53 protein-coding genes (2 of these 53 cut by a window edge) are annotated in these 56,463 nt (G+C 64.0%); 44 read left to right on the top strand and 9 right to left on the bottom strand.

From position 1 onward, the window contains the following. Together HMPREF3176_RS06245 and HMPREF3176_RS06240 are read left to right on the top strand one after the other, a co-directional pair. Positions 1 to 1,025: the 3' portion of a YifB family Mg chelatase-like AAA ATPase gene (locus tag HMPREF3176_RS06245; protein ID WP_070458964.1), read on the top strand. 517 nt of this gene lie to the left of the window's left edge; 1,025 of the gene's 1,542 nt are visible here — the last part of the coding sequence; its start codon lies off the left edge, out of view; the stop codon is at positions 1,023 to 1,025. Next, entirely contained in the window at positions 1,022 to 2,356 is a 1,335-nt protein-coding gene (locus HMPREF3176_RS06240; protein ID WP_083286286.1) for a DNA-processing protein DprA, read from the top strand. The genes HMPREF3176_RS06245 and HMPREF3176_RS06240 overlap by 4 nt, the downstream gene beginning before the upstream one ends. Before the next feature lie 22 nt (positions 2,357 to 2,378). On the opposite strand, the gene HMPREF3176_RS06235 is transcribed toward HMPREF3176_RS06240, so the two are convergent. Next, positions 2,379 to 3,545 (bottom strand): FAD-dependent monooxygenase, encoded by a 1,167-nt coding sequence (locus HMPREF3176_RS06235; RefSeq protein WP_070458962.1) that lies wholly within the window; start codon positions 3,543 to 3,545, stop codon positions 2,379 to 2,381. 136 nt (positions 3,546 to 3,681) lie between these two features. Here HMPREF3176_RS06235 and HMPREF3176_RS06230 point away from each other — a divergent pair, with 136 nt between their 5' ends. After that, complete coding sequence (locus HMPREF3176_RS06230; protein ID WP_034370257.1) at positions 3,682 to 4,680, top strand: tyrosine recombinase XerC; 999 nt, start codon at positions 3,682 to 3,684, stop codon at positions 4,678 to 4,680. A 60-nt stretch (positions 4,681 to 4,740) separates the two neighbouring features. On the opposite strand, the gene HMPREF3176_RS06225 is transcribed toward HMPREF3176_RS06230, so the two are convergent. Further along, complete coding sequence (locus HMPREF3176_RS06225) at positions 4,741 to 5,376, bottom strand: M23 family metallopeptidase (protein ID WP_070458960.1); 636 nt, start codon at positions 5,374 to 5,376, stop codon at positions 4,741 to 4,743. Positions 5,377 to 5,754: 378 nt separating this feature from the next. On the opposite strand from HMPREF3176_RS06225, the gene rpsB reads away from it, so the two are divergent. The 9 genes from rpsB (at position 5,755) to HMPREF3176_RS06180 (ending at position 14,192) form a co-directional block, all read left to right on the top strand. Further along, a complete protein-coding gene (gene rpsB, locus HMPREF3176_RS06220; RefSeq protein ID WP_034370254.1) occupies positions 5,755 to 6,627 on the top strand; it encodes a 30S ribosomal protein S2 in 873 nt (290 codons plus the stop codon). A gap of 51 nt (positions 6,628 to 6,678) precedes the next feature. Next, complete coding sequence (gene tsf, locus HMPREF3176_RS06215) at positions 6,679 to 7,503, top strand: translation elongation factor Ts (protein WP_016663048.1); 825 nt, start codon at positions 6,679 to 6,681, stop codon at positions 7,501 to 7,503. A gap of 160 nt (positions 7,504 to 7,663) precedes the next feature. Next, positions 7,664 to 8,428, top strand: coding sequence for a UMP kinase (pyrH, locus tag HMPREF3176_RS06210; RefSeq protein WP_016663047.1), 765 nt, complete (start codon positions 7,664 to 7,666; stop codon positions 8,426 to 8,428). Positions 8,429 to 8,478: 50 nt separating this feature from the next. Then, positions 8,479 to 9,045 (top strand): ribosome recycling factor, encoded by a 567-nt coding sequence (gene frr / locus HMPREF3176_RS06205; RefSeq protein WP_016663046.1) that lies wholly within the window; start codon positions 8,479 to 8,481, stop codon positions 9,043 to 9,045. Between the two features lie 21 nt (positions 9,046 to 9,066). Then, entirely contained in the window at positions 9,067 to 10,062 is a 996-nt protein-coding gene (locus tag HMPREF3176_RS06200) for a phosphatidate cytidylyltransferase (RefSeq protein WP_246826685.1), read from the top strand. Next, on the top strand, positions 10,055 to 11,320 hold the full coding sequence (gene rlmN, locus HMPREF3176_RS06195) for a dual-specificity RNA methyltransferase RlmN (RefSeq protein ID WP_070458957.1): 1,266 nt from the start codon (positions 10,055 to 10,057) through the stop codon (positions 11,318 to 11,320). Before HMPREF3176_RS06200 ends, rlmN begins: the two co-directional genes overlap by 8 nt. A gap of 120 nt (positions 11,321 to 11,440) precedes the next feature. Continuing rightward, a complete protein-coding gene (locus HMPREF3176_RS06190; protein WP_070458955.1) occupies positions 11,441 to 11,989 on the top strand; it encodes a DivIVA domain-containing protein in 549 nt (182 codons plus the stop codon). Beyond that, positions 11,989 to 13,326 (top strand): M50 family metallopeptidase, encoded by a 1,338-nt coding sequence (locus HMPREF3176_RS06185; RefSeq protein WP_070458953.1) that lies wholly within the window; start codon positions 11,989 to 11,991, stop codon positions 13,324 to 13,326. The genes HMPREF3176_RS06190 and HMPREF3176_RS06185 overlap by 1 nt, the downstream gene beginning before the upstream one ends. Beyond that, entirely contained in the window at positions 13,323 to 14,192 is an 870-nt protein-coding gene (locus tag HMPREF3176_RS06180) for a GNAT family N-acetyltransferase (RefSeq protein ID WP_016663041.1), read from the top strand. Before HMPREF3176_RS06185 ends, HMPREF3176_RS06180 begins: the two co-directional genes overlap by 4 nt. Here the strand turns inward: HMPREF3176_RS06180 and HMPREF3176_RS06175 are convergent. Further along, a complete protein-coding gene (locus tag HMPREF3176_RS06175; RefSeq protein ID WP_070458951.1) occupies positions 14,189 to 14,941 on the bottom strand; it encodes a GTP pyrophosphokinase in 753 nt (250 codons plus the stop codon). The two genes, HMPREF3176_RS06180 and HMPREF3176_RS06175, sit on opposite strands and share 4 nt — an antisense overlap. A gap of 144 nt (positions 14,942 to 15,085) precedes the next feature. On the opposite strand from HMPREF3176_RS06175, the gene HMPREF3176_RS06170 reads away from it, so the two are divergent. After that, positions 15,086 to 16,852 (top strand): proline--tRNA ligase, encoded by a 1,767-nt coding sequence (locus HMPREF3176_RS06170; RefSeq protein WP_070458950.1) that lies wholly within the window; start codon positions 15,086 to 15,088, stop codon positions 16,850 to 16,852. A gap of 12 nt (positions 16,853 to 16,864) precedes the next feature. Here the strand turns inward: HMPREF3176_RS06170 and HMPREF3176_RS06165 are convergent, their stop codons facing one another. Then, entirely contained in the window at positions 16,865 to 17,911 is a 1,047-nt protein-coding gene (locus tag HMPREF3176_RS06165) for a DUF4439 domain-containing protein (RefSeq protein ID WP_070458948.1), read from the bottom strand. Positions 17,912 to 18,007: 96 nt separating this feature from the next. On the opposite strand from HMPREF3176_RS06165, the gene rimP reads away from it, so the two are divergent. The 7 genes from rimP (at position 18,008) to truB (ending at position 25,693) form a co-directional block, all read left to right on the top strand. Further along, the gene (gene rimP / locus HMPREF3176_RS06160; RefSeq protein ID WP_070458946.1) at positions 18,008 to 18,553 is read left to right on the top strand and encodes a ribosome maturation factor RimP; all 546 of its coding nucleotides are present in this window, start codon (positions 18,008 to 18,010) and stop codon (positions 18,551 to 18,553) included. A 51-nt stretch (positions 18,554 to 18,604) separates the two neighbouring features. After that, a complete protein-coding gene (gene nusA, locus HMPREF3176_RS06155) occupies positions 18,605 to 19,573 on the top strand; it encodes a transcription termination factor NusA (protein WP_016663036.1) in 969 nt (322 codons plus the stop codon). Between the two features lie 208 nt (positions 19,574 to 19,781). Next, positions 19,782 to 20,075: a YlxR family protein gene (locus HMPREF3176_RS10065; RefSeq protein WP_255348412.1), complete on the top strand. Its 294-nt coding sequence runs from the start codon at positions 19,782 to 19,784 to the stop codon at positions 20,073 to 20,075. 90 nt (positions 20,076 to 20,165) lie between these two features. Continuing rightward, complete coding sequence (gene infB, locus HMPREF3176_RS06150) at positions 20,166 to 23,045, top strand: translation initiation factor IF-2 (protein WP_016663035.1); 2,880 nt, start codon at positions 20,166 to 20,168, stop codon at positions 23,043 to 23,045. Between the two features lie 89 nt (positions 23,046 to 23,134). Further along, a complete protein-coding gene (locus tag HMPREF3176_RS06145) occupies positions 23,135 to 24,253 on the top strand; it encodes a TRM11 family SAM-dependent methyltransferase (RefSeq protein WP_083286281.1) in 1,119 nt (372 codons plus the stop codon). A gap of 35 nt (positions 24,254 to 24,288) precedes the next feature. Beyond that, a complete protein-coding gene (gene rbfA / locus HMPREF3176_RS06140) occupies positions 24,289 to 24,741 on the top strand; it encodes a 30S ribosome-binding factor RbfA (protein ID WP_016663033.1) in 453 nt (150 codons plus the stop codon). Continuing rightward, complete coding sequence (gene truB, locus HMPREF3176_RS06135; protein WP_070458944.1) at positions 24,734 to 25,693, top strand: tRNA pseudouridine(55) synthase TruB; 960 nt, start codon at positions 24,734 to 24,736, stop codon at positions 25,691 to 25,693. The genes rbfA and truB overlap by 8 nt, the downstream gene beginning before the upstream one ends. Positions 25,694 to 25,713: 20 nt before the next feature. Here truB and HMPREF3176_RS06130 read toward each other — a convergent pair whose 3' ends face one another. Then, entirely contained in the window at positions 25,714 to 27,210 is a 1,497-nt protein-coding gene (locus HMPREF3176_RS06130; RefSeq protein WP_070458942.1) for a L,D-transpeptidase family protein, read from the bottom strand. Between the two features lie 186 nt (positions 27,211 to 27,396). Between HMPREF3176_RS06130 and HMPREF3176_RS06125 the strand changes: the two genes are divergently transcribed. From HMPREF3176_RS06125 to HMPREF3176_RS06115, 3 genes are all read left to right on the top strand, one after another. Next, positions 27,397 to 28,404: a bifunctional riboflavin kinase/FAD synthetase gene (locus tag HMPREF3176_RS06125; RefSeq protein ID WP_246826684.1), complete on the top strand. Its 1,008-nt coding sequence runs from the start codon at positions 27,397 to 27,399 to the stop codon at positions 28,402 to 28,404. A gap of 103 nt (positions 28,405 to 28,507) precedes the next feature. Next, a complete protein-coding gene (gene rpsO, locus HMPREF3176_RS06120; RefSeq protein ID WP_016663029.1) occupies positions 28,508 to 28,777 on the top strand; it encodes a 30S ribosomal protein S15 in 270 nt (89 codons plus the stop codon). 191 nt (positions 28,778 to 28,968) lie between these two features. Beyond that, the gene (locus tag HMPREF3176_RS06115) at positions 28,969 to 31,206 is read left to right on the top strand and encodes a polyribonucleotide nucleotidyltransferase (protein WP_070458940.1); all 2,238 of its coding nucleotides are present in this window, start codon (positions 28,969 to 28,971) and stop codon (positions 31,204 to 31,206) included. A gap of 83 nt (positions 31,207 to 31,289) precedes the next feature. On the opposite strand, the gene HMPREF3176_RS06110 is transcribed toward HMPREF3176_RS06115, so the two are convergent. Further along, positions 31,290 to 31,895, bottom strand: a complete 606-nt coding sequence (locus tag HMPREF3176_RS06110) for an RDD family protein (protein WP_070458938.1) — start codon at positions 31,893 to 31,895, stop codon at positions 31,290 to 31,292. A 94-nt stretch (positions 31,896 to 31,989) separates the two neighbouring features. On the opposite strand from HMPREF3176_RS06110, the gene HMPREF3176_RS06105 reads away from it, so the two are divergent. From HMPREF3176_RS06105 to miaB, 16 genes are all read left to right on the top strand, one after another. Continuing rightward, positions 31,990 to 33,348, top strand: a complete 1,359-nt coding sequence (locus HMPREF3176_RS06105; protein WP_070458937.1) for a M16 family metallopeptidase — start codon at positions 31,990 to 31,992, stop codon at positions 33,346 to 33,348. A gap of 31 nt (positions 33,349 to 33,379) precedes the next feature. Next, positions 33,380 to 34,144, top strand: a complete 765-nt coding sequence (gene dapB / locus HMPREF3176_RS06100; protein ID WP_034370222.1) for a 4-hydroxy-tetrahydrodipicolinate reductase — start codon at positions 33,380 to 33,382, stop codon at positions 34,142 to 34,144. A gap of 55 nt (positions 34,145 to 34,199) precedes the next feature. Then, the gene (locus HMPREF3176_RS06095; protein WP_052126680.1) at positions 34,200 to 35,099 is read left to right on the top strand and encodes an SGNH/GDSL hydrolase family protein; all 900 of its coding nucleotides are present in this window, start codon (positions 34,200 to 34,202) and stop codon (positions 35,097 to 35,099) included. Next, the gene (locus HMPREF3176_RS06090) at positions 35,096 to 35,857 is read left to right on the top strand and encodes an S-layer homology domain-containing protein (RefSeq protein ID WP_232049713.1); all 762 of its coding nucleotides are present in this window, start codon (positions 35,096 to 35,098) and stop codon (positions 35,855 to 35,857) included. The genes HMPREF3176_RS06095 and HMPREF3176_RS06090 overlap by 4 nt, the downstream gene beginning before the upstream one ends. Positions 35,858 to 35,899: 42 nt before the next feature. Next, positions 35,900 to 36,607 (top strand): HAD family hydrolase, encoded by a 708-nt coding sequence (locus tag HMPREF3176_RS06085; RefSeq protein WP_070459204.1) that lies wholly within the window; start codon positions 35,900 to 35,902, stop codon positions 36,605 to 36,607. Between the two features lie 55 nt (positions 36,608 to 36,662). Continuing rightward, positions 36,663 to 37,382, top strand: coding sequence for an FAD-dependent thymidylate synthase (thyX, locus tag HMPREF3176_RS06080; RefSeq protein ID WP_070458935.1), 720 nt, complete (start codon positions 36,663 to 36,665; stop codon positions 37,380 to 37,382). Continuing rightward, positions 37,379 to 38,296 carry a 4-hydroxy-tetrahydrodipicolinate synthase gene (dapA, locus tag HMPREF3176_RS06075; RefSeq protein ID WP_070458933.1) on the top strand — a complete coding sequence of 306 codons (918 nt, stop codon included), beginning with the start codon at positions 37,379 to 37,381 and terminating at the stop codon, positions 38,294 to 38,296. Before thyX ends, dapA begins: the two co-directional genes overlap by 4 nt. Before the next feature lie 15 nt (positions 38,297 to 38,311). Further along, the gene (locus HMPREF3176_RS06070) at positions 38,312 to 40,003 is read left to right on the top strand and encodes a ribonuclease J (RefSeq protein WP_034370211.1); all 1,692 of its coding nucleotides are present in this window, start codon (positions 38,312 to 38,314) and stop codon (positions 40,001 to 40,003) included. A 107-nt stretch (positions 40,004 to 40,110) separates the two neighbouring features. Then, on the top strand, positions 40,111 to 43,002 hold the full coding sequence (locus tag HMPREF3176_RS06065; protein WP_016663018.1) for an FtsK/SpoIIIE family DNA translocase: 2,892 nt from the start codon (positions 40,111 to 40,113) through the stop codon (positions 43,000 to 43,002). Positions 43,003 to 43,039: 37 nt separating this feature from the next. Then, positions 43,040 to 43,633 carry a CDP-diacylglycerol--glycerol-3-phosphate 3-phosphatidyltransferase gene (gene pgsA, locus HMPREF3176_RS06060; RefSeq protein ID WP_016663017.1) on the top strand — a complete coding sequence of 198 codons (594 nt, stop codon included), beginning with the start codon at positions 43,040 to 43,042 and terminating at the stop codon, positions 43,631 to 43,633. A gap of 5 nt (positions 43,634 to 43,638) precedes the next feature. Next, positions 43,639 to 44,139 carry a CinA family protein gene (locus HMPREF3176_RS06055; RefSeq protein WP_016663016.1) on the top strand — a complete coding sequence of 167 codons (501 nt, stop codon included), beginning with the start codon at positions 43,639 to 43,641 and terminating at the stop codon, positions 44,137 to 44,139. A 240-nt stretch (positions 44,140 to 44,379) separates the two neighbouring features. Next, positions 44,380 to 44,691: a helix-turn-helix domain-containing protein gene (locus HMPREF3176_RS06050; RefSeq protein WP_016663015.1), complete on the top strand. Its 312-nt coding sequence runs from the start codon at positions 44,380 to 44,382 to the stop codon at positions 44,689 to 44,691. A gap of 5 nt (positions 44,692 to 44,696) precedes the next feature. Continuing rightward, the gene (locus HMPREF3176_RS06045; RefSeq protein ID WP_016663014.1) at positions 44,697 to 44,924 is read left to right on the top strand and encodes a DUF3046 domain-containing protein; all 228 of its coding nucleotides are present in this window, start codon (positions 44,697 to 44,699) and stop codon (positions 44,922 to 44,924) included. Positions 44,925 to 45,143: 219 nt separating this feature from the next. Further along, the gene (gene recA / locus HMPREF3176_RS06040; protein WP_070435795.1) at positions 45,144 to 46,232 is read left to right on the top strand and encodes a recombinase RecA; all 1,089 of its coding nucleotides are present in this window, start codon (positions 45,144 to 45,146) and stop codon (positions 46,230 to 46,232) included. Further along, positions 46,210 to 46,890, top strand: coding sequence for a regulatory protein RecX (locus HMPREF3176_RS06035; protein ID WP_070458931.1), 681 nt, complete (start codon positions 46,210 to 46,212; stop codon positions 46,888 to 46,890). Before recA ends, HMPREF3176_RS06035 begins: the two co-directional genes overlap by 23 nt. A gap of 40 nt (positions 46,891 to 46,930) precedes the next feature. Continuing rightward, the gene (gene miaB, locus HMPREF3176_RS06030; protein ID WP_070458929.1) at positions 46,931 to 48,484 is read left to right on the top strand and encodes a tRNA (N6-isopentenyl adenosine(37)-C2)-methylthiotransferase MiaB; all 1,554 of its coding nucleotides are present in this window, start codon (positions 46,931 to 46,933) and stop codon (positions 48,482 to 48,484) included. 27 nt (positions 48,485 to 48,511) lie between these two features. Here miaB and HMPREF3176_RS06025 read toward each other — a convergent pair whose 3' ends face one another. After that, on the bottom strand, positions 48,512 to 48,982 hold the full coding sequence (locus tag HMPREF3176_RS06025; RefSeq protein ID WP_016663010.1) for a type III secretion system chaperone family protein: 471 nt from the start codon (positions 48,980 to 48,982) through the stop codon (positions 48,512 to 48,514). Between the two features lie 105 nt (positions 48,983 to 49,087). Here HMPREF3176_RS06025 and miaA point away from each other — a divergent pair, with 105 nt between their 5' ends. Together miaA and dapF are read left to right on the top strand one after the other, a co-directional pair. Then, on the top strand, positions 49,088 to 50,074 hold the full coding sequence (gene miaA, locus HMPREF3176_RS06020; RefSeq protein ID WP_083286278.1) for a tRNA (adenosine(37)-N6)-dimethylallyltransferase MiaA: 987 nt from the start codon (positions 49,088 to 49,090) through the stop codon (positions 50,072 to 50,074). A gap of 31 nt (positions 50,075 to 50,105) precedes the next feature. Next, positions 50,106 to 50,981, top strand: a complete 876-nt coding sequence (dapF, locus tag HMPREF3176_RS06015) for a diaminopimelate epimerase (protein ID WP_070458927.1) — start codon at positions 50,106 to 50,108, stop codon at positions 50,979 to 50,981. A gap of 51 nt (positions 50,982 to 51,032) precedes the next feature. On the opposite strand, the gene HMPREF3176_RS06010 is transcribed toward dapF, so the two are convergent. Then, on the bottom strand, positions 51,033 to 51,662 hold the full coding sequence (locus HMPREF3176_RS06010; protein WP_070458925.1) for a class I SAM-dependent methyltransferase: 630 nt from the start codon (positions 51,660 to 51,662) through the stop codon (positions 51,033 to 51,035). Positions 51,663 to 51,883: 221 nt separating this feature from the next. Between HMPREF3176_RS06010 and hflX the strand changes: the two genes are divergently transcribed. Together hflX and HMPREF3176_RS06000 are read left to right on the top strand one after the other, a co-directional pair. Beyond that, complete coding sequence (gene hflX / locus HMPREF3176_RS06005; RefSeq protein WP_070459200.1) at positions 51,884 to 53,308, top strand: GTPase HflX; 1,425 nt, start codon at positions 51,884 to 51,886, stop codon at positions 53,306 to 53,308. After that, a complete protein-coding gene (locus HMPREF3176_RS06000; RefSeq protein WP_070458924.1) occupies positions 53,305 to 55,350 on the top strand; it encodes an ATP-dependent DNA helicase in 2,046 nt (681 codons plus the stop codon). Before hflX ends, HMPREF3176_RS06000 begins: the two co-directional genes overlap by 4 nt. Here the strand turns inward: HMPREF3176_RS06000 and lexA are convergent. Then, positions 55,347 to 56,015: a transcriptional repressor LexA gene (lexA, locus tag HMPREF3176_RS05995; protein ID WP_070435801.1), complete on the bottom strand. Its 669-nt coding sequence runs from the start codon at positions 56,013 to 56,015 to the stop codon at positions 55,347 to 55,349. The genes HMPREF3176_RS06000 and lexA overlap by 4 nt on opposite strands. Positions 56,016 to 56,193: 178 nt before the next feature. Between lexA and HMPREF3176_RS05990 the strand changes: the two genes are divergently transcribed. Then, a protein-coding gene (locus tag HMPREF3176_RS05990) for a LysM peptidoglycan-binding domain-containing protein (protein WP_070458921.1) crosses the window boundary here: on the top strand, positions 56,194 to 56,463 show its 5' portion. It continues 78 nt past the right edge of the window; only the first 270 of its 348 coding nucleotides appear in the window; it begins with the start codon at positions 56,194 to 56,196; the stop codon falls past the right edge of the window.

Here is a 56,463-nt window from a genome sequence, read left to right as displayed (position 1 = left end):
TGTGGACTCGACGTGGGCTTTTTGACCTCGAGGAGGAAGAGGGCCCAGGCGAACCGCCGACCACCGTGCGCGAACAGCCTGATTTTCTTGACGTCAAGGGGCAAAAACTCGGGCGCGAGGCGGCGGAGATCGCCGCCGCGGGAGGTCATCACATGCTCCTTCTCGGGCCGCCCGGCGCGGGCAAAAGCATGATTGCCTCGCGCCTTCCAAGCATCCTTCCTCCGCTCGAGCCGGAGCGTGCTCTCGAGCTCAGCGCGATCGCTTCGATTGCCGGGGAGTTCGATGCGTCGAAGGGACTTGTGAGCGAGGCACCCTTTATCGCTCCGCACCACACCTCGAGCGTCGCGTCGATCATCGGCGGCGGCAGTAACCTTGCGAGTCCCGGCGCTGTCTCTCGCGCTCACGGGGGAGTGCTTTTCTTTGACGAAGCGCCTGAGTTCGCGCCCAAGGTTCTTGAGTCGCTTCGGGAGGTGCTCGAGACGGGGGAGGTGTCTCTCCACCGCACTCGCGGCGTGGCGACCTACCCCGCGGCGTTTCAACTGATCCTCGCCGCCAATCCGTGTCCGTGCGGCCATGCCGATGCGCGAGGCGACCGGTGCCGGTGCACGTCGCTTCAGCGCCGCCGCTACATGGCGCGTCTATCGGGGCCGATCGTCGACCGCATCGACCTTCGGATCACGCTTGCGCCCGTGCGTTCCCTCAGCGGGTCGACGAGAGAAGAATCGAGCGCGCACATTCGAGAGCGCGTGTGTGCGGCGCGCGAGACTCAGCATCGACGCCTCGACGGCAGCGGTTATCTCGTCAATGCCCAGGTGAGCGGCTGGTTTCTCGATCAAGAGATGCCATTGGAGCGCACCGACGACGCGATCTTGGTGCGTGCAGTGGAGCGCGGTCGCCTCACGATGCGGGGCCGCGACCGCGTGCGGCGTGTCGCGTGGACCCTCGCCGACCTTGAGGGGAAGGCTCGGCCGACGAGCGCCCACGTCGCGACGGCTCTCGAGCTTCGAGGGGAGGATGCGTCGTGATCGAGCCGAGAAGCGGGAGCGAGGTGGCGCGTTTTTGGGATGCCGACTCCGTTCCTCTCGAGCCATGTGCTTCGCGTGCTGACCTCGAGGCGCGAGCGGTGTGGAGCGCCCTCGCTGAAGCGACGGATGCCGCCGCACGGTACCTGTGGCTTTCGCGCGGGCCCGTCGATGCACTTGCCCTGGCGCTCGACGGTTCCATCCGCGAGATTGTGGTGGCCCTCGAGGAAGCGGCGTGCAATCCGGAAGCCGAGTTGCTCCATGTCACGGCTGCGCACGAGTCAATGCGAATTCGAAACGCGCGTCATGCCGCCGAGCGTGCCAAGGCGGCATGGACCGAACGGGTCGAAGGGGCACGCGATGTTCTTGAACGATCGATGTCGAGCGGCATCGAACTCGTGCGCCCGGGGGAGCCGGGATGGCCAGCGGGATTCTCAGCGCTAGGGATCAATGCGCCCTTTGCCCTGTGGCACGCAGGTAGTCGACGCACCCCGAGCGAGGGGAAGGCTGTTGCGCTCGTGGGCGCGCGCGGCGCGACCCGCTACGGCACGAGCGTTGCCCGAGATTTCGCAGCGGCGCTCGCGGAGCGTGGTGTGCGAGTGGTTTCCGGCGGTGCACTGGGGATCGATGCCGCCGCTCATTCGGGGGCACTCGCCGCTCGAAGCGTGCGCGAGGGCGGCGGTGGGACCGCCGCGTTCCTTGCGGGTGGGTTGGATGACTACTACCCCCGCGCAAATGCGGGGCTTCTCGCGCGCGTGCGCGGCGAAGGAGGGCTCTATTCCGAGGCGCCCATCGGGGCACGGCCAACCAGGTGGCGTTTTCTCTCGCGCAATCGACTCATTGCCGCGGCAAGCGACGCGACGATTGTCGTCGAGGCCGCGTGGCGCTCTGGCGCGCTTTCCACCGCTGCGCACGCCGATGCCCTCTCGCTTCCCGTCGGTGCCGTTCCGGGGCCCGTAACCTCGCCGGAAAGCAGCGGCTGCCACCGGCTCATTGCCGAGCGAGGAGCGCAGCTTATATCGAGGGTCGAGGACATCGAGATGATGATTGCGGGAGTGGCGGGAGGCGTGGAAACCGTCGGCCTCGAAAGCCCTGCCGAGAGCACGGGAGCCCTCCCTCTTGATGTTGAGCTCCTCGGCCCTCTCGACCGCCTCGTCTTTGACGGGATCCCGCGTTTTTCTGCAATCGGGGTGCGGGAGCTTGCCACACAGTGTGCTCTCGATCGTGAACAGGTGCGCTCGAGTCTCGCGCGCATCGAGCTTCTCGGGCTCGCACACGTCTCACGAGGGAGGGCGCGCCGAAACCAAAGGGAAGCGTCGGCAGGCTCGCCTTGAGGCGAAAGAGCCGGCAAGAGATCTACGCGTGTGTTGTAGGTGGGGTCCATCTGGTCGTTGCCATGACCTGACCGGCGAGCAGCCGATCCGGCATGATGCGCAAGAGCTCATTGCGGAGGGAGGCTAGTGCGGGTCCGCCCATATGAGCGATGCGGCCGATCCGGCGAGAGGAGCGCGCAATGGCGCTTGCGCGAGCGCGGCGAAGTCTGTCGTACTTCACGAGTACTGTTTCGAGAGACTGTGCCGCACGCGGCGTGCTCACGACGCTCCGCAAGAGCACGGCCAATGTCGCGGCATCTTCGAGACCCTGGCACGCTCCCTGCCCAAGGTTCGGTGTCATCGCGTGCGCGGCATCGCCAATGAGTACAGTGCGCCCACGCGCGAACGAACAAAGCTCCCCGGCGAGTTCGACGATCGGGAGGTACTGAATCGTGTTTTCGCCGCTCGCGTGGATGACCTCGGGAATGGGGGAGTGCCAGCGATCGAAAAGGCGATGCAACTCCTCGAGGTTGTTGTGCCCGCGTCGCGGTTCATGCGTCGTGTGGACGCCGAACCAATAGACGCGCCCGTCGTAGAGAGGCGCCACACCGAAGCGTGCTCTCGTTCCCCACGTTTCCGCGCCTACAGCGTCAAGTTCAAAGGGAGCTTCGGTGAGGCCCCTCCACGCGGCATATCCCGCATACCGCGTGCCCGGGTCCTCGGGCCATGCTCGACGTACGGCGCTTGTGAGACCGTCGGCTCCCACGACGAGGTCGAAAGTTTCACTTTGCACGCGGCCCTCACGATCGTGGAGCGTGAGGGTGCCGGTCAGGGGAACGACCCGCTCGACGCGTGTTCTCGCGCGAATGAGGTCGCGAGGTAACGCAGAGGCAAGGAGCATGTGGAGTTCGTCGCGAGCGATCACAAGAGACTGAGCGGTGACCTCAGTAGGAAAACGCATGAGCCACGTGCCCCGAGGGCTGCGCTGTCCGCCTTGAAGCGGTCCCTGCTGGCGCTGACGTTCACGAAAAGGCTCACCAATTCCGAGGGAATCGAGCGCAGCGAGGGCATTGGGTGCGAGCGTAATCCCTGACCCGCCGATGCGCACCATAGGAGATTTTTCATATACCGTGACATCGAGGCCTTCGCGATGCAGAGCTGCGGCGAGAGCGAGCCCGCTAATCCCGGCACCCACGATCGCCACTTTCATGCGGACTCCTTTCAAAGCCCCTTGAGAACTCAAGGCGAGCATAGCGGGAGCCCGGGTGTGGCGCGATCTCGTGGTCTGTGCATGACCCCTCGAGGCAAGTCCCGTGCGCTATGGCGCCGCATGCCACACTGGAGGCATGACCTCGCGAACGGACAAGCGCTCACCCCGCAGTACTCGCACGCTTGTCGTTGCCGAGGGGGACGAGGAACTTCTTGAACGCTACGAGCGGCACCTCCGCTATGAGCGTGCGCGCAGCGAGCACACCATCCGCGCCTACCTTTCCGATGCGATTTCGCTTCTCGAGTTCACCTTCCAAGAGCGCTCGGGGGAGTGGAACGGCGCGCGCGACCTCTCGATCCAGGACCTTCGTGCGTGGCTTGCCGCAAGAGCTGACGCCGGCCACAGCCCCACGACCCTCGCACGCGCTGCAGCAGCCGCTCGCACATTTACGGCATGGATGCTCGAGGCGGGACTTGTGGAACTCGATCCTGGCAGACGCCTACGCGCTCCGAAGCGGGCTCGCGCCCTACCCCACGTGGTCAGTGCGGATCAGGCGCGCGGGATCCTCGACGAGGCAGAACGCGCTTCGCGCGAGGAAAGCGTCGGACCGAACGGAGACCATCAAACCGACCCACTTCGCGTGCGTGACGCGGCCATTTTGGAGGTGCTGTATTCCTCTGGCCTGCGGGTATCCGAACTGTGTGCGCTCGATCTCGCGAGCGTGGATCGTGTGAACCGCACGCTGCGCGTGATCGGCAAGGGAAACAAAGAACGAGTTGTGCCGCTCGGGGTGCCTGCCCTCGAAGCGATAGACCGGTGGGTGCGCCTCGCGAGACCGAACCTCGTGCGAGAGGAACATGAAGCGCTCTTTCTTGGCGCTCGCGGGGGCCGCGTCAACGATCGTGCGGTGCGCACGGTGGTCGACCGTGCCGCGCGCGAGGGCGGACTCGAAGGTCACATTTCCCCGCACACGTGGCGGCACAGTGCTGCGACGCATCTCATGGAAGGCGGTGCTGACCTGCGCAGTGTCCAGGACCTGCTTGGGCACTCTTCGCTCCAAACGACGCAGATCTACACGCACGTTTCTGCTGAACGTCTCAAGGAAGCCGTGAAGCAGGCTCACCCCCGGGCCTGACGAGAGCATAAGCGCCGTTGAGCTACGTCAATCCGACTTGAGGGGGAAGAGGGGGCGCGCTCATTGGCGGGGGAGAAGCACGCTCGGTCCCCGGCCTTCGAGAAGCGGCAGTGGATCGAGGTAGTCCTTGCCGCGCTTGGCCCCAAGGTGCACGCAGCCGGCATCACAGTGCGCGTGTTCCGACGGTTGCTCAATCACGCCGATGGCCTGTCCTTTGTGCACCGAGTCCCCCTTTGCGATGGAGGCGATGACCGGCTCGTAGGTCGAGGTGAGTCCGTTGCCGTGAAGGATCGCCACCACGGGCTTGCCCGCAACCTTCCCGGCGAAGGTCACGGTGCCACTGTCCACCGCGCTCACCTCGAGAGTGCTTCCCGCGATATCGATGCCGCGGTGGCCCGGCCCATACCTGTGCGCGGGTGCTTCGAAAAAGCGAACAACGTCGTGTTCCGGGCCTAAGGGCCAGGCCCATATGCCCTCGCGACCGCTCGGGTCTTGAGCCGGCGGAGGTTTCGGTGAGGTGGGTGTGACGAGAGTGCGCACCGCGCGGCGTGCGTGGTCCATGATCGCGATGAGACGCTCGTGCGAGAGATTCTCATCGCCTTCGCCGTGGGCGGGGGTGAGGGTGAAAAATCCTGTGCCTATGAGAAGCGCGAAGATGACGATAATGCGGGTTCCGAGCCGGGTGGAGAGATGCATGGCTTAAGCTCACCGCGACCGCGCGCAACGGGGAAGGGACCCCCGCGTTTTGTGGAAGAGGAAGAGGGGTGCGGCACGAGGCGCGGGCTCGCTCACACGTCCCCTCAGTTTCGTGCGCAAATCAGGTTCGCTGTATTAGAGTTGCCGTAGCACTCGCATGCGCGGGTGACTTCGCGCGCCCACCCACGCGCGTGTGCCATCGTTCCACGCCGCTCCCATGAGCGAAGTGGCGGCTCATACGCAGGGCGCTAGGGCGAGCCGGCAACCGTCGGCCCGTAAAAAACGAGAACAGGCTTTGCGCAAGAACCCCACCGAGCCCACGCCCCGCGGGTGTGAGTGAGGCGGGCGAGCCCAGGGCCCAGAAAGGTAGTTACGACCATGGCAGTTGTGACACTCCGCCAGCTCCTCGAGAGCGGCGTCCACTTTGGACACCAGACCCGCCGTTGGAACCCGAAGATGAAGCGTTTCATCCTCACCGAGCGCAACGGCATCTACATCATTGACCTTCAGCAGTCGCTCACCTACATCGATCAGGCCTTCGACTTCGTCAAGGAGACCGTTGCCCACGGCGGCACGATTCTCTTCGTCGGCACGAAGAAGCAGGCTCAGGAGTCGATCCAGGAGCAGGCCACGCGCGTGGGCATGCCCTACGTGAACCAGCGCTGGCTCGGCGGCATGCTGACCAACCTTCAGACTGTCTCCGGTCGCGTCGACCGCCTCAAGGAACTCGAGCAGATCGACTTCGAGGACGTCGCCGGTTCGCAGTGGACCAAGAAGGAACTTCTCATGATGCGCCGTGAGAAGGAAAAGCTCGAAAAAACCCTCGGCGGCATCCGCGACATGAGCAAGGCTCCCTCGGCCGTGTGGATCGTGGACACCAAGAAGGAACACCTCGCCGTTGACGAAGCCACCAAGCTCGGCATTCCGGTCGTGGCAATCCTCGACACCAACGCCGATCCGGACGAAGTGCAGTACCCGATCCCGGGCAACGACGACGCGATCCGCGCCGTGACCCTCCTGACCCGCGTCATCGCAGATGCCGCTGCCGCCGGCCTCCAGGAGCGCCACGCCAAGCAGACCCAGGGCGAGAAGAACGTGTCGGCCGTTGACGCCGAGCCGCTCGCCGAGTGGGAACAGGAGCTGCTCAAGCAGTCCGAGGTTCAGCAGGAAGAGGCCGGCAAGGCCGAGGAGGCCACCGAGGCTCCCGCTGCTGAGGACAAGGCTGCCGAAGCAACCTCCGAAGAAGCCTGATTTTTCGACTATCACCTGTTCGCTCCCACAACCATTTAGAGGAGACAGATAATGGCTAACTACACGGCAGCAGACATCAAGGACATTCGCGAGAAGACCGGCGCGGGCATGCTCGACGTCAAGAAGGCTCTCGACGAGGCGAACGGCGACCACGAGAAGGCCGTCGAAATCATCCGCGTCAAGGGCCTCAAGGGCATCGCGAAGCGCGAGGGTCGCGCCGCATCGGAGGGCCTCATCGCCGCCGATGTCCGCGACGTCGAGGGCGGCCAGCTCGGCACGCTCGTGGAGATCAACTCGGAGACCGACTTCGTTGCGAAGAACGCCAAGTTCATCGCTCTCGGTGACGAGGCCGTTGCGGCCGCCGTCGAGTCGGGCGCTACGACCCCCGAGGAACTCGCTGAGACCTCCTTCGGCGAGGCCCTCACGAACGCCGGTGCGACCATGGGCGAGAAGATCCTCGTTCGCCGCATCGGCCGCGTCCAGGGCGAGGTCGTCACGAACTACATGCACCGCACCAACAAGGACCTCCCGCCGCAGGTCGGCGTGCTCGTCGCGACCGACAAGGCCGGCGCCGAGGTTGCGCGTGACGTGGCGATGCACATCGCGGCCTACTCGCCTCTCTACCTCACCCGCGAGGACGTTCCCGCGGATGTGGTTGAGAACGAGCGCCGTATCGCCGAGGAGACCGCGAAGAACGAGGGCAAGCCTGAGAAGGCTCTCCCCAAGATCGTTGAAGGCCGCATGAACGGCTTCTTCAAGGAGAACGTTCTTCTCGATCAGCCTTTCGCCAAGGACCCGAAGCAGAGCGTCGGCAAGGTCGTTGAGGCCGCTGGCGGCACGGTGACCGGTTTCGTGCGCTTCCGCGTGGGTAACTGATTTCCGACGTTTGCCAAAGCGTGAACGCGAGGGCTCGCACCCGTGGGTGCGGGCCCTCGCTTCTTTTCGGGCTTCTCACACGAGGACCTTCCCCACAGGGGCGGGCGTTGCCGGGCCGGTAGACTGTGGCCCCGAGAACCTGCACTCGGAAGGAATGTTGATGAGCACCGACCCCGATCCCATCACGTCGTCGATTCCCGTCATTGAACCGAAAGAGGGCTCGCGCCGCGTGCTCCTCAAACTCTCAGGTGAAGCCTTCGGTGGAGGCCGCGTGGGCGTCGATCCCGATGTGGTCTCGCGCATCGCTCGGGAGATTTCCGCGGGGGTTGCCGCGGGCGTTGAATGCGCGATCGTCGTGGGTGGCGGCAACTTCTTCCGCGGTGCTGAACTGAGCCAGCGAGGCATGGATCGCCGTCGCGCCGACTACATGGGGATGCTCGGCACCGTCATGAACTGCCTTGCACTTCAGGACTTCCTCGAGCAGGCCGGCACGTCCACGCGCGTGCAGACCGCTATTACGATGGGGCAGGTCGCCGAGCCCTACCTCCCACTTCGCGCCGTGCGCCACCTTGAAAAGGGCCGTGTCGTGATCTTCGGCGCGGGCGCGGGCATGCCGTACTTCTCGACCGATACTGTTGCCGTGCAGCGAGCGCTCGAGATCGGCTGCCACGAAGTGCTCATGGCGAAGAACGGCGTGGACGGCGTGTACACGGCTGACCCGAAGACGGACCCGAACGCGACCAAGCTCGAGCACCTCACGTATAGGGAGGCGCTGAGCAAGGGGCTGCGCGTCGTTGATTCGACCGCGTTTAGCCTGTGTATGGACAACAAACAGCAGATGATGGTCTTCGGTCTTGATGCGCCCGGCAACATCACGAAGGCGATGTGCGGCGACCGCATCGGCACCGTCGTTACGGGCGACTAAGATAGCCTTACCAGGCGAGATGTTTAACTAATCGGAAGGAACCGAGAGGCATGAGCGAGGACACCGGAAGCATCCTTAAAGAAGCCGGGGAGAAGATGGCAAAGTCGGTCGAGGTGACGAAGGAGGAGTTCACCGCGATCCGCACGGGACGCGCAAGCGCTGCGATGTTCCATGGCCTCACCGCTGACTACTACGGCACCCCGACGCCGCTCAACCAGCTCGCGGCGTTCCAGTTCCCCGAGGCCCGTACCGTGATTGTGACGCCTTACGACAAGGGCGCGATGGCCCAGATCGAAGAGGCGCTTCGCGAATCGGATCTTGGCGTGAACCCCACGAACAATGGCGACAACCTGCGCATTGTTCTGCCCGCGCTGACCGAAGAGCGCCGCAAGGACTACACGAAGCTTGCCAAGACCAAGGCCGAGGATGGCCGTATCGCGATCCGCGGCTCGCGTGCGCATGCGAAGAAGGCCATCGAGAAGCTCGTGAAGGACAAGGAGATCGGCGAGGACGAGGGCACCCGCGCTGAGAAGGAGCTCGAGGCTCTCACGAAGAAGTACACCGAGCAGGTGGATGTCGCACTCGAAGCGAAAGAAGAAGAGCTGCTCACCGTCTGAGCGGCCTTTCCCTCATCGTTCGTGAATACACGCCACGGTCGTCGACGCGCCGTGCCTGGCAATGAGCCGGGCACGGCCGTTGCCGTATCGGAAAGCACTTCGCCCGAGGTTCCGCTTGCGGCCTCCGAGGCTCTCGTGAGTGAAGAGCGGCTCGTCGCCGAGGTTTCCGAGCTGCCCGCTGCGACACATGCGCGCACGCCCCGAGCCGGGCGGAACCTTCCCGCCGCGATCGCCGTCGGGCTTGCTCTCGTGGCGCTTTTGTACGGGTGCATTTATGTGCTCCCGGCTCTGTTCACGCCCGTGGTTGCCATCGCGGTCGTCATCGCGACCCTCGAGGTCGCGAACGCCCTCGAGGGTGCGCGCCTGCGAGTTCCCTCGATCCCGCTGCTTGTCGCGAGCGTTGGCGTGGCGGTGTCGGCGTGGCAGTACGGCGCCTCGGGACTTCTCGTGTCCACGATCGTGGGAGCGATCGTGCTCATCATGTGGCGCACGACGGAGGCGACGGGCCTCATGGCGCTGCGGGACACTGTAGCGGGCATCTTCGCGCTTTTGTGGGTGCCGTTTATGGCGAGCTTCACGATCCTTCTCATGGCGCAGCCGAACGGCGCGAACAAGGTCATGTTTGCCCTCGTGGTTCCCATCATGAACGACACGTGCGGCTACGCCGTAGGGGTCCTGTTTGGCAAACATCCCATGGCTCCGAGCATCAGTCCGAAGAAGTCGTGGGAGGGCTTTGCGGGCTCTCTCGTGGGTGGCATCGCCGCTGCGGGCCTCATCGGTCACGTGTGGCTTCCCGATATTGGCTTCGGGTGGGGTCTTGCATTCGGCGCGGTCATGGTGGTCGTGTCCACCATCGGGGACTTGAGTGAGTCTCTGCTCAAGCGCGACCTGCGCATTAAAGACATGGGGCAGCTGCTTCCGGGGCACGGCGGCATGATGGACCGCCTCGATTCGATGCTTCTCACCGCCCCGACCGTGTACATTCTTCTCGCGATTGTGGAGGCCATCAGTGGTTGAGAATCCCACGCCCAAGCTCGATGTTGCGAAGGATCTTTCGCGCGAGGTCGTCAAGGGGGAGCCCGTAAGGCTCGCCCCCGGTCAGCTTCAGTTGCGGCCGACGCGCCGAGGCAAGCCGCCGGCACACCTCGCGGATCTCACTCTCGACGAGCGCGCCGAAGCCGTGAGGGACATGGGGCTTCCCGCCTTTCGCGCAAAGCAGCTGTCGAAGCACTATTTTGAGCATTTCACGACCGACCCTGACGACATGACCGACCTCCCGAAGGGGGATCGTTTAGCCCTCGTGGAGCGGTTCTTCCCAACGCTCCTCACAAAGGTCTCGCAGCAGAGCGCAGATCAGGGCATGACCCAAAAGTTCCTGTGGCGCCTGTTCGACGGCTCGCTCGTCGAGTCGGTCCTCATGCGCTATTCGAATCGCGTAACGCTGTGCATTTCCTCCGAGGCCGGTTGCGGTATGAACTGCCCGTTTTGTGCGACCGGCCAGATGGGCCTCACGAGGAACCTTTCCGCAGCGGAGATCCTCGAGCAAGTGCGCATCGCGAACCTTCTGCTTTCGCGTGGCGAGATCCCCGGTGGTGAAGGCCGCGTCACGAACATCGTCTTTATGGGCATGGGGGAGCCGCTCGCGAACTACCGTGCCGTCGCAACGACGTGCCAGAGGCTCAACGCCCCCGCGCCCGAGGGGTTTGGGATGGGAGCGCGGCACATTACCGTGTCGACTGTGGGGCTCGCTCCTGCCGTGCGAAAGCTCATCAAGGAAGAGATTCCCGTGACGCTCGCCGTGTCGCTCCACGCGCCCGACGACGAGCTTCGCAACGAGCTCGTTCCCATTAATCAACGCTTCGACGTCGACGACATTCTTGATGCGGCGTGGGAGTACTTCGAGGCGACCGGTCGGCGCGTGTCGATCGAGTACGCACTCATTCGCGATATCAATGACCAGGCCGAGCGTGCGGAGCTCCTCGCCAAGCGTCTCATCGCGCGCGGGGGCGCCCACTGGGTGCACGTCAATCCAATCCCGCTCAACCCGGTCAAGGGGTCGAAGTGGACGGCCTCGGATCCGTGGGTGGAGCGCACGTTCGTGGAAACACTGCGTGAACACGGAATTTCCGCGACGATTCGGGATACGCGCGGTAGCGATATTGACGGTGCGTGCGGACAGCTTGCCGCGACCGTCGTGGAAACTGATGCGCGCCGCGAGGACCGTGAGGCTCGCGTGGCGAGGGTTGAGGAAATCGCGCGCGGTACCGGCGCGTGATTTCGGGGCCGACGCTTGCCGGCCTTTCGCGTATCCAAGCATTACAGTGGTGCAAGGGCGATCTATTGAGCGCCCCGGTTATGTCGCGTGAGCATCCCCGTCGAGGGAGGGAGCAAGTAGATGAGTACGGCTTTTAAGCGTGCCGGACGTTTCACCTTTGGCTACAACGTCGAGGAGGTCGATGACTTCCTGTTGCGCGCGCGTGCTGCGTACGAGGGCCGCGACGGCTCCTTCCAACCAGCCGATGTGATCACCGCGAAGTTTTCAACCGAGCGTGGCGGCTACGACATGCTCGCCGTCGATGAGGCCCTTGATCGCCTCTCGGATGCGTTTGCGCTCCAGTACCGTGATGAAGCAATCGAGCGCGATGGTGAAGAGGCGTGGATCGCGGCGCTCACGGAGCGCGCGGAGGTTCTCCAGGAGCGCCTCTCCCGACCTGCGGGCGAGCGTTTCCGCCCCGCTGGCCAGGGCGAACGGGCTTACGATTGCGAAGACGTCGATGCCCTGTGCGATCAGCTCCACGCTTATTTCACGGACGGCTTCGCGATGAGCGTCGATGACGTGCGTCGAGCAGCGTTCCGCGCCCGTAAAGGCGCCGAGGGCTATCAGGAGGCCGTCGTGGATGTGTACCTCGATCACGTTGCCGACGTGATGGCTTCCGTTCCGTGATGCCCCTTTTCTACGCGCTCGGCGTCCTCTTGATGGTTGCCGGGCTCGGGCTCTCGATCGCCCTTCACGAGATCGGTCATCTCGTTCCCGCGAAGCGCTTCGGCGTGCGCGTGACCCAGTACATGATCGGTTTTGGACCCACGCTGTTCTCGCGCGTGAAAGGGGAGACCGAATACGGGATCAAAGCGATTCCGCTAGGCGGCTACATCCGCATGATCGGTATGTTCCCGCCTCACAAGGGCGAGGACCCCAACGTTATCCGCGAGGATTCGACGGGGTTCTTTCAGCAGATGAGCGAGGAGGCCAAGCAGTGGGACTCGAGCCAGTACTCGGCTGAGGATCGTCACCGCACCTTCGTCGCCTTGAGCGTGCCGAAGAAGCTCGTCGTTATGCTCGGCGGCCCCACGATGAATCTCCTGATCGCGATCGTCCTCACCGCGATCGTCCTGAGCGGCTTCGGCCTGCCGAACGTGACGGCGAAGGTCGCTGCCGTCTCGCAATGTGTCGTGCCCGCGAATGCACCCGCAGATGTGTCGTGCGAGGGCATGCCCGAAGCACCTGCCTTCGCCGCGGGGATCAAACCCGGGGACGTGATCACCTCGGTCGACGGGACTCGAGTCGCGAACTTTCACGAGATGAGCACGGTGATTAGGAAGCACCCTGACGACGAAGTCGACATCGGGCTCGTACGCGACGGTCAAGCAATGACCGTGACGGCAACTCCAGTCGCGAACACGGTCGTCGCAAGCGATGACTCGGGTGAGCCGATTAAGAATGCCGACGGTTCCTACGCGACCGTTGAAGCTGGTTTTCTCGGTGTGACCGGCACACAGGAGCTCACCCCGCGGCCTCTGACGGAGGTTCCCGGTGCCGTATGGGACCAATTCGTGGGGACCGGCAAAGTCGTCGTGACCCTTCCCGTGCGCGTGTGGGAAATCGGCAAGGCAGTGTTGAGCAGCGAAGAACGCGATCCGAATGGCCCGATGGGGGTCGTGGGCGTGAGCAGGCTCGCCGGCGAGATCGTGTCGCAGGACTCGCCCGGATTCTCCCTCAAGGAGAAAACGTGGACGTTCCTGTCGATGCTCGGCTCGCTCAACATGGCGCTTTTCGTCTTCAACCTTGTGCCGCTCATGCCGCTGGATGGCGGCCACGTCGCAGCGGCGCTGTACGAGGCGGCGCGGCGGCGCCTCGCCAAGTTGCGAGGGAAGGCGGATCCCGGACCCGTCGATGCCTCGCGCATGCTGCCCGTCACGAATGTCATCGCGATCGCCTTCATTCTCATGAGCATCCTGTTGATCTACGCCGATATCGTGAAGCCGGTGACCCTTTTCAGGTGAGTGTCCTGTCGAATCTGTGGCGCAGGCGCCCCGCAGACATCAGCCCCCTGCAAGGGCAGTGGCTCGGTCCTGCTCGTGAAGCGATGCAGAGCGAAGCGCACGTGAGCACGCTCGCCTCCGCTCGGTTCGAGGAACTTGCGGCGGTTGGTCGCAGCGGCTCCGAGTTTGCGGTGCTCACGCGCGGCAGCGAGATCCGGGGAATTCTGTGGCATGGCGTGAGCGCTAGCGTTCTCGCTCCCGATTCTTTCGACGCTGTCGAGCGCTTATCGCGGCACGCTCTCGCGCTCTCGACGCGTTACTCGTCGATCGTGGCGGAACGCAGCATCGCGATGCACATGTGGGAGGTTATGCGCGAGGGCCTTCCGCCTGAGCGCGAAGTGCGCGAGAGTCAGCCTCTTCTGGAGTATTGCGCCGGGCAACCGTCGGACCTCCCCTCCACGGGCGTGGTGGCGGCTGACACCCGCGACCTGGACCGGGTGTTTCCCGCTGCCGTCGCGATGTTTCGCGAGGAGGTGGGCACGGATCCCTGCCGCGGGGATGGCGGGCGCGGCTACCGCAACCGGGTCGAGTATCTGCTGCGCGAGCGTCGGACGTATATCGCGCGCGATGGTGAGCGGATTGTGTTTAAGGCCGATCTCGGTGCGCTCTTTGGCGGGGTTGCCCAAGTACACGGCGTGTGGATTGATCCCGCGTACCGCGGCCAAGGGCTCGCAGCGCCCTTCATGCGGGGCACAGCAGAGCTCATTCGTCGCGACCACGCACCCCGCGTCACCCTCTACGTGAACTCTTTCAACGTTCGCGCGAGACGCGCCTACGAGCGTGCGGGCTTCAGGCCGATTGGCGCACTCGCCACCGTGCTGTTCTAGGCGCTTGCGCGTCCCGGAAGAGGCGGCCCCTCGATCTGATCGCGCACGATCCCCATCTGCTCATCGAGGCTCGCGGCAGTCGCGGCGATCTCGATGAGTTTTTCGCGCATCTCGGCAGGCAGTTCGCCTTGATACTTGTACTTGAGCTCGTGTTCGGCGCTCGCCCAAAAGTCCATGGCAATCGTGCGGATCTGTACCTCGATCGGTACATCGATCGTGCGGGTCGAGAGAAACACGGGAACCTCGAGAATGAGGTGAAGAGAGCGGTAACCGCTCGGCTTGACGTTCGCGATGTAGTCCTTCTCTTCGAGAAGAGTGATGTCGGGCTGCGAGGCGAGCGCGTGAGCAACGAGGTAGCAGTCCTGGACGTAGCTACATGTGACGCGCACGCCGCCGATGTCGCGGATGCGGTTGCGGATCTCGTCGAGATCGGGTGGGCACTGCGTGCGCACGAGCTTGCCGAGCAGCGAATCCATCGATTTCACGCGCGTCTTTACGTGCTCGATGGGGTTGTGCGGGGTCGTCACATCCCATTCGCCCGAAAGGATTTCGATCTTCGTCAGGATCTCCTTGAGGCCGAATTCGTACGGCATCATGAACCCCTCGAGCTTCTCGCGTACGACCTGCATAAGGCGATCCGGGTCGCCTTCGATCTCTTCGCGAATCGACTCGCCTTCGCCGATGAGGGCGCGCAAATATGCCATCGAGGGCGACGGCGCGATACCCGAGAGCGTGAGCGGCTCAGACATGTCATCCTTCCCGTGGTGACGAGTGACACTCCACGATACGCGCTCAGCCCTGGGATTTTGTGGGGTGCGTGCGGTGCGCCCACTAGACTGTGAGGGCCTGAGGAATTCACCTCGAAACCCCTGTTGCCAGGAGGACAACGCCCCATGCTTCGCATGTCATCGAGCTTCATTCGCACGCTTCGAGAGGACCCGGCCGAAGCCGAGTTCGCGAGTCACAAGCTTCTCGTCCGTGCCGGCTATATTCGCCGCACGGCCCCGGGAATCTACACGTGGCTTCCCCTTGGGCTCAAGGTCCTGCGCAAGGTCGAGACGATCGTGCGTGAAGAAATGGATGCCGCCGGCAGCCATGAGATTCTCTTTCCCGCGCTTTTGCCGCGCGAGCCCTACGAGGAAACGAACCGCTGGAGCGAGTACGGCGACAACCTCTTCAGGCTCACGGATCGCAAGGGTGCCGATATGCTCCTCGGCCCCACTCACGAGGAAATGTTTACCCTCGCGGTGAAAGACCTCTTCACGTCGTACAAGGACCTGCCCATTTCGCTCTATCAGGTGCAAACCAAGTACCGCGACGAAGCGCGCCCGCGTGCGGGCCTGCTGCGCGTTCGCGAGTTCATCATGAAGGACGCCTACAGCTTCGACATCGACGACGAAGGACTCGAGCGTTCCTACATGATTATGCGCGGGGCCTACCAGCGGGTCTTCGCTCGCCTCGGCCTTGAGATCGTCATTGCTCAGGCGGATGCGGGAGCGATGGGCGGCTCCCGCTCCGAAGAATTCCTCCACCCGACACCGGTGGGCGAAGATACGTTTGCGCTCAGCCCCGCGGGCTACGCCGCGAATGTTGAGGCCGTGACGACGGTCGCCGGAGAGCCCCTCGATGCAGACGCCATCGCAGCCCTCCCCGTCGCACGCGAGATCGAGACACCAGGCGTCACGACGATCGACGCTCTCGTCTCATTCCTCAACGAGAACGCCCCGCGCGAGGACTCTCGCGCGTGGGAGGCGGCCGATACCCTCAAGGCACTCGTGTATGTCGAAAAGACTCCCGAAGGCGAAGAGTCCCCGCTTCTCGTCATGATTCCGGGAGATCGCCAGGCGGATGAGAAGCGCCTCGAGACGGCCCTTGCCCCGAACGAGGTGCGTCCCTTCACTGACGAGGACTTCGCTAAGTACCCGAACGTGAAGAAGGGCTACATCGGGCCGCAGGGATGGGGCCTTGAGGCCAACGGCTATCGACTCCTGCTCGACCCGCGCGCCGTGGATGGCACGAGCTGGGTCACGGGCGCGAACCGCGAGGGCGCGCATGCGCTTGGGGTGGTCGCCGGCCGCGACTTCGTGGCCGATGGTTTCGCCGAGGTCGCCGAGGTTCGTGACGGCGATCCTTCCCCGGACGGTTCGGGTCCGCTCACCCTGACGCGCGGCATGGAGATGGGGCACATCTTCCAACTCGGTCGCAAGTACGCCGAGGCTCTTGGCCTCAAGGTTCTTGACGAGAACGGCAAGCAGCAGGTCGTGACGATGGGCTCCTATGGCATCGGCGTGACTCGCGCCGTCGCCGCGATTGCCGAGACCAATCACGACGAGAAGGGCCTCGCCTGGCCGCGCGCGGTTGCGCCGCTCGACGTTCACGTTCTCGCGACCGGAAAGAACCAGGAGGTCTTCGAGAAGGCCGAGGAGATCGCCGCCGCGCTCGAGGCCGAGGGCTTTGACGTACTGTACGACGATCGCCCGAAGGTCTCACCCGGCGTGAAGTTTAAGGACGCCGAACTGCTCGGCCTGCCCACGACCGTCGTCGTGGGTCGCGGGCTCGAGAAGGGCGTTGTCGAGGTGCGCGATCGCCGCAGTGGGGCGAGCCGCGAAGTTCCCGTCGAGGCGGCCCTCGCGGAGATCCTCGCCGAGCTGCGCGCCTAGGGCGCCGGTGGTTTAGCTCTCGCCCTCGTCGATCCCCGGGAACGGGGGGAGGGTTTCGCGCAGCGCCTCGAGTGCCTTCGCGCTCTCGAGGGCTGCCGTGAGGAACGGCGCGCGTTCGCTCAAGGGTGCCAGCCCCGCGAGTTCGACCGCATTGGTGAGCGTGCGAGAGGTGGCTTTGAGGCGTAGGTTCGCGGCCCCTTCCGCATCGAGCGGGCGAGGCAGGGCGTACCCCGCCTCGCGAGCAACCAGGGGCAGTCCAAGGTGCTCGGCGACCTCGCCGAACGTCTCAGCGCGTGAGGCGTGGACGTTAGCCGCCTTGAGGTACGCCTCACGCTGATCAGCTTTGACGCGAGTGGCTGCGACCTCGAGGGCGTAGGCCGCGAAGTTTTCGTCGGTCTGCGCTCGCTCGAGGGGGGTCTCAATGAGGTGAGTCTCAGCGGCTTCGGGTGGATCAATCGCGGGGACCTCGCGACTGGGTTCCATATCCGTAAAGGGCTTGGGAGCACTGACGCCCGCGACGGCGGCAGCTTTCGCGACGCGGGTAAGCCTCAGAGCGGCCCACTCGGTCCACGCGCTCCCCGCGGCGCACAGATCCGCGAAGTCTCCCGAGACCTGAATGGTCGCGTGGGCGTAGAGGTCGCGCAGGGCCGCGAGGCCGCGTGCCGCGTCGAGCATGGCGCGCTCGACGGGGGCCTGCGTGCCGGCAGCTGCGCTCTCGTGGGCGGATCCCCCCTTTTCGGTGCGATTCGCCTCAGCCGAGGCAATTTTCTCCTGTTCGGCGCCCGTGCGGAGTGCTCGCTGGTGGGTCGCGATCGCAGACGTCAGGAACGACGGGAAATCTTCGTGCGGGCGAGCGGTCTCGAGAATGCCCGCGAGGTCCGTCACAGACGTGAGGAGTTCCGTGCGGTAGATCTCGTCTATCCCCGGGGGCGGGGGTGTGTAGGTTTCGCGCTGGCCGATCGCGATGCGCGTGGGACCCGTGCAGCTCGCCAGTAGCGGCGCCGCGAGGATTCCCGCGAGAAACCCGCGCCTGGCCAGGCCTTTTGTTACGTGCCTCATGCGGCTCCTCGTTCCCGGATGTGCCACCATGTTCAGCACATTATGATCTCGGTGTCCCACTCTATTGGGTACGGACGAGCGCGCGAAAGGAGCCCCATGGAGACGAACGCCACCTCCGCTAAGGCCGGTCAGGTTGAGACACTCTCGAAGGCCTTCGCGCCCATCGTCGAGGGGCACGGACTCGTTGTCGAGCATCTCACCGTCAAAACACGAGGGGCCGCAACCCTTCTCGATGTCGTCGTCGATCTTCCCGAAGATGAAATCGGGAGCGCCGATCTCGATACCCTGACCGACGTGTCGCGCGAGCTTTCTGACCTCCTCGACGCTGATACGTCACTTATTGGGGAAGGACCTTCGACGCTCGAGGTCACGACCCCGGGCGTGTTTCGGCCCCTGACCGAAATTCGCCACTTTAAGCGCGCCCGCACCCGTCTTCTCGACGTTGAAGACACCTCGGGGCGTACCTTTCTTGGCCGCCTCGAGGACGTTGAGGGCGAACAGCTCGTGTTTGACGTGCAGAAACCGCCGCACGTTCCGAAGAAGGCCGCGAAGGCGGCGCCGGCAGGCAAAGTGCCGCCGGGACCGCACCGGATGCACGTGTCCGACGTCGCCCGGGCCGAGGTTCATCTCGAGTTTCGTTAGTCCCGGACAGCCACCGCACATAATTGAAGAACAGATCATAAGGAGCACGCAATGGATATCGATATGGGAGCGCTTCGCGCGCTCGAACGCGAACGCGAGATCAGCATGGAGGTTCTCCTCGAGGCGATCGAGAGTGCCCTTCTTGCCGCCTACCAGCACACGCCGCACCCCGCGCGCGAGGCGCGCGTTGAGATCGACTCAAAGACGGGTGTGGTGACCGTCATCGCTCGCGATGTTGATGTCGATGGCGAGGTTGAAGAGTGGGATGACACGCCCGAGGGCTTTGGCCGCGTTGCTGCTTCGATCGCCCGTCAGGTGATTTTCCAGCGTATTCGCGCGCTCGAAGACGAGGCTGTTCTCGGCGAGTTTGCGGGCCGCGCTGATGACATCGTCTCTGGCGTCATTCAGCAGGGGCGTGACTCCCGAATGGTTCAGGTTGACCTCGGCAACGTCGAAGGCCTCCTTCCTCCGCACGAGCAGGTACCAGGCGAGAGCTACCCGCACGGCAAGCGCATCCGCGCCTACGTTGTCGATGCGCGACGTGGCCCGAAGGGACCCTCGATTACGCTTTCGCGCACCCACCCGAACTTCGTGCGCCGCCTTTTCGAGCTTGAAGTTCCCGAGATCGCCGACGGTACCGTGGAGATTGTCTCGCTCGCGCGCGAGTCGGGGCACCGCACGAAAATGGCGGTTCGCGCGAACGTCGCTGGGGTCAATGCGAAGGGAGCGTGCATCGGTCCTATGGGTGCGCGCGTGCGCTCGGTCATGAACGAACTCGAGGGGGAGAAGATCGACATCGTCGACTTTGACGACAACCCCGCGACGTACGTGGGTAATGCACTCAGCCCTGCGCGCGTCGCCTCTGTCGTCGTGACCGACGAAGTTAATCGACAGGTGCGCGCGGTTGTGCCAGACAATCAGCTTTCGCTCGCGATCGGCAAGGAAGGGCAGAACGCGCGCCTCGCCGCGAAGCTCACGGGTTGGCGAATCGACATTCGCACCGAGGGCCAGGAGGACTGAGAGGCGGTCGCTGAACCCCGGCGGCCCACGTGATAGTGCGCACGGCATCTCCGGCAATTCGTCTACGTTTTGCCAGCCGGGGGTAGACTAGAAGGGCTGATCATTCGTATTCGAGAGGGAAGTTGTCGCCATCACCGAGAATCACGCCGCACAGAGCTCGCGCTCACGTCGGCCCTCTCGCGCGGCACATCGACCGTCTCGCACGTGCGTGGGTTGCCGGGAAACCGGCGAACGCCACGCGATGATCCGCGTGGTCCGGGAGGAACAGGGAACATCCCTCAGCCTCGCTGTTGACCCGAGCGCGAGTGCCCACGGGCGCGGTGCCTGGGTTCATCCGGACCTCGCATGCATTGCTTTCGCTCTCACACGCGGCGGTTTCCAGCGCTCCTTCCGGGCGCCGGTAGACGTCGCGGCACTTGAACGGGAGGGAACTCTCGAGAGGGCGCGTGAGGCGATGACTCACCCCACACGGGGTGCCGAACCACATTTGGAAGCGGGATAACACCAATGGACATCCGATGAGTACTCGAAAATGAGCACCCTCAGGAACTAGTGGACCGCGCCTGCTCGGCGCGGCCGAGACAGGAGAATTGTGGCTAAACTTCGCGTCCACGAGCTCGCCAAAGAGCTGGGAATGCCAAGTAAAGAAGTCCTCGCGAAGCTCAATGACATGGGCGAATTCGTGACCAGTGCGTCCTCGACAATCGAGGCGCCCGTGGCCCGCCGTGTGCGTGCCGCGTTCCCGAACGCAGGAAAGAAGAAGGGCGAGGAGGCGTCGGAATCGAAGGGCGCCGCCAAGAAGCCCGCGCCCCGCAAGCCGGCCCCGAAGAAGGCTGCGGAACCGAGCGCTACCAAGGCGGAGCCGAAGCCGGCACCGAAGGCGGAGGCCGAGAGCCCCGCGCCGAAGCCGAAGGCCAGCACCGATGCGCCCGCGGCAAAGCCCGGTGCAGCACCCAAACCCGGTGCACGCTCGAACGCGCCGAAACCCGGCGCCCCCAAGCCAGGGGCCAAGCCCAAGGCCGATGCCGCCCCCGCACCGAGGCCCGGTGGCGCTCCCAAGCCCGGCGCTAACCGCCCCGGCCCGCGCCCCGGTGGCGCTCGTCCCGGCAATAACCCGTTTGCGTCCTCGCAGGGGATGCCGCGTCCGGGTGGTCGCCCCGGCAACAACCCGTTTGCCTCCTCCCAGGGCATGCCGCGTCCCGGCGGTCGTCCAGGCCCTCGCCCCGGCGGCGAGTCGCAGGGTGGTCCGCGCCCGCAGCGTCGCGACGGAGATTCGCGACCCTCGCGCGAGGGCCGCGGCAACGCACGTCCGTCTAACCGCGGGCCCCGCCCCAACCCGAACATGATGCCTGCGCACTCGCCGCAGGCCGAGAGCCAAGGTCGTCCCGCAGGCGGCAACGGTGGCCGCGGAGGTCGCGGTGGCCGTGGCCGCGGTGGCTTCGGCGGCGGTCCGGGCGGCCCCGGTGGCGCTCCCGGTCGTCCGGGTGGTCGCCCCGGTGGTGGCGGTCGCGGCGGTCGCCGTGGCGGCACCCAGGGCGCCTTTGGGCGTGGCGGCAAACCAGCCAAGAGCAGGAAGTCGAAGCGCGCAAAGCGCCAGGAATTCGAGCAGATGCAGGCTCCCGCACCGGGCGGCGTGCAGATCCCGCGCGGTGACGGCAATACCGTCATCCGCTTGCGCCGTGGTGCGACCCTGAGCGACTTCGCCGAGCGAATCGACGTCAACCCCGCCTCGCTCATCACCGTGCTGTTTGCGATGGGTGAGATGGCGACGGCAACCCAGTCGCTCGACGAAGACACGTTCCAGCTTCTCGGCGAGGAACTCGGTTACAAGATTCAAATCGTTTCTCCCGAGGACGAGGAGCGCGAGCTTCTCGAGCAGTTCGACATCGACCTCGAAGGTGAACTTGCTGAGGAGACGGAAGAGGACCTCGAGCCTCGCTCGCCCGTTGTCACCGTCATGGGTCACGTCGACCACGGTAAGACCCGCCTTCTCGATGCGATCCGACGCGCAAACGTAGGCCAGGGCGAAGCCGGCGGCATCACCCAGCACATCGGTGCCTACCAGGTGCAGGTGGAGCACGAAGGCGAAATGCGCCCCATCACGTTCATTGATACCCCCGGTCACGAAGCGTTCACCGCCATGCGTGCCCGTGGCGCCAAAGTCACGGACATCGCGATCCTCGTGGTGGCCGCTGACGACGGCGTGATGCCGCAGACGATCGAGGCGCTCAACCACGCGCAGGCCGCAGACGTGCCCGTCGTGGTGGCCGTCAACAAGATCGATAAGGAATCCGCGAACCCCGACAAGATCCGTGCCCAGCTCACCGAGTACAACCTGGTGGCTGAGGAATACGGCGGCGACACGATGTTCGTCGACGTCTCGGCGCGCGAAAACCTCCACATCGATGACCTTCTCGAGGCCGTCCTGCTTACCGCGGATGCTGCCCTCGAACTCAAGGCAAACCCGAACAAGGATGCCCGTGGTGTGGCGATCGAGGCGAGCCTCGACCGTGGCCGCGGCCCCGTCGCGACCGTGCTCGTCGAGCAGGGAACCCTGCGTGTCGGCGATGCGATCGTGTGTGGCACCGGCCATGGCCGCGTGCGCGCCATGATCGACGAAAACGGCAACCAGCTCGAAGAAGCAGGCCCATCGCGACCCGTTCAGGTGCTCGGCCTCAGCTCCGTTCCCGGCGCCGGTGACTCGTTCATCGTTGCCGCCGACGAGCGCATGGCACGCCAGATCGCCGAGAAGCGCGAGGCAGCTCAGCGCGCCGCGCAGCTGTCGAAGCGCCGCAAGCGCATGAGCCTCGAGGATCTCAAGGCGGCAATGGAAGAGGGCAAGATCGAGACCCTCAACCTCATCCTCAAGGGCGATGCCTCCGGTTCGGTCGAAGCCCTCGAAGAGGCGCTGCTCGGCATCGACGTGAGCGAGGACGTGCAGCTTCGCATCATCGATCGCGGCGTTGGTGCGATCACGATGAACAACATCAACCTCGCCGTTGCCTCGGATGCCGTCATCATCGGTTTCAATGTGCGTGCCGAAGGCCAGAACGCCGAGTACGCCGAGCGTGAAGGTGTCGAGATCAAGTACTACTCGGTCATCTACCGCGCGATCGAGGACATCGAGAACGCCCTTCTCGGCATGCTCAAGCCCGAGTACGAAGAGAAGGACACGGGCAGCGCGGAAATTCGCGAGATCTTCCGCTCCTCGAAGTTCGGCAACATCGCGGGTTCGCTCGTCATGTCTGGCACGATCAACCGCGGCTCGAAGGCTCGCATCACGCGCCAGGGCGTCGTGATCACGGAGGGCCTCGAGATCGCCGGTCTGCGTCGCTTCAAGGATGACGTGACCGAGGTCCGCGAGGGCTACGAGTGCGGTATCAACCTGGGCAGCTTCAACGACGTCCAGGAAGGCGACCTCATCACGACCTACGAAATGGTCGAGAAGCCGCGCGAAAAGAAGAAGGACTAATCGCCTTTCGGTGATAATGCGCGGGCGGCGCTTCGGTTGAGGCCGGGGCGCCGCCCGTTTCGCCGCCGTTGCCCCGCATGCTGCGGCACATGACGATGAACGGAGAGAACATGCGTGTCAATGTCCTCATCGCACCGAGCGCGAACAGGGTGTACGGGTTGGAAGCTCCGCGTCTCGCTGCAGCCGAACTTGCGTTCGTCCTCAACGAGGATGCTCCCGGCGTGCTCACGGGCACGAGCGACGTGCGCGAGGCGGGCCTCGATTTCCTCGCCCTCGACATCGACGATGAAGCGTGGGAACGCCCCGAAGTCCAGCGCGAGCTCGCGTTCGCCCTCGCCTACAGCCCGCACGTGTTTGCGGCTTTCGAGGAGGTCGGGCGCATGCCCGCCCCAACGGCGGATCGCACGTACGTGGATGAAAGTCCGACGCTTCCCTTGCTCCAGCCGATTCCGCTTCCGGACGTTGAGCGCTACCCGAGTACCCTGCTCACGACTCTCAAGTATCAGGGGAAAACAAATGAGCAGTTCACCGCGCTTCTTGTGCACCTCGCGGCGCACGCAGCAGGCAAAGCGCAGGCGCTGCGCGAGGGAACGTTGCGAGTCCTCGATCCAGTCGCGGGCCGCGGAACCACGCTCAACCAGGCGCTCATGTGGGGGCTGAGCCCCGTGGGCGTCGACCTCGACAAGAAGGACGCTGAGCTCTACCGCGCGTTCCTCACAACGTGGATGCGCGAGAATCGACTCAAGCACACGACGTCGGAGATGAAGCTCACCATCAATAAGAAAGCACTCGGGCGGCACTTTCATGCTGAGCTCGCCCGCTCGAAGAGCGATCAGCGCGCGGGGCGCAGCCAGAGCCTCGAGTTCTACACGGCGGATTCGACCGGACTCGATCACTTCCTCAAAGCCCGCAGCGCCGACGTGATCGTCGCAGACCTCCCTTACGGCGTGCAGCACGGTGCGAAGGTGGGCGCGCACCTCAGCCGCTCACCTCTTGATCTCTTGCGAAATGCCTTGCCTGCGTGGACTCGTGTTCTCGCCCGCGGCGGTTCCGTGGCGCTGGCCTACAATCGCCACACGACTTCCACGGATGACGTGCACGCTATCCTCAAGGAGCACGGGCTTACGAGCGCGGGGGAGGACTGCAACTTTAGGCACCGGGTCGATGCGTCAATCGACCGCGACATCGCGCTTGCGCGCAAGGCTTAGCGCGTCGAAACTTCCGATTACTCAAGGAGAGACCCATGAACGACAATCCCCGCGTACGGCGCCTCGCCGATCAGATTAAAAAGATCGTGGCCCGCACGCTCGATGAAAAAGTCAAGGACCCTCGTCTCGGTTTCGTGACGGTCACCGATGTTCGCCTCACCGGCGACGGTCAGCACGCCTCGATTTTCTACACCGTCTATGGAAGCGACGAGGAGCGAGCCGGGACCGCTGCCGCTCTCAAGGCCGCAAAGGGTATGCTGCGGAGTGCAGTGGGGCGCGGCATCACCGCGCGTCTCACTCCGTCTCTCGAGTTCTTCGAGGACACGATCCCGGAAACGTCGAAAACGATCGAGGATCTTCTCGTCGAAGCACACCACCGCGATAGCGAGCTTGAACGCGAACGTGCCGGCAAGCAGTTCGCGGGCGACGCCGATCCCTACCGCGTCCCCGGCGAGCATCTCGTGGATGACGACGAGGACGATGAGTAAAAAACGCGCGGGGCAGGGGCCTCACGGTTTCCTCCTCCTCGATAAGCCGGCGGGCCTGACGAGTCACGACGTTGTCGCGCGCGTGCGCTACCACCTCAATACGCGCAAGGTCGGCCACGCGGGCACGCTTGACCCCGCCGCGACGGGCCTCCTCCTTCTCGGCGTAGGGCACGGCACGAAGCTGCTCACCTATGCCGTGGGACTCGATAAGACCTATGAAGCGACGATTCGACTCGGGCAAGCGACCGTCACGGACGATGCGGAAGGTGAGCGGCTTGGCGACGTTGCCCCCGCGCATGAGCTGCGTGCGCTGAAGGAGGATCGCAGCAGGCTCGAGAGCGCCATCGGTGACCTTACGGGAGATATCGAGCAAGTCCCGAGCGCCGTGAGCGCAATCAAGGTGGGCGGCGTGCGCTCCTACGCCCGCGTGCGCGGGGGAGAGGAAGTCGAACTCGCCGCGCGCCCCATTCGCGTGGAGCGCTTCGAGATTCGTGATCTCCGCATGGCAGGAGACTTCCTCGACGTGGATTGCGTCGTGGACTGCAGCTCCGGCACCTACATCCGTGCGCTTGCACGCGACCTTGGCACCGCCCTCGGAGTAGGCGGGCACCTCACCGCTTTACGGCGCACGCGCGTGGGCGACTTCACCGTGGACAACGCCCAGCGAATTCCCGAGCGCGATGCGCCGCGCGCGGCAGAGGACCCCTCGGGAGGATTGCACCTCACGCCGCTGGGCGAAGCGGCCCTGTCGTTTTTGCCTTTGCTGCCCGTGAGCGAGCGCGAAGCTGCGGCGCTCAGATATGGGCAATGGATTGAGGCTCCTCAAGCGTCGGAACCCGAAACCTACCCGGCGGCCGCGATCGTGCCGCCCACGGGTGAGCTCGTGGCAATCGTCGAACCGGCCCCCAAAAGAGGCCTCCTCAAGAGCGCGAGCGTTGTACCGCGCCTCTAAAGCGCGCAGGTTCCCCGCTGTCAGCGGTGCGAGACAACCTTCGTTCCGAGGCTTGCCCACTCGAACAGCCACTTGGCGTCCTTCACACGCATGTTCACGCAACCGTGCGAGCCGGAGTAGCCAAAGCTCGAGCGCCACGGTGCCGAGTGGAGTGCGTACCCCTTGTGGAAGAACTGGTTGTACTTGACGCCCTTCGTGCAGTAGTCGTATCGCGGCGTGCAGCCCATGTTCTGCACCTCGGTACGGTGCCAGATCTCGTACTCACCCGTGGGCGTTTCGGTGCCCTTGCCGCCATCCACGACGGAGACGGGGCCCCACACGGCCTTGTCGCCCACGTAGGCGGTCACGGTCTTGTTCGCGAGGTTGATATCGATCCACTTCTCGCCGTTGTGGGCCTCGGCGGGAGCGTAGGAGGGAAGCTCGCTGGGAACCTTTTCCGGGTCCACGGGCGCCTTCTCAACCTTCTTTTCCTTGACCTCGGCCTTCTCGACCTCGGTGATCATGGCGATATCGAGGTTCTCACCCGCGGAGAGCGCGTGGGTCAGCTTCTCGGTGATGTCCTTTTGATTCGTGACCTTGACGCCGTCCTTGCCGGGGGAGACCTCGGTGCGTGAGCCGTCCTCGGCGACTTCGACGATGCCGTCCTTCTTCGTCGTGGCAACCTTGTCGGCGATCTTCCCGACGTACGTGTCGACTTTTTCTTGATCGATGCTGATCTCGAAGTTGTCGCCCTTGTCGTTCGGGGTGATCGACACGAAGCGTAGGCGGTCCGTGCGCTTGACCTCGAAGGTTTTGTTCTCGGGGCCCGTCACGACGAGGGAGCTCTTGAGCATGGTTTCGAGCTTGTCGAGCGTGGCCTCGGCGGTTTCGGTGTTGAGCTGTGGCTCGATGGTCGTGAACTCTTGCGTCACGGTGAAGTCTTTGAGCTCGGGCGCGTGTTTCTTCACGTCCTTGACGAAGTTGGCGGGGTCGACGCCCTTGCCTGCCTTCGATTCAACGACGGAGAACTCCTTGGTCTCGTCGTCCTGGACGATTTGCGCATCGACGGGCTCGACTTCGTTGTCGGGAACGAGGGACTCGGCGTAAGCGCGGGCTTTCTCCTCGTCGACGGTGACAACGGGCGTGATGGAGTGCGTGCCGCTCAGGGCAGCGCTCACAACCGACGGGATGCTCGACTCGCGCGAAAGGGCTTTCTCGACAGTCTTATCGACGTCGATGCGCCCACCGATCTCCTCGAGGGGAACGGTTGTGCGCTCGCCGTTGGCGTCGACGGTGACAGTGACGCCGGTGGTTTCTTTCCGGACGATTGTGCGAATTTGCTCGGCCGTTTTTCCAGCGACATCGACTCCGGCAATCGTGGTGCCGGGCAGGGCCTTGCCCTCGAACTGCTTTGCGTACGCGAACGAGCCGCCGGTCGCGACGAGTGCGACGACGACAGCCAAAGCCGTGAGAACGAGAAGTACTGTTCGACCGTGCTTCTTGGAAGCGGGAGGGTGCGTCACGGGGGTGGTTGACATGCGCTCGATCCTTCACACGTAGAGAGGGGACTACGTTCACTGTAGCGAATGCGCGCGACAGATTTAAGATGCAAGGAAGTATGCGAGGTGTGTCATGAGTGACGTTACCGACCCCGCCCGCGAAGCCTCCTGGCTGTTCATCGGTTAAGGTGACATGTGTTTGATCCCCTCCCACGAAAGCTTGCCGTGAACGAAGTGACCTCCTCGCGCGTGTGGCGCGACCCGCATGAGGTTCCGCGTGAACTCGCTCCGGGCGTGGTGACGATCGGGAACTTTGACGGCGTTCACCGTGGTCACCGCCGCGTCATCGACTCGCTCGTGTCGTACGCGAGCGCTCACGACCTTACGCCGCGCGCCCTCACTTTCCATCCGCATCCCCGCCACGTCATGACCGGTAGCGAAGAGCCGATGCTGATCACTGGGTACGACGATCGAAATGCCCTCGTGTGCGAAGCGGGTGTCGAAGATTTGCTCGATGTCCACTTCACGCTCGAGTTTGCGCAGCTGCGCGCTGAGGAGTTCGTGCGCGAGTACCTTGTTGACCTCCTTCGTGCGCGTGCAGTTGTGCTCGGGAAGGACTCGCGGTTCGGGCGCCGTAACGAAGGTGACTTTCACACGATGGTCGAACTCGGCGAGAAGTACGGCTTCCAGGTCGTGAGTGTCGAGGAGCTCGATGCGGATACCGAGGCGGAATCGGGAGGGCGCGAGCGCATCTCCTCGACTCTCGTTCGGAAGAGTTTGCTTGCGGGTGATACGCCCGGCGCTGCGCGCATGCTCGGCCGGTGGCACTCGGTGTGCGACACGGTACGCCATGGTTTTAAGCGTGGGCGGGAACTGGGATTTCCCACGGCAAACTTCAGTGCCCACCCGAGTGGTGTCGTCCCGATCGACGGGGTGTACGCGGGCTACTTTTCGGTGCTTGACGGCGACCGATTCCTCGAGCGAGTTCCCGCGACCATTTCCGTGGGCACGAACCCGACGTTCGAAGAGGGCCCTGCTTACCGGATCGTGGAGACGTACGTGCACGGCTCGCACGAGTACGAGCTCTACGATCGGCAAGCAAAAGTGGAGTTTGTCGAGCGGCTTAGGCCGACGCTTGCCTTCGATGGCATCGAGGCCCTGGTCGAGCAGATGCACCGCGATGTTGCCGTGACTCGCAGCACTCTTGCCGCCCATGGCGACCCGCGCGCCTAACGCTGCTGCTAGCCTTGAAAGGCCGTGCTTAATCGGCCACGGATTCTAAGTGCTCGGGAGAACAGGCCCCGGTGCGCCGTGCAACAAGGTGATAGGAGAGCCAGTGGCTTACGATTCCTCCGTCAAGCAGGAGATCATTAAGGAATACGGTCTGAGCGAGGGTGACACCGGCTCGCCCGAGGTGCAGATTGCGCTTCTGTCGCATCGCATCAACTACCTCACCGAGCACCTCAAGGATCACAAGCACGATCACCACACCCGTCGTGGTCTGCTTCTCCTCGTTGGTCGCCGCAAGCGCCTTCTGCAGTACCTGCAGTCGGTCGACATTGAGCGTTACCGTTCGCTGATTCAGCGTCTCGGTCTGCGCCGCTGACTTTATTCCGCCGCTCACCCGCCGGGTGGGCGGCGTTTTACCATCCATCGAGTTTTCCTTGCAACAATGATGAGGAGGGGATCGGTCCTCGGCAGTGACGTCTTCCGCGCAGGCGGGATACGCGACTGGCGATGGCCGGCCCCACGGCAAAGAAAACTCTTGTTCACCACAGAAAGAGAGTGACAGTGACCATGGAAGGCCACAACATTCATTCAACGATCGCCACGATCGACAACGGTCCGTACGGCAAGCGCGAGGTGCGCTTTGAAACCGGCCGCCTCGCAAAGCAGGCCGCGGGTGCCGTCGCCGTCTACCTCGACGACGACACGATGGTGTTCAGCGCAACCGCTGTCTCCAATCAGCCGAAGGAGCAGTTCGACTTCTTCCCGCTGACCGTTGACGTCGAAGAGCGCATGTACGCCGCGGGCCGCATCCCCGGCTCCTTCTTCCGCCGCGAGGGCCGCCCGGGCACCGACGCGATCCTCGCAGCCCGCCTGACCGACCGCCCGCTGCGCCCCGCCTTCGTCAAGGGCCTGCGCAACGAGGTCCAGGTTGTTCTCACGGTTATGGCTGTGAACCCTGACGATGCCTATGACGTCGTGGGCATCAACGGCGCCTCGGCATCGACCCAGATCTCGGGCCTGCCGTTCTCGGGCCCCATCGGTGGCGTACGCATCGCGCTCATGCCGAACGCCGAGGGCGGCCAGTGGATCGCCTTCCCGACCTTCAGCCAGCTCGATGAGGCCGTTTTCTCGATGGTTGTCGCGGGCCGAATCGTTGAAGATGACGTCGCGATCATGATGGTTGAGGCCGAGGCGACCGATCACGCCTGGTCGCTCATCAAGGAGCAGGGAGCGGTGGCACCGACCGAAGAGGTCGTCGCCCAGGGCCTCGAAGCTGCCAAGGTTTACATCCGCACGCTGTGCGAGGCGCAGAAGGAGCTCGCCGCGAAGGCCGCCAAGCCCGTTCGCGAGTTCCCGCTCTTCCTCGACTACCAGGACGATGCGTACGATCTCGTCGCCGACGCGGCGACCGATCGCCTCCGTGAGGTCATGAGCATCGCGGGCAAGCAAGAACGCGAAGAAGCCACTGAGACCCTGCTCGCGCAGGTCAAGGAGGAACTCGCCGACAAGCTCGACGAGCGCGAGAAGGAAATTACTGGAGCCTTCCGTGCGCTCACGAAGAAGGTCGTGCGCGAGAAGATCCTTACGGAGGGCGTGCGTATTGACGGCCGCGGCCTTCGCGACATCCGCCAGCTTTCGGCCGAGGTCGAGGTGCTCCCGCGAGTGCACGGTTCGGCTATCTTCGAGCGCGGCGAGACCCAGATTCTTGGCGTCACCACCCTCAACATGCTCAAGATGGAGCAGCAGATCGACGGCCTTTCGCCTGTCGATCACAAGCGCTACATCCACCACTACAACTTCCCGCCCTACTCGACCGGTGAGACGGGCCGCGTGGGCTCGCCCAAACGCCGCGAAATCGGCCACGGCATGCTCGCCGAGCGTGCACTCGTGCCGGTTCTGCCGAGCCGTGAGGAGTTCCCGTACGCGATTCGACAGGTATCCGAGGCACTCGGCTCAAACGGCTCGACCTCGATGGGCTCCGTGTGCGCTTCGACCCTCGCGCTCCTGAATGCCGGTGTGCCCCTCAAGGCGCCCGTTGCCGGTATCGCCATGGGCCTCGTTTCCGACACCGTGAACGGCGAGACGAAGTACGCGGCGCTGACCGACATCCTCGGTGCAGAGGACGCTTTCGGCGACATGGACTTTAAGGTCGCGGGAACCTCAGAGTTCGTGACGGCTATCCAGCTCGACACGAAGCTTGACGGCATCCCCGCTTCCGTTCTCGCAGGCGCTCTGTCGCAGGCTCGCGAAGCCCGCCTGCACATCCTCTCTGTTCTCGAAGAGGCCATCGATCAGCCCGATGAGATGAGCCCGAACGCGCCGCGCGTTCTTGCCGTCACTATCCCGGTGGACAAGATCGGCGCGGTCATCGGCCCGAAGGGGCAGATGATCAACCAGATCCAGGACGACACCGGTGCGGACATCACGATCGAGGACGACGGCACCGTGTACATCGGTGCGACCGACGGCCCCTCGGCTGAGGCTGCGCGTGCGGCCGTCAACGCGATTGCGAACCCGCTCGTTCCCGAGGTCGGCGAACGGTACCTCGGCACGGTTGTGCGTGTCGTCGACTTTGGCGCGTTCATCTCGCTCACCCCGGGCAAGGACGGCCTGCTGCACGTCTCGCAGTTGCGTAAGCTCAACGGCGGCAAGCGCGTGGAGAGTGTCGAGGACGTCGTGAGCGTCGGCCAGAAGATCGAGGTCGAGATTCGCGAGATCGACTCGCGTGGCAAGATCTCGCTCGCGGTGGCGGCTGACGAAGACGACGCTGAGAAGACGGACGAGTCCGAGCAGGGCGCCGAGTAGCCTTTCGCGCTCTCGCGCAAAGCACGACGAGAGTGGGCGGCCAGGAAATCCTGGCCGCCCACTCTATTGCTGGGGAGAGCTTTCTAGCTATTGGCGATGACGACGGTCTTGGCGACTTTGTCGTGCCAGCCCTGGCGGCGGCCCGAGCCGTCGAACAGGGGCGAGAGCCAGCATGCGAGCGAGGCCAAGCTGCCCACGATGGGAATGATGGCCATGAGGCCGGGGAGCGCGAAGCGGAGAGCCGCGTTCACGAGTCGAGGTGTCTCACCTGTCTCGAGGCTCACAACCTTGATCTTCATGGCCATTTTCCCGAGAGTTGCGCCGAAGCGTGCGAGCATGAGGGTTTCGTAGACGAGACCGGCGATCGCGATGAAGAGAATTCCGACCCCGGTAACGATAATGGCCAGCCCGAATCCGGCATCGGAGCCGTCACTCGCCGACGCGATGGCACCGATGATGCCACCGAGGATGACAGCGGCGATGCCACCAGCGAAGCCGGCAATGAGAGCATCGATGATACGGGCAAGAGCACGCTGACCGATGCTCGCGAGAGTGCGGGTACCCTTACCGGGGATCTCTATGCTTCCGGCTCCCGGACCGGATGACTGCTGGCCGAAGCTCTGCTGCCCCTGATGGGGCTGGTTCGCGTGCGGATCCTGCGGCTGGAAACTTGGGGTGGGATTCGACATTCTGCTCCTCGGGGAGACGGACAATCATTGTGCGGCCGCGAGTGACCGCGCCTATAGAGTAATGCACACCACTAGGAGAAGGACCGCTTTTCACATGTCAGTTTCGCTCGAGCTTACGGCAGGCCTCGATCAGGTTTTGCACGAGCAGGAGGGCGCCTTCACGCGCCGCTCAATTCTTCCCGGAGGCGTGCGGCTCCTGACCGAACGTGATCCGGGTGTTCGCTCGGCGAGCGTCGGATTTTGGCTCCCCGTGGGTTCCCGCGATGAAAAGCCCGAGCACGCCGGCTCGACTCACTTTCTCGAGCACCTACTATTTAAAGGAACGCCCACGAGAAGCGCCCTCGACATTGCCCGGGCCTTCGATGAAGTGGGAGGCGAATCGAATGCCGTGACCGCGAAGGAGCACACGTGCTATTACGCTCGGGTGCGCTCGGTCGACTTGCCCATGGCCCTTGCGACCCTTGCGGACATGGTCACGAGCGCCTCGATCACGAGCGAAGCATTCACGACCGAACGCGAGGTCATTCTCGAGGAACTCGCGATGGCGGAGGACGACCCGACTGATGTGGGCCACGAGGCTCTCATCGCCTCCGTGCTCGGCGAGGAAACGGCCCTCGGGCGGCCCGTAGGGGGAACGCCCGCGACGATCAACGCCGTCACGGTCGAGGCGGTGCGGGAGCACTACCGCGCCCATTATTTGAGTACCAACCTCGTGGTGACAGCGGTCGGAGACGTCGACCACGACGAGGTCGCGACGATGCTTCTCGACAGTCTTGCAAAAGGCGGGTGGAGCCTCAGCGACGGGCAAGCGCCGCGCCCTCGCCGTGCCCAGCAGGGCTTTGCGTACCCGAGCGGCGAGGATGGCACAGATGGACTCGAGGCGCTGCGGCACGGAGCCGTCACGAAGCGTCTTATGCGCGAGACCGAACAGACCCACCTTTTCCTTGGCGGACCGGCGATCCCCGCGTGGGACGAACGGCGGCATTCTCTAAGTGTCGCGATGGCGATCCTCGGTGGTGGGATGAGTTCGAGGCTCTTCCAGGAGGTGCGTGAGAAGCGCGGCCTTGCTTATTCGGTGTACGGGTTTACAGCGGCGTATCGCGATGCCGGTCTTGCGGGGCTGTACGCCGCGTGCCGTCCCATGAATGCGGAAAAGGTCGCGCAGCTTTTGCTCGAGGAGACGCAGAGGCTCGCGACAGACGGGATCGAACGAGAAGAGCTTGCGCGGACGCTCGGGCACATCTCGGGGTCGATGGCGCTCAGCCTCGAGGACACGCAGTCGCGCATGGCGCGGCTCGCAACGGCTGAGCTCGTTCTCGGTTCGTATCGAACGGTTGATGAAGCTCTCGAAGCCTTCCACGGCGTGACGCGCGAGAGCGTGCGCGAGATCGCCTCCGAGGTTGCTTCGGCGCTGAGAGTGCGCGTCGACGTCGGCCGTACCGGCGCCGCCTGACATACTTGATTCCGAATACACACACGAGGGGATGGTTATGAGCATTCGCGTTGGAGTCATTGGTTCAGCCGGGCGTATGGGAAGCGAGGTTGTCCGCGCTCTCGAGGCGGCCTCCGATCTCGACTTCGTGCGGGGAATCACGGCCGAGGACTCCCTCGAGCAGCTTCTCGACGACGATGGCGCGCCGCTCGTGGACGTGGCCGTCGACTTCACCCTTCCGAGCGTGACGAAAGCGAACGTGCTGTGGCTTATCGAGCACGGTATCCACGCGGTCGTGGGGGCGACCGGTTGGGATGATGCGGCGCTCGCCGACGTTCGCGCAGCCCTCGACGACACCCCCGAGACCGGGGTTCTCATTGCCCCGAACTTCGCGATCGGGGCGGTGCTCGCGATGAGCTTCGCGCGCACCGCCGCGCGGTTTTATGAGAGCGCAGAGGTGGTCGAACTTCACCATCCCGAAAAACTCGATGCGCCGTCCGGAACCGCGCTGCATACGGCCCGCGCGATCGCTGACGGCCGCGCACAGGCGAGCCTCGGGCCCGTCCCGGATGCGACCGAGCGCGACCCCCACGGCGCGCGAGGAGCCGACATCGACGGCGTTCACGTGCACGCCGTGCGTCTGCGCGGACTCGTGGCGCACGAGGAAATTCTCTTCGGCAACCCGGGAGAACAGCTCACTATCCGTCACGACTCATTCGATCGCGTGAGCTTCATGCCCGGGGTTCTCCACGGCGTGCGCGAGGTGGCCTCTCATCCCGGTCTCACGGTGGGGCTAGAGAACTACCTCTCGCTGTAAGCTAAGTGGCGTCGGAACTGATCGCCCACCTCTCGCACGCACCCGAGGAGGCTCTATGCCCGAGAACCCGCCCTCGCACGCCCTCGCGCGTGCCTTTGCGGCACTCGCGCCCGAACGGCCTCTTGCACTGTGGGGTTCGAGTTCGATGGAAGGCGGTCTCGGTGCCGAGCACACGCCTCGACCGGTATACGTCCACGAGGAAGTTGCGAATGCAATGAACCCCGTCCCGGTCACGAACCTCGCGTACGGGGCACAGTTTTCGGGGCACACGACGATTCTTCGTGGACTCGACACGCCCATGGTGCATATCCCCGAGGGGTACACGGGTGGGCGAGTGAATGTGCGCGTGGACACGGATGTTCCCGGCATGTGGTCGTTCACGTGTCACGGGGAGCTGTCGAGCGGGGCGAGCGGCACGCTTACGGGAACGCCGGAAAACCAATGGTTCTTCGAGTCCGACGGCGGACCTGCGACATCGGGTGTCTTCACATCGTCGTGGAAAGCCACCACCGAGAATTGGCGGCACGTGATCTGGACGGGGAAGAACAACATCGTGCAGCGTGAGCAGGTGCTGAGCGACGTCGAGAGGCTCGTCGCATCCGCGCGTGACCCGAAGACGGATGCCATCGTTCTCGGGCAGTGGGTCACGAAAAACGATCTCGATGCTCCCGAGAAAATTAGGGCCATTCACGCGGTCAACGCCGCCCAACGCGAGGTTTACGGGCACCGCTTCGTGGATGTGCAAGCCCTCCTGACGAGCGAGGAGGCGCTGCGCGCCGAACCAATCGCGTCGCTTGATTTGCACTCGCGAGCAGAAACACGTTCCGAACTCGAGAAGGGGATCGTACCGACCCCGCTCAGGGGTAGCGACGGTATCCATTTGAGCGGTTGGGGCAATCTCCTCGTCTCGTGGGTTCTCATCGAGAAAATGAAGGAGCTCGCGTGGATGGCATGAGGGCGGTGAATTCGGAAGCGGCAGGCCTCGTGACGACGCGGCGGGCGTTGCTGGCCTCGCTCTTGGGGATAGCCGGGATCGCCGCGCTCAAGCTACGGCCCGCGACCGCGACGAAGCCGGGCATGCAGGTCGTTGCTGATCCCGCGGAGCGCTACGCCGACGCGATCGAGTGGCTCGTGAAACACGATCTGTTCGATCCAGCCCGCGAGGGAACGTTTCTTCCGAGCGCCGATGTGACGCGTGAGGACGCCGCGATCATGCTGTACCGTCTCGCTGGTGCCCCCGAGCGTGACGGTCTCGACCTCGAACCGTATCGCGACATTGAGAAGACGGCTCGCAGCTATCGCGAAATCATGTGGATGCGCGGCCAAGCGGTATTCTTCGGCGAGTACGACGCGACCTTTCAGCCGACGCAGCCCGTGACGCGAGCGGAGGGGTGTTCGTTCCTCGCGCGGCTGCTTCGTGGCGTACTTGCGGCGCACCTCGCGGCGGGAGGCTCCGCTGTTGCGCCCGAGATCGCGAGCTTTCGCGACGTCTCCAAGGAGCACCCGCGCTTTGCGGATATCGAGTGGGCCCGTGCAGTGGGACTGCTCGGGCGCGACCTCACGGTCGATGAAGCCGAGAGCTCGGGCGAGCGACAGGCCGACGCTTCCACCCCTCTCGTGGATGCCGAACTTCGGCCAGACGCTACTCTCGTGAGGGGCGAGTTCGCGCGGTTGCTTCAACGCGCGAACGCCCTATTCGACGACGCCCACTAGACGGGCGCCCCAACCTCGACTAAGGAGTGACACGTGGCAGACATGGCGGCGACGCTCGACGGGTGCGCGAAGGGAACAGCTCTCGCGCGTGCGAAGGCGATCCTTCTCGATTCCGATGGGACCCTCGTCGACTCAACTCGAAGTGTCGAGGCGAGCTGGGATACCCTCCTCGGTGACGAGGGTGCGGGGCGGTTTGAAAAGCACTATCACGGGCAACCGGCCAGGCGAGTATTGCGCCTCGCGATGCCCGACATCAGCGAGGAGAGGCTCGAGGAGCTTTTCACCAAAGTCGAAGGATACGAAATTGCGAGCGCGGGCGATGTCGAGGCATTCGACGGGACCGCGCGTTTCCTCGGCGAACTCGAAGAGGCAAAGGCTGCGCTTTCGCGCGAATGCTGGGCGATAGCGACGAGCTGCACGCTTCCACTCTTCGAGGCGCGCTACCGGCCCCTTGGGCTCCCGTACCCCACGACCCTCGTGACCGCCGATCAGGTCACGCATGGCAAGCCGGATCCCGAGCCCTACCTCCTCGCGGCACAGAGACTCGGGGTCGATGCGGCGGAGTGCATCGTCGTCGAAGATGCGCCGGGCGGCCTCGCCTCAGCTCGTGCTGCGGGGGCGTTCGTCGTGAGTGTTCTCAACAGTGCGAGTGCGGAGACCGTCGGCCCCCTTGCCGATCTCGTGATTCCTTCGCTCGCGGATGTCTCGATCGAGACCTGCGAAGGGGAGCTCGTGCTTCGTGCGCGGTGAGCGCCACGCGGCGATTTTCGGTTTTTGAACTGCTTGGTCAACTAGGGTGATACATATGAGCGAAATAGTGTTCCGATCCGACGTCACGGTCGACCTTGTGAGGTCACAGGCTTCCGATTCCGATGTCATCTTTGCCGCGCGGGTCTCGACCCAGGGGGAAAAGTCCAAGAGCATCGTGGGCACTGATGCCTCCGATCGCGACAAGGGCCTCATCAACTACCTCATGCGCGACCGCCATGGCTCGCCGTTCGAGCACAACAGCTTCACGTTTTACGTCGAAGCGCCGATCTTCGTGTTCCGCGAGTTCATGCGCCACCGGATCGCGTCCTATAACGAGGAATCAGGCCGCTACCGCCAGATGCGCCCGATTTTCTACGTGCCCGGGCCCGAGCGCAAGCTCGTCCAGAAGGGCAAACCCGGCGCCTATGACTTTTACGAGGGCAGCCCCGAGCAGCACGAGATCGTGACGAAGGCGTACAAGGCGCAGTGCGAGAGCGCGTATGCCGCTTATCTCGAGATGCTCGAGGCCGGCGTTGCACGCGAGGTCGCACGCGGTGTTCTGCCCCTCACGCTGTTCAGTTCGATGTACGTGACCGTCAATGCCCGCAGCATGATGAACTTCCTGTCGCTGCGCACCAAGCGTGAAGGCTCGCACTTCCCGTCGTTCCCGCAGCGCGAGATCGAGATGGTCGCCGAAAAGATCGAAGAGTTCTTCGCCGAGGCGATGCCCCTCACCTACGAGGCGTTCAACGCGGGCGGCCGGGTGGCGCCGTGAGTCAAGAAGCACCGGTATTTGGACGTCTCGGCGTCGCTATCGTCACGCCCTTCACTGAGGATCTCGAGAAGGTCGATCACGAGGCTCTCGCCGGCCTCGCGCGCCATCTCGTCGACGAAGGCCACGATCTCATCGTCGCGAACGGCACGACGGGCGAATCGCCCACGACGAGCGATGAGGAAAAGCTCGCGATTCTCGCGACCGTGCGCGAGGCAATTGGCGCGGATGTCACCCTCCTCGCGGGGGCGGGCACGAACGATACGCGTCACTCGGTCGCGCTTGCACGCGCGATCGAAGAGGGCGGCAATGCCGACGGCCTCCTGCTCGCAACCCCGTACTACTCCAAGCCCACGCAGCGCGGCCTGATCGCGCACACGCTCGAGATCGTCAACGCCGTCGACCTGCCGGCGATGCTCTACGACATTCCCGGTCGCTCAGGCATCCCTATCGAATACGAGAGCGCCGTCGAACTGTCCCAACACCCGAACGTCGTTGCCCTCAAGGAAGCCAAGGGGGACATGCACGAGGCCTCGAAGCTCATCCGTGACACGGGCCTCGATATCTACTCCGGTGAAGACGCTCTCAACCTTCCGTGGCTCGCGATCGGCGCGGTTGGTACGGTTTCGGTCACGAGTCACCTTACCGGCAGGCTCGACCGTCTCATGTTCGACGCCCTCGAACAGTGCGACCTCGCGCTCGCGCGAAGGCTCCACGCTTCGCGCATCGACTTTGTTGACGCGATCATGAACCAGGGCCCAGGAACGATGGCGATCAAAGAAGCCCTCACACACCTCGGCGTGCTTCCGCACGCTGGCTGCCGCGCCCCGCTCGGAACGGTCGAGCCGGAGGTCGCGGCGCGCATCCACGCCGCCGTAGACGCCTACCAGAGCGTCCTCGCGCAGCACACCAGCTGAAGAATTTAGGACACTGTGACTACACCCTTTTCCACGACACTCGGGACCCCGCCTCAACTGAAGAACAAGACTCTACGTGTGACCCCGCTCGGCGGTCTCGGCGAAGTCGGCCGAAACATGACCGTTTTCGAGTATGAGGGCCGACTTCTCATCGTCGATTGCGGCGTTCTCTTCCCCGAAGAAGCCCAGCCGGGCGTCGACCTTATCCTCCCGGACTTCCGCTCGATCGAGGATCGCCTTGATGACGTTGCCGCGATCGTGCTCACGCACGGCCACGAAGACCACATCGGTGCAGTTCCCTACCTTCTGCGCCTCAAGCCGGACATCCCGCTCGTCGGTAGCCAGCTGACCCTCGCCTTTGTCGAGGCGAAGCTCCGTGAGCATCGACTCAAGCCGTACACGCTTGCCGTGAAGGAGGGGGATGTCGAGAAGTTTGGCGCGTTCGAGTGCGAATTCGTCGCCGTGAATCACTCGATTCCCGATGCGCTCGCGGTCGCGATCCGTACCGAGGCTGGCACGGTGCTGCACACGGGCGACTTCAAAATGGACCAGCTTCCGCTCGATGGTCGCCTGACGGACCTGCGTGCCTTCGCACGCCTTGGCGAAGAGGGCGTGGATCTCTTCCTCGTCGACTCGACAAACGCCGAGGTCCCGGGCTTCACGGTCAAGGAACGCGAGATCGGCCCCGTTCTCGACAACCTCTTTGCGCGTGCACAGCAGAAGATTGTCGTCGCAAGCTTTTCGAGCCACGTCCATCGCGTTCAGCAGGTGCTCGACTCGGCGCACGCGCACGGCCGCAAGGTGGCGTTCGTGGGGCGCTCGATGGTGCGCAACATGACCATCGCTGCCGACATGGGCTACCTCAATGTTCCCCCGAACACGCTCGTGGACCTTAAGAAGGCCGATGACATTCCGGATCACAAGATCGTGTACATGTGCACGGGCAGCCAGGGCGAGCCGATGGCCGCGCTCGGGCGTATCGCGAACCGCAACCACCGCGTCGAAGTCGGCGAGGGGGACATCGTGATTCTTGCGTCCTCGCTCATCCCGGGCAATGAGAACGACGTGTTTCGCGTGATGAATGGCCTCATGGAACTCGGGGCCGAGGTCGTGCACCAGGCGAACGCGCGCGTGCACGTCTCGGGGCACGCGAGCGAGGGCGAGTTGCTGTACTGCTACAACATTCTGCGCCCGAAGAACGTGATGCCCGTGCACGGCGAGGTGCGCCACCTCATCGCGAACGGGAAGATCGCGCAGTCCTCAGGTATCCCTCGCGAGAACATCGTGCTCGCGAAGGACGGCACGGTCGTCGACCTCAAAGACGGCGTCGCACGCGTCGCCGGCGAGGTCGAAGTTGGCTACGTGTATGTGGACGGTTCGAGTGTGGGCGAGGTAAGCGAGGCCGATCTCAAGGACCGCCGTATCCTCGCGGAAGAGGGCTTCATTTCCCTGTTCGCCGTGGTCAATAGTGAAACCGGCGAGCTCATTGCCGGGCCAGAGATCCACTCGCGAGGCATCGCCGAGGATGACGAGGTGTTTGAGCGCATCAAGCCCGACGTCATCAAGGCGCTGCACAAGGCGATCGAGGACGAGAAGGGGCACGACACGTATCAGCTTCAGCAGGCGATGCGCCGCGTGGTGGGGCGTTTCCTCTCTCAGCGCCTTCGCCGCCGCCCGATGATCATCCCGGTTGTCGTCGAGGCTTAGCGACGCGGATTTTTGCAGATGCCGCTGCGAGGTCAGCCCCCTGTGTGATTCACACGCCGGGGCTGACCTCGTGACGTTCGTACCCTTAGGCGGGTAGATTGTGGAGTATGGCGACACGTACGACTTCCCCCGCACGTGCGTCGAAAGGAACCTCCCGAGGCTCGTCCTCGGGCTCGTCGCGCACGAAAGGTGCGCCCACGGATCCCTCGACGCTTCCCCTCCCGGTGCGCGCTTTGCGCGTCGGGTACCTCGGCGTTGCCCGCGCGGTTGGCGGCTTCGTTCGCGGCATCGGCATTCAGCGCTGGGAGGTCGCCTACGAAGAGCGGCGCGATGGCTTCGCTCTTTTCTTGAGCATTCTCGCGCTCATTCTCATCGTTCCCGAATGGTTCCAGGTGCGCGAATGGGGCTTTGGCGCGATTCATACGGTCGCTGCGAGCTCGTTCGGCGTGATCGCCGTGCTGCTTCCCCTCCTTCTAGGGCTGTGGTCGCTTCGGATGTTCCGCAGGCCCGATCTCGTTCACGCGAACGGACGCCTTTTCGCGGGACTACTCATGCTTGTGTGTGCGCTCTGTACGGTCGCATCCGTGAGCGCGCGTATTCCCACGCCGTCCAATGGTGTTGACGCCCTCGCGCGCGGTGGCGGCGTGTGCGGCTATCTCGTCGCGGCGCCCCTCGCGAATGTCCTGCCTGACTGGGTGATCGTCACTCTCGGAGTCGTCCTCGCCCTGTTCTCCGTTCTCGTGCTCACTGCTACGCCGCTCGGCCAAGTAGGGTCGCGTCTCGCGGGGGTCTACGGGGCTCTCGTGGGCAGGGGAGAGCGTGAAGAAGCGGAGCGCGAGGCCTTCGGCTTGGGCCGACGCCAGCAGGCTCTCCACGCTGCCGAGGGCAACGCCGAGGGCAGCCCAACGAAGACTCGGCGCATGAGCGATCTGTTCCGCCGCAAAAATCGCCGGTCGTCAAGCGACACCGAGAACCTCGAGGCCGGCGTCGATCACGAAGCCTTCGGCTACGAAGGCGATGGCGCGTATCGCCAGGGCGCCGAGAGTGAGCAGGCCGAGACGACGACGCTTCCGCGCTCGCAGAAGAAACCGCTCGTGAAAAAGGCAGATGCCGCCAGTGCACTCGCATCCGGCGCGAAAAGCTCTGACCCCTACGATTACCTCGAAGCGGAAAACAGCAGGAAGAAGGAGTTTCCGACGGCTGCCAGCCAAACGTCGGACCTGGAAAACGCCCCCACCGTGCCGGTGCCGAGCGTGAGCGCTGCGGAGCAGACCCGCGAGCTGACCCCGCCCAAGGGCGAAGGTGTCAAGGGGCCGCACGTGCAGCCCGAACTCCAGGTTGAGACCGCCTACCCGCTCCCGAGCCCCGACATGCTCGTGGCCGGCCCGCCCGCGAAAGCTCGCTCCGAAGCGAACGATCGCGTTGTCGCGGCACTCGGCGAAGTGTTCGAGCAGTTTGGCGTGAACGCCGAGGTCGTGGGCTTTTCCCGCGGCCCGACCGTGACGCGCTACGAGGTTGAGCTCGGCCCCGGCACGAAGGTCGAGAAGGTCACGGCGCTGTCCAACAACATCGCGTACGCGGTCGCGAGCGCCGATGTGCGCATCATTTCGCCGATCCCCGGCAAGAAGGCGATCGGTATCGAGATTCCGAACGCGGACCGCGAAACTGTTGCGCTCGGGGATGTTCTTCGTAGTGGTGTCGCGACCGCCAACGAACACCCCATGGTGATGGGGCTCGGGAAGGATGTCGAAGGCGGATTCGTGATTGCGAATCTCGCGAAGATGCCCCACTTGCTTGTTGCGGGCGCGACCGGCGCCGGTAAGTCGAGCTTTGTGAACTCGATGATCACCTCAATCCTCATGCGTGCAACGCCGGAGGAAGTGCGCATGGTGCTCGTTGATCCAAAGCGCGTTGAGCTGACGATCTACGAGGGGATCCCGCATCTCATTACCCCCATCATCACGAACCCCAAGAAGGCTGCGGAGGCGCTCGAGTGGGTTGTGAAGGAGATGGACCACCGCTACGACGATCTCGCCGAGTACGGCTTCAAGCACATCGACGACTTCAATAAGGCCGTGCGCGCGGGCCAGGTGAGCCCCCCGCCGGGAAGTGAGCGAGTGCTCGCGCCCTACCCGTACCTCCTCGTGGTCGTTGACGAGCTTGCCGACCTCATGATGGTCGCCCCGCGAGACGTCGAGGCATCGATCCAGCGCATCACCCAGCTTGCGCGCGCTGCCGGCATTCATCTCGTGCTCGCAACCCAGCGACCCTCCGTCGACGTCGTCACGGGCATCATCAAAGCGAATGTTCCCTCCCGCCTCGCGTTCGCGACGAGCTCCCTCCAGGATTCGCGCGTCATCCTCGATACTCCCGGCGCGGAGAAGCTCATCGGCCAGGGCGACGCGCTTTTTCACCCCATGGGCAAGGCGAAGGCTATGCGTGTGCAGGGCTCGTGGGTCAACGAGTCCGAGATTCACGCAGTCGTCGACTACGTGAAGGGGCAGGCGAAGCCGCAGTACCGCGAGGACGTGCAGCAGGTCGCCAAGAAGAAACAGATCGACGATGACATCGGCGGCGATCTCGACGTGCTGCTTCAGGCGGCCGAACTCGTCGTCACCACGCAGTTCGGCTCCACCTCGATGCTTCAGCGCAAGCTCCGCGTGGGCTTCGCCAAGGCGGGGCGCCTCATGGACCTTCTCGAGTCACGCGAGATCGTCGGGCCGAGCGAGGGCTCGAAAGCTCGCGATGTGCTCGTGCGTCCCGAGGATCTCCCGCGCGCGATCGCGCGTATCAAGGGAGAGGACACGGACCTGTATGAGGACTCGCAGGACGCTTCCCACGCAGGTTCCGGTTCCGGGGCGGGGGAGTCCGACGCCTCCTCGGCCCAAGATCGCTACTCGGATGATCCGTTGGACCACTCCTCGCGTGAGGTGAGTCCCGAGTATTACGACAACGACGATGCCGACGGCGAAGACGCCTGGCAGCTCACGGGCCGCTAACGCGCGAAAGACGCCGCTAAAGAGAAGGGAAACACCCATGAGCGCTTCCGATACCCCGCGCGTTCCGCTGTGGAATATCGCGAACGTCCTCACCATGACGCGCATGGTCATGGTGCCTATCTTCGTGGTCGTAGCCGCGCTCTACCACGAGGACATCGCCATGAGGTGGGTCATTGCCGGGATCTTCGTGCTCGCAATGGTCACGGACTTCGTCGACGGCTACCTCGCGCGCTCTCGGAACCTCATTACCGATTTTGGCAAGATCATGGACCCGATTGCCGACAAGGCGATGACGGGCGCCGCGCTCATCATGCTTTCGGTGTGGCAGTACGTGCCGTGGTGGATCACAGTGCTCATCCTCGTGCGCGAGATCGGTATTACGGTCATGCGCTTCACGATCTTGAAGTATGGCGCGCTTCCCGCAAACTTCAGCGGCAAGGCGAAGACGATGATGCAGTCGATCGGGATCACCTTCTGCCTCATGCCCTTTGAGCTGATGTGGCCTCCCGCGTGGTGGATCGGCATCACGCTTATCGCCATCGCCCTTGTGCTCACGCTCTGGTCGGGGCTTCGCAATGTCAACGACGGGCTGCGCCTGCGCCGCGAGGCACTCGCGCAGAAAGCGGCTTAACGAGAATGGACGCGCCGCGTGAGCAGCTGGCGTCGGCCCGCGCCCTCCTTGCTATGTGCGAAGAGAGGGGTATGAGCCTCGCGACGGCTGAGTCGCTCACGGGCGGGATGCTCGTCGCGCGCCTCGTGGATGTTCCGGGCGCTAGCAGAGTCGTCCAGGGGGGTGCGTGCACGTACAGTTTCGAAGCGAAGGCGTCTGTTCTGGGGCTAGACCTTGCGGACCTGCAGGCGAAGGGAGCCGTGCGCGCCGAGGTCGCGAGCAGCATGGCTCGGGCCGCGCGCCGCGTGTACGGGGCAGATGTTGCCCTTGCGACGACCGGAGTGGCCGGGCCCGGGAATGACGATTACGGCAACCCGGAGGGGCTCGCCTACATCGCCGTGAGTACGCCAAGTCGCGAATTCGTGCGTGAAGTACGCCTCACGGGCTCGCGACCGGCGATCCGTGCGGGTGTTGTGGACGATGCGATCACCCTCGGCATTGAGGCTCTGACCAGCGCAAATGTGTAACAGGCGCGTTGGGCCGGTGTGGGAAACCTGAAAAGCGAGCGCGTGTGAGGCCGTAGGATGGCGGAACAACGAGGAACCCTCGTGCGTTGAACAGGCGTGAATACGTACAAGAATGCGGGAGCTGGTGCTCCCGGGCAACGAAAATGGGTGACGGCCACGGGGTCGCGCCCGGCGTCCGTGCTGGGCCGCGAGTCGGCAGTACCGCGGCGCGGAACACTGACAAGGAAGGGAGAATCTCGCATGGTGCTCTTCCGCCAGGAACTCGGCGGCGTTTTGCGTGAGGCGCGTCGCCGCCAGGGCAAGACTCTGCGTCAGGTATCGGCCGATGCGCGAGTCTCGCTCGGCTACTTGAGCGAAATCGAGCGCGGCCAAAAGGAAGCCTCGAGTGAACTGCTCGCCTCCGTGACCGAAGCTCTCGGTTACCCCATGTCGGTGATTCTCCGCGAAGTTGCAGATCGCGTGGCACTCGAAGAGGGCATCGTTATTCCCGACACCGTTCCCGCCGAACTTGAGCGGGGCGTCCAGGGCGCCGAATACGCGCTGGCGCGGTAGTCAACGTGAGGCGAAGCGAGTTTCGCGAGCTCGCCGCCTATGTCTTTGGTGCCGAACTCGCGCATACGTACTGTCGTGAATTCGCGCTTGTGACGTGCGGGAACCTAACCCCGAACCAGGCGATTGAGGCGGGCTACCCCGTTAAAGAAGTGTGGCACGCGCTGTGTGATGACATGGATGTGCCTGTGCACATGCGCTGGGAGGTCCCGCCCGAGGCGCGTCCGCGCGCGTGAGCGTGTGGCGGCGAAAGGCGTGACAAGAATCGAACACGCGTGCGCATTAACGTGCAAATCGAACATGTGTTCGTTTACGATGGTGTTGTTCGGCCTCCACGGTGCGTGTGCATCCACACCTGTGCCGGGGTCGGGTTTAAATGTCTCACCCCCGTTTACCGTTGGAAGGGTCAAGCGAGAGTCCACCTCGTAACGGGGTGACAAACGAAAGGAACCGCCATGGCAGCTGCCGCCAAGGATCGCGATAAGTCGCTCGAAAACGCGCTCGCACAGATTGACCGTCAGTTCGGCAAAGGCTCGATTATGCGCCTTGGCGACGACACACGCCCGCCCGTCGAAGTCGTTCCCACGGGGTCGGTCGCACTTGACGTCGCGCTCGGTATCGGTGGTCTTCCCCGCGGTCGCGTTGTCGAGATCTACGGCCCGGAGTCCAGCGGTAAAACCACGGTTGCGCTCCACGCGATTGCAAACGCGCAGCGGGCGGGTGGTATTGCTGCCTTCATCGATGCGGAGCACGCCCTCGATCCGGAATATGCGAAGAAGCTCGGCGTCGATATCGATGCACTTCTCGTGTCGCAGCCTGACACGGGCGAGCAGGCTCTCGAAATTGCCGACATGCTCGTGCGCTCGGGTGCGATCGACGTCCTCGTCGTCGACTCCGTCGCGGCACTCACGCCAAAGGCTGAAATCGAAGGCGAGATGGGCGACTCCCACGTGGGGCTCCAGGCGCGTCTCATGTCGCAAGCGCTTCGCAAGCTTACCGGTGCGCTCTATTCGAGCGGCACCACCGCTATCTTCATTAACCAGCTTCGCGAGAAGATCGGCGTGTTCTTCGGCAGTCCCGAAACCACCACGGGTGGCAAAGCACTCAAGTTCTATGCTTCGGTGCGCATGGACATTCGTCGAATCGAGACCCTCAAGCAGGGTACCGATGCGGTTGGCAACCGTACTCGCGTCAAGATCGTGAAGAACAAGATGGCTCCGCCCTTCAAGCAGGCCGAGTTCGACATCCTGTACGGAGAGGGCATTTCGCGCGAAGGCGGCCTTATCGATCTTGGCGTTGAAAACGGCATCGTGCGCAAGTCCGGTGCGTGGTACACGTACGATGGCGATCAACTCGGCCAGGGCAAGGAAAATGCGCGCCAGTTCCTCAAGGACAATCCGGATCTCGCCGCAGATATTGAACAGAAGATCCTTATGAAGCTCGGTATTGGCCAGTACGCAGATGAGGCCGCTAAGAAGGCCGCTGCCGATGCTCCTGTGGGGGACGGCGAATTCGTAGACGATGACGTCCCCGCGCAAATCTGAGCCTGGTCCCGAAGCTCGGGGTGGGCAAGAGGATTGGCGCGCGGGCGTCGTTGAAGAGCTCGCCGAGCACATCGCCGCCATCGAAGCGGGGGAAGCCGCACCTGGGGAGGGCAGCAACCCGTGTCGAGGTGGAGTATTCCGCGATCACGAAACGGAAGAGGTCGTCGTCAAGGAATGCCGGTATGTGCTCGGCCTGCTCGCCCACCGTCAGCGCAGTGAGGCGGAGATTCGCGCGAGACTCGCGCAGCGCGTGCATGAAGTTGATGTTCTCGAAGAGATCATGCGGCGTCTCGATACCGCTGGACTCATCGATGACGAAGGCTTTGCGCGCGCCTGGGTAGAGCAGCGGCGCGAGAGCAAACTCCTTGGCACAGCCGCTTTGCGTCGAGAACTCGAAAATAAAGGCGTCGGTGCGCCCGATATCGACACCGTTCTCGCTGAGACCGCTCCGTACGACAGCGAAAAGGAGCGCTGCCAGATCCTCGCGAGAGAACGGCTTGCGAAGGAGCTTCGTAAAAGCGGCGGGGCTGAAAACCTTGATCGAGGGGCGGCCCTTCGGCGCATTGGCGGCGCACTCGCGCGCCGAGGCTACTCGGAAAACCTCACGCTCTTCGTGCTCAATCGCGAGCTTGATGCGGCGGGAGTCACCTGGTCCTGACCGTACCCGAACCCACGGGGCTACGTATCCTTGAAACACCATGAGCGAAACAGCGATCCTGAACGACAATGACGCGCCGGCACGCGGCACCTACCAAGTGCGCACGTTCGGCTGCCAAATGAACGTCCACGACTCTGAGCGCCTCACGGGCCTCTTAGAGCAGGCAGGCTATACGCCGGCCGCCGACGGCGCCGACCCGTTGAACGGCGACGTCGATGTCATCGTTTTCAACACGTGCGCCGTGCGCGAAAACGCCGACAACCGGCTCTACGGTAACCTCGGCCAGCTCCGCCCTGCGAAAGATGCCAACCCCAATTTGCAGATTGCCGTCGGCGGGTGCCTGGCCCAAAAGGATCGCGCCACCATTACTGAGCGTGCACCCTGGGTCGACGTCGTGTTCGGTACTCACAACATCGGTTCCCTCCCCGTTCTTCTTGACCGCGCTCGCGTTCAACAAGAGGCCCAGGTGGAAATCCTTGAGTCGCTCGAGGTGTTCCCCTCGACTCTCCCGACAAAGCGCGAAAGCGCGTACGCGGGTTGGGTATCGATTTCAGTCGGCTGCAACAACACGTGCACGTTCTGCATCGTTCCTTCCCTCCGAGGGAAGGAGAAGGACCGTCGCCCCGGCGAGATTCTCGCCGAGGTTCAGGAACTCGTGAACCAGGGAGCTCTTGAAGTGACTCTCCTTGGTCAAAACGTGAACTCCTACGGAGTGGAGTTCGGCGACCGGGGCGCGTTTGCCAAGCTCTTGCGCGCGTGTGGCGAAATCGAGGGGCTCGAGCGCGTGCGATTCACGTCGCCGCACCCCGCGATGTTTACCGATGACGTCATTGACGCGATGGCGGAAACACCCAACGTGATGCCGCAACTGCATATGCCGCTCCAATCGGGCAGCGACGCTGTTCTCAAGGCGATGCGCCGCTCGTACCGCTCCAAGAAATTCCTCGGGATCCTCGAAAAGGTGCGCGAGAAAATCCCGCACGCAGCAATCACGACCGACATCATCGTCGGTTTCCCCGGTGAAACGGAAGAGGACTTCCAAAAGACTCTCGATGTCGTCGAGGCTTCGCGTTTCTCGAGCGCCTTCATGTTCCAGTACTCGCCGCGCCCGGGCACTCCGGCCGCCGAAATGGACGATCAGATCCCGAAGGCAGTCGTCCAGGAGCGATTCGAGAGGCTCGTCGCGCTTCAGGATCGCATTGCGGCCGAAGAAAATGCGAAGAAGGTCGGAGCAGAGGTCAACGTCCTCATCGCCGAAGGCGAGGGTGATCGAGACTCCGAAACGCACCGCATCTCTGGCCGCGCCGAGGACGGCCGGCTCGTGCACGTTGCTCTGCCCGAAGGGTATGCGGAGGCGGACCGCCCTCGCCCCGGTGATGTCGTCCGTGCTCGCGTGACCAAAGCCGCCCCGTTCTACCTGATCGCCGACTCGGGTGCCGAAGGCGGCGAATTCGAGGTGCGTCGCACCCGCTCGGGCGACGCGTGGGAACGCCGCCGCGCGAACGGCGATGACGACGCAGCCTCGTGCGGCACGCCCGGCCCCGGTGGGCCCGTGAGCCTCGGTCTTCCGAGCCTCAGGCGCCCGGAGCGCTAGGCGGAATCGGGCGGTGAGGGCACGCGCTCAGGCGGTGACGTCGTCCTGGTCGCTCACCTGTGTCGAGAGGCTCGCGAAGAACGCTACCGTCGTTGATAGCGCGCACGTGATGGCGCGGTCGATCGCGTCGTCGCTAACCCCGTAGAAATAGTCGAAGACCAGCTCGCCGTACACGCCGAGTACCGAGTCGTTCTCGCGGCGCACGTACGCTTTTGGCCACATGCGTTCCATGTTCCAGTGGTTGCATAGGCGCGTCGCTTCGAGTTTCTGCTGCACGGCGAGTAGCTCGTCCCAGCGTCCCCGGATGACGAGGATGTGGGAGTGCTCGCCGGCGACTGCGAACGTGAAAGGATAGTGGTCAAAGCGCGCACGCAACACGGTGGGGGTGTCATCATCCTCGACGAAGGCATAGCCGAGCCGCCCGAGGGACTCCTTGAGACGTTCGATGCTGAGTTCTTCGCCTGCGAGTGCGGCTTCGTGTGAGTGGCCGTTGGGCATCGGCTGCCTTTCTGTGGTGTCCGGGCCGGTGGCTGCGTGAAGTCCACGCTAGCGGCTTTCGGCTCGGTGCGCGAACGAGCAGTGGTGAGATCGAAGGGAGTTCACGTGGCACATGCGGTGAACGGTGGTGGGGGCCACGACAGTGGCGCTGGACAGGTGCCGCCGCTTGTCGTGATTGCGGGCGCGACTGCAACGGGCAAGAGCGCCCTCGCGATCGAGACTGCCCGCCGTTTCGGAGGCGAAGTGATCAACGCTGACGCTCTCCAGTTTTACCGCGGAATGGATGTGGGGACCGCCAAGGTGACCCCGAGCGAGCGCCGCGGTGTTCCCCATCATCTCCTCGATATTCTCGACGTCACCGAAGAGGCGAGCGTCGCAACGTTCCAGGCGGATGCACGCCGGATTGCGAGCGAGATCCGCGAAAGGGGCAAGATTCCGGTTGTCGTTGGGGGCTCGGGACTCTACGTGCGAGCCTTCACCGACGTGATGGCTTTTCCACCGTCGGACCCCGCTGTGCGCGAGGAGATCGAGTCTCACGTGCGAGCGATCGGCACCGGAGCCGCCCACGCCCAGCTCGCCGCAGCAGACCCCGATGCAGCCGCGAAAATTGCGCCGCGGGACGAGCGTCGAATCGTGCGAGCGCTCGAGGTGCACCGCCTCACCGGAAAGCCGTTCTCCGCGTTCCTGCCGACCTACACGTTCCACGATCCGGCGATCGCGTACGTCGCCGTGAAGCTCGACCGGGACACGCTCCACGAGCGCGTCGAGAAGCGCGTGCATCGCATGGTTGAAACCGGGTTTCGCGACGAGGTCGAGGGACTGCTCGATGCGGGCCTTGAGCGCGGGGTGACGGCGCGCCAGGCGATCGGCTACGCCCAAATGATCAAGCACGTGCGGGGCCACTGGAGTCTCGAGCAAGCGATCGAGTCGACGATCACCAATACCCGCCGTCTCGTGCGCAAGCAGGACACGTGGTTCAGGCGGGATACGCGGCTCACGTGGGTGCCGGGGGAGGATTCCGACGAAGCGCTCGCCGTGATTGAGCGCGAGATTGCGCACGCCGCTAGGTGCCCGTCAAACGCTGAGGTGTGAGGTCCGCCGCGCGCGTGCCTATGATCGAGCCATGGCCACTGCATCTTCATGCCCCAACGCGCGCAAGGCTCTAAGCTACGCGAGCGCCACCAAAAACGATTTTGTGATGATCGACGATCCTGCGGGTCGAGGCGAGCTCAACAGCGCACGCGTGCGTGAGCTCGCGGGCCCCACGGGAGTGGACGGGGTGATCCGCGCGATTCGCACGCGATGCCTCGGTGATCCGGCAAGCCAGGGGTTCGACACGGTCCCCGAGTGGTTTATGGACTATCGCAATGCTGATGGCACGATTGCGCAAATGTGCGGCAACGGCGTTCGGGCCTACGCAGCGTTTCTCGCTGACCGCGGTTACGTAGAGGATCGGGTGTTCGACGTCATGACTCGCGCGGGTGTACGCACGGTCGAGATCCTTGAGGAAGGCCCACAGTGGCAGGTGCGCGTGGGCATGGGGGCCGCAGAACTTGAAGGTGTCACGAGGATCGTCCGCGTTGCCGACCGCTTCCTCGAAGGCACTGACGTGAACGTGGGTAACCCCCACACTGTCGTGGAGCTACCCGAAAACCTCAGCCTTGACGAGCTTGACCTCACCGAACGCCCCGAGCTTGAACCCGAGCCCGAAGACGGCACGAACATTGAGTTTGTGGAGATCCGCGGCGAGCGACACGTCGCCATGCGGGTTTTCGAGCGAGGGGTGGGGGAGACCCTCTCGTGCGGAACCGGCGCGACTGCCGTGGTTGCCGCTCTCGCTGAGGCACGGGGGGACGACACGCGCGAGCCGTGGCGCGTCGATGTGCGCGGCGGGCGCCTCGAAATTGGTTGGGACCCCTACGGGCGCATGACTCTCACGGGCCCGGCCGAACTCGGTGAGCTCGCCTGCGGCGGGCCCGCGCGCGAGCGAGGGAAGTAGGAAGGCTAGGCGGGCGTCGGAATTCCGACGACTCCCCATGCGCGAGCGATTCTAAACTTCTGGGCGCTCCGGGCCTACGCCGAGCAAGCGGAACCCTTTCGAGGAATGGACCTTCTCGACCGGCCGGGTCGGGAATTGGCCCGCGAGCCACGTGGCGAGCGAATCGGCGCCAAGATTTTTCCCGACGACCATCGCGGCCGTACCCGTCCCGCGGAGCTGGCCGATCCACCGCGTAAGCACAGCATGCAGCTCGCTCTTGCCGATGCGGATCGGCGGATTCGACCAGAGCGCATCGAAGCGGGCACTCTCGGGAATCTCGTCTGGCGCGGCGACAGTGACGTTTGACAGGCCGAGCCGCGTAGCGTTCTCGCGCGTGATGGTACGTGCATGTGGATTGACATCGATCGCGGTGACGTGGCACTCCGGTTGGGTAAGCGCGAGGCTCAGTGCAATCGGGCCCCAGCCGCAGCCAATATCGAGAACCTCGCTTCTGGGTGCGAGCGGTGCGAACACCTCCGCATGGTCGAGGAGTATGGCGGTTGCCTTGTCGAGCCCATCGAAACTGAACAGACCCTTGGCGCTCACGAGGCTCCGCTCGGCACCAGCGAGGTGCACGCGCAGGTCGCGGCGCTCCAGGTCCGTACCGGGCGCGGGAGAAAAGTAGTGGGCGTCGCTAGTCACAGCAAGGAGTGTAGTGGCGCAGAACGCGAAAAGCTCCCGCAACGGGTTCGGACGTGACACACTTATACGCAGACCTCGCGCGAGGCCCCCACTTGAGAGAACCTGGAGTAAAGGCGCACTTGACACCCTTCGCCCCCGATCCCGAATTCGAGACGTCACACGCAGCACCGCAGGCAGCGGAGCCCGAGAATGCGGGAAGCGACGCCCGCGAATCCTCGATTATGCAGCGCGTCCTCTCACGCGGCGACGCCTCGATCTCGGCGACAACGTATGAGAGCGATGCCGACGGCGACCAACTCGATCTCGCCGAGCGCCACTCTCTGCGCCGCGTCGATCAACTTCGCACCGATCTCGAAGACGTCACCGAGGTTGAATACCGCGAGCTTCGACTTGAGAACGTCGTGCTCGCGGGGCTTTTCACGACCGGCAACGTCGAAGACGCAGAAAACTCGATGCGCGAGCTCGCAGCGCTTGCCGAGACTGCGGGCTCACGCGTTCTCGACGGCGTCATGCAGCGCCGTGCCCACCCCGATCCCGCCACCTTCCTCGGTTCGGGCAAGGCGAAGGAACTCGCCGAGATTGTGGCCGACCTTCGTGCTGACACCGTGATCTGCGACGGGCAGCTTGCCCCTTCGCAGCGCCGCGCGCTCGAGGACATTATCAAGGTCAAGGTCATCGATCGTACGGCCCTCATCCTCGACATTTTTGCCCAGCACGCAAAATCCCGCGAAGGTAAGGCCCAGGTCGAGCTTGCGCAGCTCGAGTACCTCCTGCCGCGCCTGCGCGGTTGGGGCGAGTCGATGTCGCGCCAGGCCGGTGGCCGCGTTGCCGGTGGCGCCGGGATCGGTTCCCGCGGCCCCGGCGAAACGAAAATCGAACTAGACCGCCGCCGCATCCGCACGCGCATGGCTAAGCTCAGGCGCGACATCAAGGCGATGGCCCCCTCGCGCGAGGCCAAGCGCGCCGACCGCAAACGCCACAACGTTCCCTCTGTTGCGATCGCCGGATACACAAACGCCGGGAAGTCCTCCCTGCTTAACCGCCTGACGGGTGCCGGCGTCCTCGTTGAAAACGCCCTGTTTGCGACACTCGACCCAACCGTGCGCAGGTCAGTGACGCCCGACGGTCGCGAATTCACGTTTGCGGATACCGTCGGATTCGTGCGCTCCCTTCCCACCGAGCTCGTGGAGGCCTTCCGCTCCACCCTCGAGGAAGTCGCCGGGGCGGACCTCCTCCTGCACGTCGTCGATGCCTCCCACCCCGATCCCGAGGGGCAGATTCGCGCCGTACGCGCCGTTCTCGCTGATATTGAAGGCTTCGACGTGCCTGAAATCGTGGCTCTGAACAAAGCGGATCTCGCGAGTCCCGAAACGATCGCGCGCCTGCGCTCGCAAGTGGAGCACGCGGCCGTCGTGTCGGCCCGCACGGGTGACGGCATTGAGGAGTTGCGTGCACTCATCGCCGACATGCTCCCGCGGCCCTCGGTCGACATCGATGTCGTCGTGCCCTATACGCGCGGCGACCTCGTCTCGCGCGTGCACACTCAGGGCGAGCTCGTGAGCGAGGAATTCCTCGCTGAGGGCACGCGCCTCGTGGCACGCGTCGACGAGACTCTCGCTTCCGAACTCGCCGCCGCGCGCCAGTGAACGCATCAGGCACGGACCTCGACCAGCTACTCGCGACAGCGGTCGCCGCAGTCGGCGGCGCAGATCGCCCGGGGCAGCGGGCCATGGCTGGCGCCATCGAGCGAAGCATCGAGCTGCGCCGCCACCTGCTCGTGCAGGCAGGGACGGGCACGGGCAAGTCTCTCGCGTACCTCGTTCCCGCCCTCAAACGCGCGATTGAACGCGGCACCCCCGTCGTCATCACGACCGCGACGCTCGCGCTGCAAAGCCAGATCGTCGCCAAGGACCTCCCTCGCATTGTTGAAGCCCTTGGGACGAAACTCGAGCGTGTTCCGAGCTTCAGCCTCCTTAAGGGGCGCGGCAACTACGTGTGCCTCCACAAGCTGGAGGGCGGCTATCCCGACGAACTCGAGGAAGGTTCGCTCTTCGCCGAGGCTTCGGTCGCGGGAGTCAAGCACGATTCCGAACGTCTCGGCGCGCAGGTGCAGAGGCTGCGCGAGTGGGCGCAGTCGACAGATACGGGTGACCGCGACGATCTCGACACCCCGGTGTCGGACCGAGCGTGGCGCCAGGTTTCCGTGACCGGCTCCCAGTGCATTGGCTCTTCCTGCCCATTCCACGACGAATGCTTCGCGGAGCGCAATCGCGCACTCGCGCGCGAGGCCGACGTCATCGTGACAAACCATGCGCTCTACGCTATTGACGCCTTCGACGGGCACGGGATCATCCCCGAGCACGATGTCGTAGTCATCGACGAAGCCCACGAGTTTGTTGACCGCGTGACGTCCTCGGTGACCGAATCGCTGCATCAGGGCACGATTCGCGGTGCCGTTCGGGAGCTGAGAAGCCTCGGCGTGAACGCACTCGAACTTGACGATGCGGGAAGCGCCCTCCAGGAAGCTCTCGCCCCGCTCCCCGACGGGAGGGTGCGTGGCGAACTCGAAGCCCGGCTTCGCGACACTCTCGCGGCTATCCGCGCCGAAGCTGAGTCGGCGCGCGCGGAAGCAAAAAATGCCGGCGATAGCTCCGACGCGACGAGCGCGGGGGCGCGCACATCCGTGCGTGCAAAGCTGCAAGAAATCATCGACGTGTGCGAGAGATTGCTCGCGCCCCACGAGGACGATGTCGTCTACCTCAATCACAGCGAGGCCCTCGGGCGAACATTTATCGACGTCGCTCCACTCAGCGTCGCTGGCCTCGTAAAAACCCGGATCCTCGATGAACGCACATCGATTTTTACCTCGGCGACGCTCACGTTCGGCGGCCGTTTTGAAAGCGCCACGTTCTCTTTCGGGCTTCGCGCTGACAAGTATGCCGAGCCTGAAAGCGACGTTGGTGCCACTCGAAGCGAGGATGCTGTGCGCGAGTGGTGGTCGGCCCTCGATGTAGGCTCTCCCTTCGCGTACGCCCAGCAAGGGATCCTCTATGTCGCCTCGCATCTTCCTGCTCCGGGCCGCGAGGGTATCTCGAGCGCGACACTCGACCACATCGTCGAACTCATTGACGCCGCCGGAGGAGGAGCGCTCGGGCTCTTCTCTTCCCGCCGAGCGGCCGAGGAGGCAGCGGAGTATGTACGACGGATGACCGGGCGCACGGTGCTCCTACAGGGAGAGGATTCGAACGCGGCGCTCACCTCGCGATTCCGGCAGAGCCGCGACACCTGTCTGTTCGGGACGCGAACGTTCTGGCAGGGCATTGACGTCGCCGGCGAGGCCTGCCGCCTTGTGCTCATCGACAGGATCCCATTCCCACGGCCCGATGATCCGCTCGCTTCAGCGAGACAAGAGAAATACGCGCGACTCGGGCGCAACGGTTTCTACGAGGTCGCCGTTCGACAGGCGGCACTCAGCATGGCGCAGGGAGCCGGGCGACTTATCCGTGCCGAGAGCGACCGTGGGATGGTGGCGGTGCTGGATTCGAGGCTCGCGACGAAGTCCTATGGGGGCGTGATTCGCCAGGCAATTCCTCCGCTGTGGACGACGCGGGATAGCGCCGTGGCGCTTGCCGCACTCGAGCGGCTGCGCACAGAGCTCGCTGCGCCGCCGCATCCAGATAGTCTCTAGACCGCGCGGAGAACCGCCACAACTTTGCCGAGGATTTCGGCTTCATCGCCCAGGATCGGCGTGAAGGCAGGGTTGTGGGGCATGAGCCACACGTGCCCGTCGCTTCGTGCGAAGGTCTTCACTGTTGCCTCGCCATCGATCATGGCCGCGACAATCTCGCCTTTTTCTGCGACCTTCTGCTGGCGGACGACGACCCAGTCGCCGTCGCAAATGGCGGCATCGATCATCGAATCACCTTGAACCTTGAGCAGGAAGAGCTCGCCATCGCCCACGAGCTGCGAGGGGAGCGCGAAAACATCTTCTACCTGTTCCTCAGCGGTGATCGGCACGCCAGCCGCGATTGTGCCCACGAGCGGGACGTTGACGGCGGGGGAGCCGGGCGCTTCGAATTCGCTCGGGAGCGGCTCGCCTTCCTCGTCTGCTTCCACGAGCCAGAGAGTGCGGGGGCGTTTCGGATCTTTGCGAATGTATCCCTTGCGCTCGAGCTCCGAGAGTTGGTGGGAGACCGACGACGGTGACTGTAGGCCCACTGCTTCGCCGATTTCACGCATCGTGGGTGCGTAACCGTTTGCGCGGATGGAACGGGCAATCGTCTCAAGGATGCGTTGTTGGCGTTCGGTGAGGGCGGGGGCGCCAGCTGAAGAGCCGTGAGCTGTGGGTGCCATGCGCCGGTCCTTTCGGTGGGGCGAGTTTAAATGTCTCACCCCCGTTGTCTAGTGGAGGCGTACCTCAAAGGTACCGGAACAGAACGCTTGTTCCAAACATGTGTTCGAAAGTGTCTTGACTTTTTCGAACAGATGATCGTACGCTCGTCATGCCGTCAATCGAACAAGGATTCTAAAAATGACTACTTCTACGTGTAGCACTCAGCCGGTTCGAAAGAATGTTCGCCTTCGTCTTACTCGCCGCGGCCGCATCGTCGTGGCCTCGCTCATTGCGCTCGTACTCGCTGCTTCGGCAATCGTCGCCGGCGTAGTCCTTTTCTCCCCCGCGGCGATCGCGGGTGCTGAGGGAGCCGTGTCGTACACGACCGTCCAGGTCGAGGAGGGGCAGAGCCTCTGGAGCATTGTCTCGGCTAACGCGCCTGCCGGCACCGATGTTCGCGACTATCTC

The organism is Dermabacter sp. HMSC08H10, assembly GCF_001807585.1.
Taxonomy (GTDB): Bacteria; Actinomycetota; Actinomycetes; order Actinomycetales; family Dermabacteraceae; genus Dermabacter; species Dermabacter hominis.
Note: the sequence above shows the minus strand (reverse complement) of the source record. Positions and strands in the feature narration are given on the sequence as shown.

Bases quoted from the DNA above. Each gene is read 5' to 3' on its own strand.
- HMPREF3176_RS06235 (WP_070458962.1), bottom strand. From the start codon at position 3,545: ATGAAAGTGGCGATCGTGGGTGCCGGGATTAGCGGGCTCGCTCTCGCC.
- HMPREF3176_RS06230 (WP_034370257.1), top strand. From the start codon at position 3,682: ATGACCTCGCGAACGGACAAGCGCTCACCCCGCAGTACTCGCACGCTT.
- HMPREF3176_RS06225 (WP_070458960.1), bottom strand. From the start codon at position 5,376: ATGCATCTCTCCACCCGGCTCGGAACCCGCATTATCGTCATCTTCGCG.
- rpsB (WP_034370254.1), top strand. From the start codon at position 5,755: ATGGCAGTTGTGACACTCCGCCAGCTCCTCGAGAGCGGCGTCCACTTT.
- tsf (WP_016663048.1), top strand. From the start codon at position 6,679: ATGGCTAACTACACGGCAGCAGACATCAAGGACATTCGCGAGAAGACC.
- pyrH (WP_016663047.1), top strand. From the start codon at position 7,664: ATGAGCACCGACCCCGATCCCATCACGTCGTCGATTCCCGTCATTGAA.
- frr (WP_016663046.1), top strand. From the start codon at position 8,479: ATGAGCGAGGACACCGGAAGCATCCTTAAAGAAGCCGGGGAGAAGATG.
- HMPREF3176_RS06190 (WP_070458955.1), top strand. From the start codon at position 11,441: ATGAGTACGGCTTTTAAGCGTGCCGGACGTTTCACCTTTGGCTACAAC.
- HMPREF3176_RS06185 (WP_070458953.1), top strand. From the start codon at position 11,989: ATGCCCCTTTTCTACGCGCTCGGCGTCCTCTTGATGGTTGCCGGGCTC.
- HMPREF3176_RS06175 (WP_070458951.1), bottom strand. From the start codon at position 14,941: ATGTCTGAGCCGCTCACGCTCTCGGGTATCGCGCCGTCGCCCTCGATG.
- HMPREF3176_RS06170 (WP_070458950.1), top strand. From the start codon at position 15,086: ATGCTTCGCATGTCATCGAGCTTCATTCGCACGCTTCGAGAGGACCCG.
- HMPREF3176_RS06165 (WP_070458948.1), bottom strand. From the start codon at position 17,911: ATGAGGCACGTAACAAAAGGCCTGGCCAGGCGCGGGTTTCTCGCGGGA.
- rimP (WP_070458946.1), top strand. From the start codon at position 18,008: ATGGAGACGAACGCCACCTCCGCTAAGGCCGGTCAGGTTGAGACACTC.
- nusA (WP_016663036.1), top strand. From the start codon at position 18,605: ATGGATATCGATATGGGAGCGCTTCGCGCGCTCGAACGCGAACGCGAG.
- HMPREF3176_RS06145 (WP_083286281.1), top strand. From the start codon at position 23,135: ATGACGATGAACGGAGAGAACATGCGTGTCAATGTCCTCATCGCACCG.
- rbfA (WP_016663033.1), top strand. From the start codon at position 24,289: ATGAACGACAATCCCCGCGTACGGCGCCTCGCCGATCAGATTAAAAAG.
- truB (WP_070458944.1), top strand. From the start codon at position 24,734: ATGAGTAAAAAACGCGCGGGGCAGGGGCCTCACGGTTTCCTCCTCCTC.
- HMPREF3176_RS06130 (WP_070458942.1), bottom strand. From the start codon at position 27,210: ATGTCAACCACCCCCGTGACGCACCCTCCCGCTTCCAAGAAGCACGGT.
- HMPREF3176_RS06115 (WP_070458940.1), top strand. From the start codon at position 28,969: ATGGAAGGCCACAACATTCATTCAACGATCGCCACGATCGACAACGGT.
- HMPREF3176_RS06110 (WP_070458938.1), bottom strand. From the start codon at position 31,895: ATGTCGAATCCCACCCCAAGTTTCCAGCCGCAGGATCCGCACGCGAAC.
- HMPREF3176_RS06105 (WP_070458937.1), top strand. From the start codon at position 31,990: ATGTCAGTTTCGCTCGAGCTTACGGCAGGCCTCGATCAGGTTTTGCAC.
- dapB (WP_034370222.1), top strand. From the start codon at position 33,380: ATGGTTATGAGCATTCGCGTTGGAGTCATTGGTTCAGCCGGGCGTATG.
- HMPREF3176_RS06095 (WP_052126680.1), top strand. From the start codon at position 34,200: ATGCCCGAGAACCCGCCCTCGCACGCCCTCGCGCGTGCCTTTGCGGCA.
- HMPREF3176_RS06090 (WP_232049713.1), top strand. From the start codon at position 35,096: ATGAGGGCGGTGAATTCGGAAGCGGCAGGCCTCGTGACGACGCGGCGG.
- HMPREF3176_RS06085 (WP_070459204.1), top strand. From the start codon at position 35,900: ATGGCGGCGACGCTCGACGGGTGCGCGAAGGGAACAGCTCTCGCGCGT.
- thyX (WP_070458935.1), top strand. From the start codon at position 36,663: ATGAGCGAAATAGTGTTCCGATCCGACGTCACGGTCGACCTTGTGAGG.
- HMPREF3176_RS06065 (WP_016663018.1), top strand. From the start codon at position 40,111: ATGGCGACACGTACGACTTCCCCCGCACGTGCGTCGAAAGGAACCTCC.
- pgsA (WP_016663017.1), top strand. From the start codon at position 43,040: ATGAGCGCTTCCGATACCCCGCGCGTTCCGCTGTGGAATATCGCGAAC.
- HMPREF3176_RS06055 (WP_016663016.1), top strand. From the start codon at position 43,639: ATGGACGCGCCGCGTGAGCAGCTGGCGTCGGCCCGCGCCCTCCTTGCT.
- HMPREF3176_RS06050 (WP_016663015.1), top strand. From the start codon at position 44,380: ATGGTGCTCTTCCGCCAGGAACTCGGCGGCGTTTTGCGTGAGGCGCGT.
- recA (WP_070435795.1), top strand. From the start codon at position 45,144: ATGGCAGCTGCCGCCAAGGATCGCGATAAGTCGCTCGAAAACGCGCTC.
- HMPREF3176_RS06035 (WP_070458931.1), top strand. From the start codon at position 46,210: ATGACGTCCCCGCGCAAATCTGAGCCTGGTCCCGAAGCTCGGGGTGGG.
- miaB (WP_070458929.1), top strand. From the start codon at position 46,931: ATGAGCGAAACAGCGATCCTGAACGACAATGACGCGCCGGCACGCGGC.
- HMPREF3176_RS06025 (WP_016663010.1), bottom strand. From the start codon at position 48,982: ATGCCCAACGGCCACTCACACGAAGCCGCACTCGCAGGCGAAGAACTC.
- dapF (WP_070458927.1), top strand. From the start codon at position 50,106: ATGGCCACTGCATCTTCATGCCCCAACGCGCGCAAGGCTCTAAGCTAC.
- hflX (WP_070459200.1), top strand. From the start codon at position 51,884: ATGCAGCGCGTCCTCTCACGCGGCGACGCCTCGATCTCGGCGACAACG.
- lexA (WP_070435801.1), bottom strand. From the start codon at position 56,015: ATGGCACCCACAGCTCACGGCTCTTCAGCTGGCGCCCCCGCCCTCACC.